General features: G+C 42.7%; 45 protein-coding genes, 2 rRNA genes and 3 pseudogenes (2 of these 50 running past the window's edge). 35 read left to right on the top strand and 15 right to left on the bottom strand.

Annotation, left to right across the window (positions count from 1 at the left end; genetic code table 11):
- Window positions 1-812, bottom strand: a pseudogene (locus KIT51_04780) (IS3 family transposase); it reaches 252 nt to the left of the window's first position.
- 25 nt (window positions 813-837) lie between these two features.
- Here KIT51_04780 and KIT51_04775 point away from each other — a divergent pair.
- The 26 genes and pseudogenes from KIT51_04775 (at window position 838) to KIT51_04650 (ending at window position 20,857) form a co-directional block, all read left to right on the top strand.
- Entirely contained in the window at window positions 838-1,584 is a 747-nt protein-coding gene (locus tag KIT51_04775; GenBank protein ID UYN87577.1) for a hypothetical protein, read from the top strand.
- 179 nt (window positions 1,585-1,763) lie between these two features.
- On the top strand, window positions 1,764-2,255 hold the full coding sequence (locus KIT51_04770) for a hypothetical protein (protein UYN87576.1): 492 nt from the start codon (window positions 1,764-1,766) through the stop codon (window positions 2,253-2,255).
- A 279-nt stretch (window positions 2,256-2,534) separates the two neighbouring features.
- The gene (locus KIT51_04765; protein ID UYN87575.1) at window positions 2,535-3,131 is read left to right on the top strand and encodes a hypothetical protein; all 597 of its coding nucleotides are present in this window, start codon (window positions 2,535-2,537) and stop codon (window positions 3,129-3,131) included.
- Window positions 3,132-3,383: 252 nt separating this feature from the next.
- Window positions 3,384-3,719 carry a nucleotidyltransferase domain-containing protein gene (locus KIT51_04760; protein ID UYN87574.1) on the top strand — a complete coding sequence of 112 codons (336 nt, stop codon included), beginning with the start codon at window positions 3,384-3,386 and terminating at the stop codon, window positions 3,717-3,719.
- A complete protein-coding gene (locus tag KIT51_04755; protein UYN87573.1) occupies window positions 3,688-4,020 on the top strand; it encodes a DUF86 domain-containing protein in 333 nt (110 codons plus the stop codon). The genes KIT51_04760 and KIT51_04755 overlap by 32 nt, the downstream gene beginning before the upstream one ends.
- 175 nt (window positions 4,021-4,195) lie before the next feature.
- Window positions 4,196-4,789 (top strand): hypothetical protein, encoded by a 594-nt coding sequence (locus KIT51_04750; GenBank protein ID UYN87572.1) that lies wholly within the window; start codon window positions 4,196-4,198, stop codon window positions 4,787-4,789.
- A gap of 157 nt (window positions 4,790-4,946) precedes the next feature.
- Window positions 4,947-5,348, top strand: coding sequence for a hypothetical protein (locus KIT51_04745; protein ID UYN87571.1), 402 nt, complete (start codon window positions 4,947-4,949; stop codon window positions 5,346-5,348).
- 174 nt (window positions 5,349-5,522) lie between these two features.
- The gene (locus KIT51_04740) at window positions 5,523-6,014 is read left to right on the top strand and encodes a hypothetical protein (protein ID UYN87570.1); all 492 of its coding nucleotides are present in this window, start codon (window positions 5,523-5,525) and stop codon (window positions 6,012-6,014) included.
- Between the two features lie 277 nt (window positions 6,015-6,291).
- On the top strand, window positions 6,292-7,053 hold the full coding sequence (locus KIT51_04735) for a hypothetical protein (protein UYN87569.1): 762 nt from the start codon (window positions 6,292-6,294) through the stop codon (window positions 7,051-7,053).
- A gap of 226 nt (window positions 7,054-7,279) precedes the next feature.
- Entirely contained in the window at window positions 7,280-7,876 is a 597-nt protein-coding gene (locus KIT51_04730; GenBank protein ID UYN87568.1) for a hypothetical protein, read from the top strand.
- A 224-nt stretch (window positions 7,877-8,100) separates the two neighbouring features.
- Window positions 8,101-8,661 (top strand): hypothetical protein, encoded by a 561-nt coding sequence (locus tag KIT51_04725; GenBank protein ID UYN87567.1) that lies wholly within the window; start codon window positions 8,101-8,103, stop codon window positions 8,659-8,661.
- A gap of 165 nt (window positions 8,662-8,826) precedes the next feature.
- Complete coding sequence (locus KIT51_04720; GenBank protein UYN87566.1) at window positions 8,827-9,345, top strand: hypothetical protein; 519 nt, start codon at window positions 8,827-8,829, stop codon at window positions 9,343-9,345.
- Window positions 9,346-9,588: 243 nt separating this feature from the next.
- Window positions 9,589-10,116, top strand: coding sequence for a hypothetical protein (locus tag KIT51_04715; GenBank protein UYN87565.1), 528 nt, complete (start codon window positions 9,589-9,591; stop codon window positions 10,114-10,116).
- A gap of 4 nt (window positions 10,117-10,120) precedes the next feature.
- Window positions 10,121-10,321 (top strand): hypothetical protein, encoded by a 201-nt coding sequence (locus KIT51_04710; protein UYN87564.1) that lies wholly within the window; start codon window positions 10,121-10,123, stop codon window positions 10,319-10,321.
- A 744-nt stretch (window positions 10,322-11,065) separates the two neighbouring features.
- Window positions 11,066-11,659, top strand: a complete 594-nt coding sequence (locus tag KIT51_04705; GenBank protein ID UYN87563.1) for a hypothetical protein — start codon at window positions 11,066-11,068, stop codon at window positions 11,657-11,659.
- Between the two features lie 687 nt (window positions 11,660-12,346).
- A complete protein-coding gene (locus KIT51_04700; GenBank protein UYN87562.1) occupies window positions 12,347-12,922 on the top strand; it encodes a hypothetical protein in 576 nt (191 codons plus the stop codon).
- 474 nt (window positions 12,923-13,396) lie between these two features.
- Window positions 13,397-13,948 (top strand): hypothetical protein, encoded by a 552-nt coding sequence (locus tag KIT51_04695; GenBank protein ID UYN87561.1) that lies wholly within the window; start codon window positions 13,397-13,399, stop codon window positions 13,946-13,948.
- The gene (locus KIT51_04690) at window positions 13,908-14,321 is read left to right on the top strand and encodes a hypothetical protein (protein ID UYN87560.1); all 414 of its coding nucleotides are present in this window, start codon (window positions 13,908-13,910) and stop codon (window positions 14,319-14,321) included. The genes KIT51_04695 and KIT51_04690 overlap by 41 nt, the downstream gene beginning before the upstream one ends.
- 236 nt (window positions 14,322-14,557) lie before the next feature.
- On the top strand, window positions 14,558-15,289 hold the full coding sequence (locus tag KIT51_04685; GenBank protein ID UYN87559.1) for a hypothetical protein: 732 nt from the start codon (window positions 14,558-14,560) through the stop codon (window positions 15,287-15,289).
- A 914-nt stretch (window positions 15,290-16,203) separates the two neighbouring features.
- Window positions 16,204-17,267, top strand: a pseudogene (locus KIT51_04680) (IS3 family transposase).
- Window positions 17,268-17,757: 490 nt separating this feature from the next.
- A pseudogene (locus KIT51_04675) lies at window positions 17,758-18,124 on the top strand (hypothetical protein).
- A complete protein-coding gene (locus KIT51_04670) occupies window positions 18,121-18,291 on the top strand; it encodes a hypothetical protein (GenBank protein UYN87558.1) in 171 nt (56 codons plus the stop codon). Before KIT51_04675 ends, KIT51_04670 begins: the two are co-directional and overlap by 4 nt.
- A gap of 790 nt (window positions 18,292-19,081) precedes the next feature.
- The gene (locus tag KIT51_04665) at window positions 19,082-19,312 is read left to right on the top strand and encodes a hypothetical protein (GenBank protein UYN87557.1); all 231 of its coding nucleotides are present in this window, start codon (window positions 19,082-19,084) and stop codon (window positions 19,310-19,312) included.
- Complete coding sequence (locus KIT51_04660) at window positions 19,312-19,596, top strand: type II toxin-antitoxin system RelE/ParE family toxin (GenBank protein ID UYN87556.1); 285 nt, start codon at window positions 19,312-19,314, stop codon at window positions 19,594-19,596. Before KIT51_04665 ends, KIT51_04660 begins: the two co-directional genes overlap by 1 nt.
- A 711-nt stretch (window positions 19,597-20,307) precedes the next feature.
- Complete coding sequence (locus KIT51_04655; GenBank protein UYN87555.1) at window positions 20,308-20,550, top strand: DUF433 domain-containing protein; 243 nt, start codon at window positions 20,308-20,310, stop codon at window positions 20,548-20,550.
- Window positions 20,534-20,857: a DUF5615 family PIN-like protein gene (locus KIT51_04650; protein ID UYN87554.1), complete on the top strand. Its 324-nt coding sequence runs from the start codon at window positions 20,534-20,536 to the stop codon at window positions 20,855-20,857. The genes KIT51_04655 and KIT51_04650 overlap by 17 nt, the downstream gene beginning before the upstream one ends.
- 330 nt (window positions 20,858-21,187) lie before the next feature.
- Here KIT51_04650 and paaN read toward each other — a convergent pair whose 3' ends face one another.
- From paaN to KIT51_04635, 3 genes are read right to left on the bottom strand one after another with little or no spacing between them, the layout of a single operon-like run.
- Window positions 21,188-22,858 carry a phenylacetic acid degradation protein PaaN gene (gene paaN / locus KIT51_04645; GenBank protein UYN87553.1) on the bottom strand — a complete coding sequence of 557 codons (1,671 nt, stop codon included), beginning with the start codon at window positions 22,856-22,858 and terminating at the stop codon, window positions 21,188-21,190.
- A 54-nt stretch (window positions 22,859-22,912) separates the two neighbouring features.
- Entirely contained in the window at window positions 22,913-23,629 is a 717-nt protein-coding gene (locus tag KIT51_04640; protein ID UYN87552.1) for a DUF4197 domain-containing protein, read from the bottom strand.
- 55 nt (window positions 23,630-23,684) lie between these two features.
- A complete protein-coding gene (locus KIT51_04635) occupies window positions 23,685-24,947 on the bottom strand; it encodes a lactate 2-monooxygenase (GenBank protein UYN87551.1) in 1,263 nt (420 codons plus the stop codon).
- A gap of 91 nt (window positions 24,948-25,038) precedes the next feature.
- Here KIT51_04635 and KIT51_04630 point away from each other — a divergent pair, with 91 nt between their 5' ends.
- The 5 genes from KIT51_04630 (at window position 25,039) to KIT51_04610 (ending at window position 31,359) form a co-directional block, all read left to right on the top strand.
- On the top strand, window positions 25,039-26,292 hold the full coding sequence (locus KIT51_04630) for a competence/damage-inducible protein A (GenBank protein UYN87550.1): 1,254 nt from the start codon (window positions 25,039-25,041) through the stop codon (window positions 26,290-26,292).
- Window positions 26,293-26,412: 120 nt separating this feature from the next.
- Complete coding sequence (locus tag KIT51_04625) at window positions 26,413-28,182, top strand: NAD(P)H-dependent oxidoreductase subunit E (GenBank protein UYN87549.1); 1,770 nt, start codon at window positions 26,413-26,415, stop codon at window positions 28,180-28,182.
- A gap of 4 nt (window positions 28,183-28,186) precedes the next feature.
- Window positions 28,187-29,455 carry a (2Fe-2S)-binding protein gene (locus tag KIT51_04620; GenBank protein UYN87548.1) on the top strand — a complete coding sequence of 423 codons (1,269 nt, stop codon included), beginning with the start codon at window positions 28,187-28,189 and terminating at the stop codon, window positions 29,453-29,455.
- A gap of 1 nt (window position 29,456) precedes the next feature.
- Complete coding sequence (locus KIT51_04615) at window positions 29,457-30,908, top strand: Ni/Fe hydrogenase subunit alpha (protein UYN87547.1); 1,452 nt, start codon at window positions 29,457-29,459, stop codon at window positions 30,906-30,908.
- Between the two features lie 10 nt (window positions 30,909-30,918).
- Entirely contained in the window at window positions 30,919-31,359 is a 441-nt protein-coding gene (locus KIT51_04610) for a hypothetical protein (protein ID UYN87546.1), read from the top strand.
- 77 nt (window positions 31,360-31,436) lie between these two features.
- Here the strand turns inward: KIT51_04610 and ppdK are convergent, their stop codons facing one another.
- Entirely contained in the window at window positions 31,437-34,274 is a 2,838-nt protein-coding gene (gene ppdK, locus KIT51_04605) for a pyruvate, phosphate dikinase (GenBank protein ID UYN87545.1), read from the bottom strand.
- 186 nt (window positions 34,275-34,460) lie between these two features.
- Here ppdK and KIT51_04600 point away from each other — a divergent pair, with 186 nt between their 5' ends.
- Window positions 34,461-35,765, top strand: a complete 1,305-nt coding sequence (locus KIT51_04600; protein ID UYN87544.1) for a 2-oxo acid dehydrogenase subunit E2 — start codon at window positions 34,461-34,463, stop codon at window positions 35,763-35,765.
- Here the strand turns inward: KIT51_04600 and KIT51_04595 are convergent.
- From KIT51_04595 to KIT51_04585, 3 genes are all read right to left on the bottom strand, one after another.
- Entirely contained in the window at window positions 35,762-36,916 is a 1,155-nt protein-coding gene (locus KIT51_04595) for a gliding motility-associated C-terminal domain-containing protein (GenBank protein ID UYN87543.1), read from the bottom strand. The genes KIT51_04600 and KIT51_04595 overlap by 4 nt on opposite strands.
- On the bottom strand, window positions 36,913-40,113 hold the full coding sequence (locus tag KIT51_04590; GenBank protein ID UYN87542.1) for a hypothetical protein: 3,201 nt from the start codon (window positions 40,111-40,113) through the stop codon (window positions 36,913-36,915). The genes KIT51_04595 and KIT51_04590 overlap by 4 nt, the downstream gene beginning before the upstream one ends.
- Before the next feature lie 143 nt (window positions 40,114-40,256).
- Entirely contained in the window at window positions 40,257-43,421 is a 3,165-nt protein-coding gene (locus KIT51_04585) for a tail fiber domain-containing protein (protein ID UYN87541.1), read from the bottom strand.
- A gap of 91 nt (window positions 43,422-43,512) precedes the next feature.
- Here KIT51_04585 and KIT51_04580 point away from each other — a divergent pair, with 91 nt between their 5' ends.
- Window positions 43,513-44,658, top strand: coding sequence for a PLP-dependent transferase (locus KIT51_04580; GenBank protein ID UYN87540.1), 1,146 nt, complete (start codon window positions 43,513-43,515; stop codon window positions 44,656-44,658).
- A gap of 18 nt (window positions 44,659-44,676) precedes the next feature.
- On the opposite strand, the gene KIT51_04575 is transcribed toward KIT51_04580, so the two are convergent.
- Complete coding sequence (locus tag KIT51_04575) at window positions 44,677-46,755, bottom strand: hypothetical protein (protein UYN87539.1); 2,079 nt, start codon at window positions 46,753-46,755, stop codon at window positions 44,677-44,679.
- 63 nt (window positions 46,756-46,818) lie between these two features.
- Window positions 46,819-48,042: an MFS transporter gene (locus KIT51_04570; protein ID UYN87538.1), complete on the bottom strand. Its 1,224-nt coding sequence runs from the start codon at window positions 48,040-48,042 to the stop codon at window positions 46,819-46,821.
- A gap of 137 nt (window positions 48,043-48,179) precedes the next feature.
- Between KIT51_04570 and KIT51_04565 the strand changes: the two genes are divergently transcribed.
- Window positions 48,180-51,320: a glycosyl hydrolase gene (locus tag KIT51_04565; protein UYN87537.1), complete on the top strand. Its 3,141-nt coding sequence runs from the start codon at window positions 48,180-48,182 to the stop codon at window positions 51,318-51,320.
- Window positions 51,321-51,406: 86 nt separating this feature from the next.
- Here the strand turns inward: KIT51_04565 and KIT51_04560 are convergent, their stop codons facing one another.
- Entirely contained in the window at window positions 51,407-51,583 is a 177-nt protein-coding gene (locus KIT51_04560) for a PLDc_N domain-containing protein (protein UYN87536.1), read from the bottom strand.
- Window positions 51,584-51,594: 11 nt separating this feature from the next.
- Entirely contained in the window at window positions 51,595-52,545 is a 951-nt protein-coding gene (locus KIT51_04555) for an OmpA family protein (GenBank protein ID UYN87535.1), read from the bottom strand.
- A gap of 123 nt (window positions 52,546-52,668) precedes the next feature.
- Here KIT51_04555 and KIT51_04550 point away from each other — a divergent pair, with 123 nt between their 5' ends.
- Window positions 52,669-53,529, top strand: coding sequence for an SDR family oxidoreductase (locus KIT51_04550; GenBank protein UYN87534.1), 861 nt, complete (start codon window positions 52,669-52,671; stop codon window positions 53,527-53,529).
- Between the two features lie 40 nt (window positions 53,530-53,569).
- Here KIT51_04550 and KIT51_04545 read toward each other — a convergent pair whose 3' ends face one another.
- The 3 genes from KIT51_04545 to KIT51_04535 all read right to left on the bottom strand — a co-directional run.
- Window positions 53,570-56,233, bottom strand: a complete 2,664-nt coding sequence (locus KIT51_04545; GenBank protein UYN87533.1) for a hypothetical protein — start codon at window positions 56,231-56,233, stop codon at window positions 53,570-53,572.
- A gap of 120 nt (window positions 56,234-56,353) precedes the next feature.
- Window positions 56,354-56,465: ribosomal RNA gene (rrf, locus tag KIT51_04540) — 5S ribosomal RNA — on the bottom strand.
- 170 nt (window positions 56,466-56,635) lie between these two features.
- A 23S ribosomal RNA gene (locus KIT51_04535) occupies window positions 56,636-57,671 on the bottom strand (it continues 1,871 nt past the right edge of the window).

Genomic DNA, 57,671 nt, shown 5'->3' with positions numbered 1-57,671 from the left:
GGGGCCATTATCAACCCTGATTCGCTGTGGTTTTCCTCTCCATTGAATGACTTGTTCAAGTACCCGTATCACTCGCTCAGCCCGTAGCGAAGTATCAACTTCAATAGCAAGGGCCTCACGGTTAAAGTCGTCCAGCAAGTTGAGTACTCTGAACTTGCGACCCGATAGAAGGGAATCACTCATAAAGTCCATCGACCAGCTTGCATTGATGTGGCTAACAGCCTCCAGGGGCTGAAGAACGCGTGCTGGTAATCTCCTTTTTCCTTTTCGTTTCATATTCAACTTCAATAATTTATACACCCGATGGATGCGTTTGTGGTTCCACAACAATCCTTCTTTCCTTATCCTGAAATACATTTTCCAAAATCCTTCGGTAGGCCGTTTCTCAGCTAAGTTCTGGAGTTTATCAATCACCGCATGATCGTCCGTCTTACTTCGATAGTAGTAAACCGAACGTGAGAGATCCATCACTTCACAGGCCCGACCGAGGCTGACTTGAAAAGTCGTTCTCAGATAATCTACACGGGTTCGCTTCTCAGCGGGCCTTAGAACTTTTTTCCCAAAACGTCTTTGAGCATCTTGTTGTCCAGCGCCAGGTCACCATACATCTGCTTGAGCTTCCGATTTTCTTCCTCAAGCTCCTTAACGCGCTTAAGTTCGTTCATCTCCATACCTCCGTACTTAGCCTTCCAATTATAAATAGTGGCTTTGGACACTCCGTGCGAACGGGCAATGTCCTGGATGTTTTTGCCAGCATCAAACTCCTTGAGAATAGTGAAAATCTGGGCTTCGGTAAATCGTGTTCTTTTCATTTTTAACAGTTTAAAGTTAGACCTTTTGTCTAATTCAAAACTGTCCTATTTTCGGGGGAGCTTACACCAAGACTTTAAGACAATTCAGTCTAAGGACATTTTAAATAGCCGCTCTCTAATAAAAAATAAGATTGTCATCATAGGCTACTTAGGGGCAGAGGATGAAAACTATTTCAAGACCCAACAGACAAAAAAGTCGTCTTCAAAGACCCATGGGACTGTAATTATAGCAAACGTAGTGCTCGACATCCTCAGTGACTTGGATAAAAAGATGAATACGAATGAACCTGTCAATAAGTACACTGAGTACATCATGAAGCATCAAAAAACGACAACTAAGACACCTCCTATAAATCTATTCAAAGGAGAGAGGGCTTATGTATCCAATGAAAAACCGTTAATTGTTAGGGGAGCAAACACAGGCGACACGGTTAACATCTACATGATGACATTGATATTCAAAAACAAAAACTACAACGCTTATTTAATTTCTGAGGACACATTCAACCCCGACCTTGTAACAACTGACCAAAACGGAACCCAAATTGACAAGCTTAGACTTGTAGGAGAATTGGGAGAATCAAAGGCAGACTATGAACCAATTGAAGAAGCTAAAATATTTAGTGAGTCTAAAATTATTCTAACTGACAGTATCTTCTCATGGACTTTAGACCAAACCAGACAAAGAATCAAGAATTCTGAGAAGGTTGAAATTAAGGTAAGTCAATACAAAATTGACGAGACAGGAAAAATTGTAAAAATAGAAGAGTGAGACGAGGCACTACCGCCAACAAAAAGTTTATGCCAGCTGCGGGTGACGTGTAGGTATAAAGTTTAGTTTTCTTAATTTCGTTCGGACACGTGGGACAAAGACGCGCTTCGCAAGCCGCAGCCGTCATAAACTCAAACGTTGGGCGCAAGCCGCGGACACCCAATAAACATGGGACTAAAATGAAGATTAAGGAATCGATATTGGCTCTAACGACTTTGCTCTTATTGAGTGGTTGTGGACCGACTCTTTATTCGAAAAAGGAATTGCGGACTCAGGCTATTCCGACCGAGTTACAGAATAAAACATGGACACTAAGGAAAATTTACAGTGAGAAAATTCTGGACTCGTCATACACGACTGAGTTCAACGGTTCCAACGGGACGGAGAATTGCTCATTCACCTTTCAGTTTGCTGACAGAGGAGAGTTAATAATGACATTCAAGGAGTACAAATTTAAAGGAGTTTACTTGGTCAACGGGGACAAATTCAAACTTGTTTACAGTGGTTTCAGAGAAAAAATCGTTTGGACAACAAATCCTGAATGCAAAATCACACCGACACAATTGGGTTATGTTTTTAACTGGAGAGAATTTGAATTCCAAATTCAGGGACAGGAACTGACTCTAAAAAATAAAACGGGCGACAGTTTGGTAATGACGACCAACATTTAAGCGCTGACCGCTCCGTCTGACCTTAAAGCACAACTGCGACAAAGTAACGTTTGACAAAGAAGATTTCACAACCGACAACGACTGACCAAATTAAAACGGTCGACAGAACGGCCAGCGCCCAACAAAATGCTTCTGCAATAGGGCAGTGACGTGTACGTTCAAAATGCTATCTTCGTTCCGCGTTTGGTGTCGTGGGACAGTTTAGCGTTTCAAAGCGCCCTACTGCAGAAGCACAAACGTTGGGCACAATGCCGTTGGACAGACACGACTACTTAATAAATGAAGACATTCATTACCGACATTATTCCAAAGATTCAAAGATTCAGTGATAAGCTGGACAATTTGACTCTATTGACAAATCAGCATTGGGTATTAATAGACAATCTTGAGACAGAGAAACAAGTATATCTTTTTAGACCTAATAACGAGCTTCTGATTTCAAAAAATGGAAAGGTTGAAAAGGGCAAGTGGGAGTATCTTGGAAATAAATCATTACTTATTGACCAGGGCGACCAAGCATTTTTATTTAAGCATGGCTTCTTTGATGAAAATCTATTAGCACTAAAAATTGACAGTAAAGATGAATATGCATTATTTGTCAATGAGAATAAATACAATGGAGACCTGAACTCATCAATTAAGGTAATTGAATTCCTTACCGACAATTATTTGTTTAAAGACAGTAGAAATCAAATTGAAAATCAGACTGGTATAAAAATTACGAAAACGGAGAGAGAACCCACTCCAGAAGAATTAAAAGAGATTGAACAAAGGAGAATAAAGCACGAGAGAGAAATGGGACTTTTTAAAATGTTCTTTTTTGGACTAATGATTCTGCTTGCAATCTTTCTGCTAATACTTTACGCTATGGATTGACAAAGAATAATAATTGGGATGACGGCACAGTGCCCAACACCGTGTTTATTTAATTGCGGGGTTCGGTATGTCAATTCAAATTCGTTTCTTAATTTAGTCCGCTGTAGGCGGACAGTTGCGGAGCAAGTCGGGCTTAACATTCCGCTACGCTCCATTTTTTAGCCCTCCTACTCCCGCAACTAAATAAACACAAAACGTTGTGGGCAAACCCGCCTCAAAAAATTTCGACCAAAAAATTAAGTATATTTGGACATGGATTTAATGACTTTAATAAAGGAGAGATACGGTGACTTTGTGGAACTTTGCCGTTCACATAGGGTGGACAAAATCTATGCTTTTGGGTCATCCATTACTGACCATTTTGACCCCAATAAAAGTGACATTGACTTAGTTGTTAAAGTTGACATTGACGACCCCGTTGACCGTGGAGAAGCCCTTCTTTCACTATGGGACAAACTTGAAGCTTTATTTAAACGAAAGGTTGATTTATTAACGGAGGACTCCATTAGAAATCCTTATTTAAAAGCTAATATTAATCGGACAAAAAAGTTAATCTATGACGGAGAAGGAGAAAAAGTTTTTGTCTGACATAATTAGCTCAATCGAGTTGATTGAGAACTTTACCAAAGATTTAAAATCATTTACTGAATACGAAAAGGATTTAAAGACCAAAGGAGCAGTAGAAAGACATTTGGGAATTATTGGAGAAGCTGTTAACAAGTTCTCGAAAGAATCAAAAGACAATGACTTAAAGAATGCCTCTCAAATAATAAGTTTAAGGAACAGATTAATTCACTCTTACGACAATGTTGACGACTCAATTATTTGGTCAATTGTTACACGACACATACGACCACTTAAAGATGAGGTTAAGAAAAAGATTGAGTAAAGGCGGGTCAGCCCACAACACCAGGTTTGTTTAATGGCGGGCGACACAGTCGCCCGTAGTGTCAACAAGTTTATTTATATTCGTGTAGGCGGACAAATCCGTTGGATTTATCCGCCACTAAACAAACCCAAAACGTTGGCAACAATGCGCAAAAAAATTCTCGACCTAAAATAGGATGAACAAACAATCTGTATTTATCCTTCTGACTTTATTGACCTGCTCCACTGTACTTGGACAAACAAGGGTTACAACGACTGACTCCCTTCGAATTAAAATTCGGTGCGAATCCTTTTTTGATTGGTATATCGACCTTATAAAAAAAAATGAAATAAAAGACTTTAATCCTCAATTTGTAAGGACAGCAGACGGCATGACGGACCTCGATTTTACAAATTATCGTAATGGACTTAAAGACAACTTCTTTACTGACGAATTAATAAACGACTTAGTTAAAAACTTTAAAGACTGTCAAGGTAATTTAAAAACTATTCCATACGAGAGATTTAAAGACTTTACCGACTTAGACCAATTTGAAAACATCAAGTGTGACTTCTGTAATCGCTATGAGTTTATTGGTGGAATGGAACCAATAGATGGAGCAAATGTGACTAAAATCAAAAAACTAAATCGAAAAATAGTTGAAGTTACAATGACACTTTTTTATCTGACTGACAATAAAAAGCAAGTACACGGACAGACAACAATGACTTTGCAACGACATAAAAAGAATATTTTTTGGAAAATAAATAATATACGGACTGGAGTGTAATAGCGCACAGTTGCCAACACCAGGTTTGTTTAATGGCGGGCGACACAGTCGCCCGTAGTGTCAGCAAGTTTATTTATATTCGTGTAGGCGGACAAATCCGTTGGATTTATCCGCCACTAAACAAACCCAAAACGTTAGCGGCAACTCGCTCAGGACAATGAAGACCTTGGAAAATAACTGGAGACAAAAATCAATTGAGAATTTAGAAAAGGACTTTTGGGGACAACCACCAAAGGACTCGACTCCATTGGTCGACAAGGTTCACCGACTGCGGACAATTCAAATTGAAAAACTAGAGCCAAAGGACATAAGATTATTAATTGGTCAAAACGTTGGACTTAAATTTTTAATACCCGTTGCGTTGGACATTTTGCAGCACAACCTATTTGTCGACACTGAATTGTTTGAGGGTGACCTATTAAAAAGTGTAATCACGGTTGACAATAACTTCTGGAACGACAACAAGGAATTAAAAGACCAATTGGACGGCTTACTCAAGTCATACAGTGACGAGGACAAGGAAAAATTTAGAAAGGGTAACTTTGACGAGTGGACTTGAGCGAGCAGCCGCTAACAGCAGCTATTTGCAATGGCTGGGTGACGTGTTGGTAAAAAGTTTTATCTTCGCTATTACGTTTGGTCACGGTGGACAATAACGTTTTCAAAAGCCAGCCACTGCAAATAGCCAAACGTTGGGCGCAAGCCGCGGACACCCAATAAACATGGGACTAAAATGAAGATTAAGGAATCGATATTGGCTCTAACGACTTTGCTCTTATTGAGTGGTTGTGGACCGACTCTTTATTCGAAAAAGGAATTGCGGACTCAGGCTATTCCGACCGAGTTACAGAATAAAACATGGACACTAAGGAAAATTTACAGTGAGAAAATTCTGGACTCGTCATACACGACTGAGTTCAACGGTTCCAACGGGACGGAGAATTGCTCATTCACCTTTCAGTTTGCTGACAGAGGAGAGTTAATAATGACATTCAAGGAGTACAAATTTAAAGGAGTTTACTTGGTCAACGGGGACAAATTCAAACTTGTTTACAGTGGTTTCAGAGAAAAAATCGTTTGGACAACAAATCCTGAATGCAAAATCACACCGACACAATTGGGTTATGTTTTTAACTGGAGAGAATTTGAATTCCAAATTCAGGGACAGGAACTGACTCTAAAAAATAAAACGGGCGACAGTTTGGTAATGACGACCAACATTTAAGCGCTGACCGCTCCGTCTGACCTTAAAGCACAACTGCGACAAAGTAACGTTTGACAAAGAAGATTTCACAACCGACAACGACTGACCAAATTAAAACGGTCGACAGAACGGCCAGCGCCCAACAAAATGCTTCTGCAATAGGGCAGTGACGTGTACGTTCAAAATGCTATCTTCGTTCCGCGTTTGGTGTCGTGGGACAGTTTAGCGTTTCAAAGCGCCCTACTGCAGAAGCACAAACGTTGCCGGCAATTTATCCTGGGACAAATTCGACTAACGAATGAAATTCAAAAAAATAAATGACACCACTGGGACAGGACACCACTCATTGGTTGAAATTGATGACTTTGAATTCGTTAGTCCGACAAAACAAATTTCAGAAATGCTTATACGGTCTCAAATGTTTTTTGAGCGTGACTTTCTCAGATTTGCTGGCTTCCCTATCGACAATCCAATTGGACAAAATATATTGCTCAAACGCGCACAAGAGGAGTGGAATAAGAAGTACGAAAAATTAAAGACGACTGAAATACCTGAATCATTTTTAAAGGTATTAACTACCGACTCAAAGAAAGACCAAATCAAATTGTTAAAAGGTGCATCACTGACAAGCGAGCAACTACTTGCATTCTTAATTAAAGCCGGAGAGGAACACGGTTACGTTTACAGTCAATATCGAGGAGAACATCTTCCAAAAGGATTTGAGACAAAAGACCTACCGACTTTAGCAGAAGTTACGGAAGATGGAGACGTTAAGATTATTGGAGAAACACCCATGACAAAGGGACAAGTAAAGCATAGCATCGAGAAAAGACATGTAGCCGTTTCAAAGTTTTTGGACAAAGATGAAAAATGGCATTGCCTATTCTTAACTTATAAGAGTTTAGGCGGAGAAGAAAATTACAAAGACGGACAACCGCATTTGCATTACATTTCAAATTCTTGGGGGTTGACAAGGGAGTATGTTGTGGGACAACTTAAAAGCAAGAACTATCAGCTACCAAGTTTACCGCACATCGACTTTGAAAGACCACCGAAATAAGAGTTGATATGGATAAACAGCCGGCAACAAAATGTTTATGCAATGTGGGGGTTTGGTGTTAAATTAAAGTTTATGTTTCAAAATGTAATGTGGTCACGGGGGTCAGTTCGGAGCAGGTCGGGCTTAACATTCCGCTGCGCTTCATTTTTAAGCCCTCCTATTCCCCACACTGCATAAACACAAACGTTGGGCACAATGCCGTTGGACAGACACGACTACTTAATAAATGAAGACATTCATTACCGACATTATTCCAAAGATTCAAAGATTCAGTGATAAGCTGGACAATTTGACTCTATTGACAAATCAGCATTGGGTATTAATAGACAATCTTGAGACAGAGAAACAAGTATATCTTTTTAGACCTAATAACGAGCTTCTGATTTCAAAAAATGGAAAGGTTGAAAAGGGCAAGTGGGAGTATCTTGGAAATAAATCATTACTTATTGACCAGGGCGACCAAGCATTTTTATTTAAGCATGGCTTCTTTGATGAAAATCTATTAGCACTAAAAATTGACAGTAAAGATGAATATGCATTATTTGTCAATGAGAATAAATACAATGGAGACCTGAACTCATCAATTAAGGTAATTGAATTCCTTACCGACAATTATTTGTTTAAAGACAGTAGAAATCAAATTGAAAATCAGACTGGTATAAAAATTACGAAAACGGAGAGAGAACCCACTCCAGAAGAATTAAAAGAGATTGAACAAAGGAGAATAAAGCACGAGAGAGAAATGGGACTTTTTAAAATGTTCTTTTTTGGACTAATGATTCTGCTTGCAATCTTTCTGCTAATACTTTACGCTATGGATTGACAAAGAATAATAATTGGGATGACGGCACAGTGCCCAACACCGTGTTTATTTAATTGCGGGGTTCGGTATGTCAATTCAAATTCGTTTCTTAATTTAGTCCGCTGTAGGCGGACAGTTGCGGAGCAAGTCGGGCTTAACATTCCGCTACGCTCCATTTTTTAGCCCTCCTACTCCCGCAACTAAATAAACACAAAACGTTAGCGGCAAGGCAAATATCGAGTGACATGACTTACGACTTTTATGCAGACAAAAGCGACAAAATAGAAATACTTAATTTCATTTTTCGCGAGACAGATTTACAAATATTTGACTGTGACTCCGCATTTGGACAAGAGATAAATGAATACAAAACGACTGACGACATAAATTTAAAATTCGATTTAGAAAGCGGTGGACAATTCGCCACTACATTTCAACTATGGACACCGAGATTTAAGGGGGACTTGAATTTTAGAAAAGTAGACTTAGACCCTAAACACTGTAATGGGCACACGTTTCGTTACTCGACTGACGGCTGGGGACTAATTCAGTTATACTTTGGCGGACTAAAGAATAATGAGTTAAATCGGTCACACATTGGACATCAAAGTGAAAAAAGAGCATTGACTTGGGAGACCAATAACAAAGAGATGGGACGAGTAAATAAGTGGGACTGGAAAGAAGTTGAACAAACTGGACGTAAGCTCAAATACCAAATCAATAAAATGGCAGTGAGAAAAATTAACACGTTTGGTGTTTTAATTGGAGCGGACAAATTGGAAGGACAAGGAATTAAGTTTAGGTGAATTTGCCCAGCCGCTAACAAAATGTTTCTGCAATGGTGCCGTGACGAGTTGGTATTAAGTTTTATCTTCGTTCAACGTTTGGTTTCGTGGGACAGGACGCGGCTTCGAAAAGGCACCACTGCAGAAACACAAACGTTGTAGGCAACCGCGCGGGACAATTTATCAATGGAGAAAATAATTAAACGACTGACATCTTACTTCAAAAAGGACTGGGACATTGACGACTATCCTATTGAAATATACCGTAACGAGAATGCTGGAGAAGACAAAGTAAAATTTGGAGCTAAAGTAATATACTGGGTTGCAATGGTTGGATATGGGGAGACGAAAGAGAAGGCTTTGGAAAATCTGAAAGAAAGCTTCAAATTATTTAAGGGCAATAATAAACTGCCGAGACCTGGGACAAGAGTTCCTTTGCAATTTGCATTAACTGAAGTCTTAGACAGCTACGAGGACATAGCAGTGGACTTTTTTGAAAAGGTAATTGGACTGAGTTACTATGACTGTTTTGTATCAGACCAAAGCAGTTTAACTGACTTTGAAACCATGAATGGGACAGACAACGTTGACAAATTCAAGCAGGACACAATTTCAAAGACTAAGGAATTCTTTGGAGTGGACATTTCTTACACGTACGACAAATATCTAGTTGACGTTTTTGAACAAATAAAAAATAAGGTGTAGGCGCGGTAGCCTACAACAGCAGCTATTTGCAATTGCGGGGTTTCATGTTAAATTAAAGTTTATGTTTCAAAATGTAGTTCGGTCACGGGGGACAATTTTACAGCAGGTCGGCTTTAACATTCCGCTGCGCTCCATTTTTAAAGCCTCCTATACCCGCAACTGCAAATAGCCAAACGTTGTGTGTAATGCCGCTGGACAGAAAATCCGTCCTAAAAAAGTGAGTGAAAATGATTAAATTGTGAGGTGAAAAAACGACAGAAAATACACTTAGATTTTGAGATTGACTCACTGACAAACTCCATTGTAAATACCTTTACAGGGGACAGTTTTGACACCGATATAACCCGATTGACAAAGGCCGACCTTAAGACGGTGACCAAGAAGAAAGGTTGGTCATTTAATTGGGCTCAGGAATTAAGGCAAAACGACCGAGAAGTTTATAAATTGACAATTGTAAATAATCCGACAGTAATTCAAGGACTAATAAGTTTTACAATTAGGACAGATAATGTATTCATGCACTTACTTGAAAGTGCCCCGTTCAACATTGGACAAAATAAGATTTACGAAGGAGTAGCAGGGAATTTAGTAGCATTTGCTTGTAAGACATCATTTAAGAATGGACTTCAAGGATTTGTTTCATTCTTTTCAAAAACCAAGCTTATTGACCATTACGAGAAATCTTTAGGAGCCTACCATTTCGGTGGACACCTAATGGTAATTTCGACTGACCCTGCACAAATTTTAGTTGACAAATATTTTAAAGAATAAAGCTATGGGACTAATTAAAGAACCAGAAGGAGTTGACTTTGTGATTAAGAGTAGACCCTTAACAAAAAAGGAAGAAGAACTATTGAGTAAATTTATTCGAGAGCATAAAGCTAAACGATTAAAGAAACTTAGTGCTAAAAAAACAGCGTCAAAAAGGACAACCTTAAAGACAAGAAAAAGAACGACTGCCAAAAGAGTGGGTTGATGCGGCACTACACACAACACCGTGTTTATTTAATTGCGGGGTATTGTGTCCTTATTCAAATAGGTTTCTTAATTTAGTCCGCTGTAGGCGGACAGTTGCGGAGCAAGTCGGGCTTAACATTCCGCTACGCTCCATTTTTAAGCCCTCCTACTCCCGCAACTAAATAAACACAAAACGTTGTGCACCATGCGAATTGCGAGCTTCGCAATGGGTGACAACGTAGAATTCATAAACCGTTTTTCAATCGTAGTTAACGGCAGACACGCAATCTACTTCGTTCATCTCCACTGCCACCGCGCGACAATCAAGTTTCAAAATTACGTTTGCTGACTGTGAGACAATGTCGGCTTCGGTAGACGGTTCCGCGACTGTATCAAAAGACAAATTGGGACACGTGTGCGCAGACAGTTTTCGGCTTGATAATCAAAATTATGGTCCGCAGATAGTTTAGGCTTTTGCCCGCGCGCACGTGTTGACACCGCACATCTGTCTACTTCGGGCGACAAGGACTTGGTTTCATGATAACATTTTATAACTGTAGACTTAGACTCGTTTCTTTATAACGTTCGACAGAATGCACGGTGCACAACACTGTGCATATTGCATGGCGGGGGACGCTTGGCTAATTCGCGCATCTCTCCTATCTTCGTCCTGCAACGGTGGACATTGCGCATTCCATAAACGCCACGCAATATGCACCCACGTTGGCAACAATGCGCAAAAAAATTCTCGACCTAAAATAGGATGAACAAACAATCTGTATTTATCCTTCTGACTTTATTGACCTGCTCCACTGTACTTGGACAAACAAGGGTTACAACGACTGACTCCCTTCGAATTAAAATTCGGTGCGAATCCTTTTTTGATTGGTATATCGACCTTATAAAAAAAAATGAAATAAAAGACTTTAATCCTCAATTTGTAAGGACAGCAGACGGCATGACGGACCTCGATTTTACAAATTATCGTAATGGACTTAAAGACAACTTCTTTACTGACGAATTAATAAACGACTTAGTTAAAAACTTTAAAGACTGTCAAGGTAATTTAAAAACTATTCCATACGAGAGATTTAAAGACTTTACCGACTTAGACCAATTTGAAAACATCAAGTGTGACTTCTGTAATCGCTATGAGTTTATTGGTGGAATGGAACCAATAGATGGAGCAAATGTGACTAAAATCAAAAAACTAAATCGAAAAATAGTTGAAGTTACAATGACACTTTTTTATCTGACTGACAATAAAAAGCAAGTACACGGACAGACAACAATGACTTTGCAACGACATAAAAAGAATATTTTTTGGAAAATAAATAATATACGGACTGGAGTGTAATAGCGCACAGTTGCCAACACCAGGTTTGTTTAATGGCGGGCGACACAGTCGCCCGTAGTGTCAGCAAGTTTATTTATATTCGTGTAGGCGGACAAATCCGTTGGATTTATCCGCCACTAAACAAACCCAAAACGTTGTGCACCATGCGAATTGCGGGCTTCGCAATGGGTGACAACATTGAATTCATAAACCGTTTTTCAATCGTAGTTTTCGGCAGACACGCTTTCTATTCCATTCATCTCCACTGCCATCGCGCGACAATAAAGTTTCAAAATTATGTTTGCTGACTGCGAGACAATGTCGGCTTCGGTAGACGGCTCCGCGACTGTATCAAAAGACAAATTAAGACACGTGTGCGCAGACGGTCTTCGGTTTGATAATCAAAATTATCGTCCGCAGATAGTTTAGGCTTTTGCCCGCGCGCACGTGTTGACACCGCACATCTGTCTACTTCGGGCGACAAGGACTTGGTTTCATGATAACGTTTGGTGACGGTAGACAAACCCGTTTCTTTATAACGTTCGACAGAATGCACGGTGCACAACACTGTGCATATTGCATGGCGGGGGACGCTTGGCTAATTCGCGCTTCTCTCCTATCTTCGTTCTGCAACGGTGGACATTGCGCATTTCATAAACGCCACGCAATATGCACCCACGTTGGCAGCAAGCCACTAAAAAATAAAAAATGGACCCTATACTGACATTACCGTTTTCAGAAAATATGGTTATAAATGAGTTGGAGAAAAAATTCAACAAGCGAGACGGTTATTCAATACTAATTCCTTCGACAAGACAACAAAAAGGGTTTGACTTGTTGATGTATAATAACAAGACAAAAAAATGCTTGACAATTCAAGTAAAGGGTTCACGGACTTACAACCCAAAACCACCCAAAAATGAGACAATTATCCGCTACAAAAATTACACATGGTTTAGCAAGTTTAAAATAGAAAAGGGACTTGCTGACTTTTATATACTCTTTGGACTCTTTATCACAAACCCGACAAGGAAAGAGAAATCAAGGAGTGTAAGAAAAAATGACTGGTATGACCATGTACTCATGATTTTTTCGGAAGACGAAATGATTAAATTCTTAAGTGGTTTAAGACTTAAAACAAGTGACAAAGCAGACAGTAAATTCTCATTTGGATTTAATGACAAGAAAAAAATAGTTCTAACTCGGGGGACTAAGGAACATGTCGACTATTCAGAAAAGTTATTTTCAAAGAGAATTATTGAACTTAAAAAGGGACTGGACTAAGTGGCCAGCTGCCAACACCGTGTTTGCTTAATGGCGGGCGACACAGTCGCCCATAGTTTTCGTTTTTTTACTACCTTCGGTGTAGGCGGACAAATCCGTTGGATTTATCCGCCACTAAGCAAACACTAAAACGTTGTGGGTCATGCCGCCAGGGACAGAGTGGCTCCATTCGCGCACAGGCACATTTGCTTGCCGCTCATCCCTCCCTGACACCAAAGCAAGCAAAAAGAGCCTGCTCTTGCTGCCGCACATCCCAGCCGGACGACTTAACCTCAGATTTAGTTTTAGAACCAAATTATATGAAATTTGCTTAAAAAAGGACATTTTCGGTTTTTTAGGCCAAATTTCGAGGCAAAAATGACGTGCAAATTTAAGTGTCACTTTTAGCCCCTAAAAAACACTTGAAATATTGACTCAAAAATTGCTACTTTTCGTTATACATTTGTGGTCCTTTTTAAAGCTTAGACTTTAACTATGAATAAAAGTAATGGAGAAATATTAGACTCCACTCCAACTGCCAAGGACTCTCAAGTTCAGCAGCTTAAAGCTATATTATACCTTCTTCAGGAGCATCTTGAAAGATTCAAGGAGGAGGTGGATAATAGCTATGAGCTATTCGACAAAATAGGTAAGAAGACAAAACTGGCTGAGCAGATTGAAGGGTTTATGAACAACCCTTTAGAGAGTGTCTTGCAAAGTTCAACAAACATTGACCAACAAGTGAAAGACTTGATTTCTAAAGTTGTACAAGGATTTTTTAAGAGCAAAACTGAATTGCTTTCATCTGTGCATTTGACAAAAAATGCAAACAATGCCTTGTACTATTCAATTGTTTTGAAGGAGGACAACATCAAAAACCGCACGTCTGTTTTTGAATTTTTTGAGTGGTATAACAAATTGGACATCAACACTCGTTATCCAATTTACTTTCAATTCGTCCCTGTTGAATTGATTGGGAAAGTAAATAAAATCTCTGAGCTTAATCTTGAAAGAATTGCAAAATCACATTCTTCAGGCAGAGCATAATGCTAAATTCCATGACTGTATCTGTGAGCAATTCCCTGACAGATTTTTTGACTGGAAAATAACCGTTCTATTTTATCAGGCAATTCATCTTCTCCAAGGTCTTGCAGACCAAAAAGGTATAAGTATCGGAGACACTCACTATGAAATTGAACGCAATATAAACCCAGACAGACCAAACCCATCGATGCCCATATCTAAGGGTGCATGGAGAGAATACAACTCACTCTATCAGTATTCTCAGACAGCCAGGTATGACGGCATAACAGACTTTGAAACTTTTGAAAGACTTAAACAGGTGGACTACGGATACTGTGTTAAAAATCTTGAGAATTTTAAAAAGTATCTACAATCAGTTGGACTAAAGACAAGCTGATTAATCGCACCAATGCAAAGGCCGCACATGCCGATGCATAAATCCTAAGCCTTTGCATCCGTGCTCAGATTCTCCAAGGGCGGCACGAACCCACAACAAAATGTTTGCGCAATGGTTGGGTTTGATGTAAGCTATAAGTTTTTATCTTCGTTCAACGTTTGGTCACGTGGGACAGTGAAGTGTTTCAAAGTCCCACCACTGCGCAAACACAAACGTTATGCACCATTTTTAAACGAATGACAGGACTACAAAAAATAATCGGACGAGTATTTCCACCTTACAAGTTTAAGGTTCAGAGACAAGAATGGACTACGTTAGTGACGAGTTTAACAAACAGTTTATCTGACGACTTTAATGAACTGAAAGAACAAAGAAGAAGGACCAACTTACTCAATATAAGTGACTGGGTTTTATTTCCAGGTTTCAAGTTCCTGACAGTTGGGTATCCTGGGACAACATTGAATGACTTTAAAAAACGAGGACAGAATTATAAAATTTCGGGACAGAGAATTTACTCCAAGAAACAGAACGACTATGTAAATGTTGAATTCTTGATTCATGACAACTACCTAGCTGGCCTAAGAATTGAGAATTCAAATTATGAGATTGAAGAGTTTGATTTAAGGAGAATTGAAAGCAAAAATCTTCAAAGGACACCAGTGAACTATCCACCTTCGGAGATAGACTTGTTTTACGAGCGACTTGGAGACAATTTAAAAAGTAGATTGAATCCTGACGACATATTCGACATTGATTTCGGCAACCGGACTTACTATGCATTCTACGACTTGGAAGACGGTAACTATTTAGCGACAGACAAAAAATTAAATGTTTACTCTTTAGTTCATGACGCCCAGCCAATGGCTAAGAAATTAGAATATTCATTGACGGACATATTAGTTGATATTGAGAAAAAGACGTTCGACAAGGACAAACATTTAGAGGAGAGGTATAAAAACGGTGCATAACAGCAGCTATTTGCAATGGCTGGGTGAAGTGTAAGTATTAAGTTTTATCTTCGCTACTACGTTTGGTCACGGTGGATAAATATGGTTTCAAAAGCCAGCCACTGCAAATAGCCAAACGTTAGCGCCAATACGCGGACAACAAAAAGTACAACCAAATAAGGACATAAAGTGTCTAACTAACATGAGACAAGTGAATAAATACCTATTCTTACACTTTGTGATAGTTATCTTTTCTTGTGAGCCAGTTAATTACGTGAACAAAATTGTTACTATTGACATCTACGAGTCATCAATTCCTCAAAATGGGACATTAAATCAGGACATTGAATTAGAGTTAAAAGCTCAAGCGACAAATGGCTGCCATAGTGATTTAAAAATCAAGTTAATAGAAACCAAAGACAGACATTATCTTCTAAAAGCCACCGCTAGATTCAAATCGCACGGTGACTGTCCGACTGTTATGGTCTACACGGATACCACGATAACTTTCAGACCAACCAAGACCGGAAAGCACTTTTTTCAAATTAATGAAACCCCTTTTGAAATCAGACGAGATACAATTGAAGTTAATTAACAAATTGCGCCAACACGACTTATGACTTTGACTTTTAATTAGTCCGTGTACGCGGACACGCGGGAAAGTTTCAGACTTTTAAGTAAAAAGTAAAGGGCTTTAATAAAATTCAGTGCCGCGTGCGACACACGCGAATTTTTTTCGGTTTGGTGAAGGAAAATTTGAAAAATCGACTCTAAAAAATTCTTTCGGACAATTAATCGACACAGACTGACCAAACCGACAACGTTTTGTATAAGTGGAGCCAGACGCGTCCTAAAATCATTAACGGTTGTGTAAGCTCCCCCGAAAATAGGACAGTTTTGAATTAGACAAAAGGTCTAACTTTAAACTGTTAAAAATGAAAAGAACACGATTTACCGAAGCCCAGATTTTCACTATTCTCAAGGAGTTTGATGCTGGCAAAAACATCCAGGACATTGCCCGTTCGCACGGAGTGTCCAAAGCCACTATTTATAATTGGAAGGCTAAGTACGGAGGTATGGAGATGAACGAACTTAAGCGCGTTAAGGAGCTTGAGGAAGAAAATCGGAAGCTCAAGCAGATGTATGGTGACCTGGCGCTGGACAACAAGATGCTCAAAGACGTTTTGGGAAAAAAGTTCTAAGGCCCGCTGAGAAGCGAACCCGTGTAGATTATCTGAGAACGACTTTTCAAGTCAGCCTCGGTCGGGCCTGTGAAGTGATGGATCTCTCACGTTCGGTTTACTACTATCGAAGTAAGACGGACGATCATGCGGTGATTGATAAACTCCAGAACTTAGCTGAGAAACGGCCTACCGAAGGATTTTGGAAAATGTATTTCAGGATAAGGAAAGAAGGATTGTTGTGGAACCACAAACGCATCCATCGGGTGTATAAATTATTGAAGTTGAATATGAAACGAAAAGGAAAAAGGAGATTACCAGCACGCGTTCTTCAGCCCCTGGAGGCTGTTAGCCACATCAATGCAAGCTGGTCGATGGACTTTATGAGTGATTCCCTTCTATCGGGTCGCAAGTTCAGAGTACTCAACTTGCTGGACGACTTTAACCGTGAGGCCCTTGCTATTGAAGTTGATACTTCGCTACGGGCTGAGCGAGTGATACGGGTACTTGAACAAGTCATTCAATGGAGAGGAAAACCACAGCGAATCAGGGTTGATAATGGCCCCGAATTCATCTCAAGCAAACTCGGCCTATGGTGCGAAGAACGCAACATCCAGCTTCAGTTTATTCAACCGGGCAAGCCTTCACAGAATGCATACATCGAGCGTTTCAATGGAAGCTTCCGAAGAGATGTTCTCGATGCGTACTTATTTGAATCCCTTATCCAGGTAAGAATCCTAGCTGATGAGTGGATGAATGATTACAACTATGACCGTCCACATGATGCGCTCGAAGGGCGCAGTCCTGCGGACATGCTGGCCGTGGATTTATGGGAAACTCGAAACGAGTTTCCCACAAACCCACAACCGGTTACAACAATAACAATGAATAAATTTCCTAATTTAGAGTTGTCCTAAAAATGGGGAGCTTACACAGACAAGTAAAAGAAATCTTTCTAACTGGAATTACTTTAAAAGATACACTATTCCATTGTACCATGTTGGCATCTTACCGACTTAAAAACTTTCCGGACAAGGTGATTTTTGACGACCCTAGTTGTATTATGACTGAAAAAATTGAGGCCTTACTAAAATAGTGTGGTTGACGTGCACAGCTGGCAACACCAGGTTTGTGCCAGCTGCTTTTTTGATGTTGGTATGAAGTTTAGTTTTCTTAAATTCGTTTCTGCAACGGGGACAAGAACGTGCTTCGAAAGCCGCAGCCGTCACAAACCCAAACCGTTGGCAGTAATGCCACTGGACAGAAAATCCCTCCGAAAAAAGTGAGTAAAAATAAGTAAATTGTGGAGTGAAAAAACGGACGACAAAGGGACTGAATTTCGTCATTGATAAGCTGACAAACTCCATTGAAAACAGGATTACGGGCGACAGCTTTACGACCAGTATTATCCACCTGACAAGGGAAGACTTAAAAACCATTACTAAGAAAAACGGATGGGTTTTTGACTGGAAATTTGAATTGAACCAACTTTGCATGTAGACTTTCATTTCAACGTGGGTTTGAAGGAAACATTTCATTCGTTTCAAAGACCCAATTAATCAATCACTACATTGACACACTAGGAGCCTTCCATGCAGGTGGACGATTAATGATTATAGAAACAAGAGCAGCTTTAAAGTTGCTGGACAAATATTTTAAAAACACGGAATTATGAGAACAAGAAAAAAAGAATTGGACGTGGACTTCATTGGTGGTGTTGGACCGTTGACAAAAGACGAAGAGAAAAGAATAAGCGAAGTAATTAAAATGCTGAAGGCCAAGAAAAGCGCAACACGCAAGCAGACAAGAAAGTTGACTACCAAGAAAAAAGTAACAGCATAGCGGCACTACTGCCAACAAAAAGTTTCTGCAATGTGGGGGTTCGGTGTGTGTATAAAAAGTAATTTCTTAATTTCGTTCAGTAACGATGGACAGTTTGGAGATGGTTGCGCTAAACATTCCGCTTCGCTTCATTTTTTAGCGCTCCTATTCCCCACACTGCAGAAACACAAACGTTGGGCGCAATGGCCACTCGACAACCAATTAGAAATTAATTGATGAAGACAATATTTTTTCTCATCACGGTGATTTTTTTGTTGACAATTAATGGGGAGCAACGAGGACATTAAAAAATGGATTAAAAAGAACTTTGACAACATATTTGTTAACGAACTTAACGACTGGTACACTGACGAGTCAGGTTGGCCGACAAACAGGACTTATAAAATGTTTACTGACTGGTTTGACATTGAAGTTCACTCAATGGTTCTTGACCTGGAAGAATTTCCGGTGACAAAGGACTAAAGAATTAATTTATGTTCGCTGACCGTTTCGTCTGACCTCAAAGTGAACGGTGGACTAAGTAACGTTGGACTAACAAGATTTGACGGCCGACAACGACTCGTAAAATTTAAACGGTCGACAAAACGGCCAGCGCCCAACAGCATATTTCTGCAATGGTGCCGTGACGAGTTGGTATAAAGTTTTATCTTCGTTCAACGTTTGGTTTCGTGGGACAGGACGCGGCTTCGGAAAGGCACCACTGCAGAAACACAGACGTTGTGGGGCATAGGTCGGTCGAGAAAAAATTGAGTAAAAAGACGTAAATTTGACTTACTAAAAAAAGAATGACATGGGGACAATTGAGCTGAAATCAGACCTACACAAAATCCTGGACAGAATCGAAAACGAGCAGTTGTTGCGGACAATTTATGACTTTCTAAAGCAAAGAGAAACCGCAAAAGAAGGACAGATATGGAAAACTCTGACCGAAGAACAAAAAAAGGAAGTTTATTTATCATATGAGGAGTCTCAAAACGACAAAAATTTAATCGACTGGGACACCCTTAAGAAGAAATATTAATGCAAGTTTTTGTTACCCCAAGAGCCGAGAGAAACTTCGACTCAATTGTAGATTATATAAAACAAAAATGGGGAGAAAGGACAGCTAAAGAGTTTGTTCAAAAAGTTGATGAAATTTTCAAACTTCTTAAAGATTACCCGTTAATGGGACAAATTGAAAACAACGACATTAGAGGTTTTCAATTATCACGCCAGACAAGGATACTCTATAGAATAAGAGATAACAAGATTATAATCCTTTCATTCTTTGACGTTAGACAAGACCCAAAGAAAAAACTAGGATAAGACCTACGCCCCACAACAGCGTGTTTGTGCTACTGGCGGTGGACGACCAATTATTTAATACATTTGCGTAACAACGTTTTCCCACGCGGATACTGGCGGCTTCGCAAACGCCAGCATAATAAACACAAACGTTGTGCACCATGCGAATTGCGGGCTTCGCAATGGGTGACAACATTAAATTCATAAACCGTTTTTCAACCGTAGTTTTCGGCAGACACGCTTTCTATTCCGTTCATCTCCACTGCCATCGCGCGACAATAAAGTTTCAAAATTACGTTCGCTGACTGCGAGACAATGTCGGCTTCGGTAGACGGTTCCGCGACTGTATCAAAAGACAAATTGGGACACGTGTGCGCGGACGGTTTTCGGCTTGATAATCAAAATTATCGTCCGCAGACGGTTTAGGTTTTTGCCCGCGCGCACGTGTTGACACCGTACATCTGTCTACTTCGGGCGACAAGGACTTGGTTTCATGATAACGCTTGGTGACGGTAGACAAACCCGTTTCTTTATAACGTTCGACAGAATGCACGGTGCACAACACTGTGCATATTGCATGGCGGGGGACGCTTGGCTAATTCGCGCTTCTCTCCTATCTTCGTTCTGCAACGGTGGACATTGCGCATTTCATAAACGCCACGCAATATGCACCCACGTTGCCAGCAAGCCCGCCACGACAAAAAAGTGACAAATAATTTGTAAATTTGGAATATGTATAAAGTAAAGGACTATATAAACATTGACAAGGAAATCCTTTCAGGAAACCCGGTTTTTAAAGGGACTAGAGTACCTATTCAGACATTGTTTGACCATTTGGAAAAAGGAATTTCGTTAGACGAATTTTTAAGTGATTTTCCTACTGTGACAAAGGAACAAGCTATAGCAGTAATCGAGATAGCAAGTAAAATTTTGACTTCTAAGAATATTGAACAGATTTATGAGACTGCTGCTTGACGAGAACTTACCTAAAAGACTGAAGAACGATTTAAATGAACACGAAATTTACACAGCAGCAGACAAGGGTTGGACTGGAATTACAAATGGAAAATTATTGGAGCTTTTAATTGAAAATAAGTTTGAAGCTCTATTGACGTTTGACAAGAATCTTCAATACCAACAGAATTTCAAAAAGTATACGATTGCGGTTATCGTTCTAAATGCCTCCGACAATAGTTATTTGACACTAAAGAATTTAGTTCCAAAGATTAAGGAGTTGTTGGAAAAGGAATTAAAATCAGGACCAACTGAAATAAAACAGTAGGCGGGCCAGCTGGCAACACCGTGTTTGTTTAATGGCGGGCGACACAGTCGCCCGTAGTGTCAGCAAGTTTATTTATATTCGTATAAGGCGGACAAATTCGTTGGATTTATCCGCCACTAAACAAACCCAAAACGTTGCCAGCCATTTTTCGGGACGACACAGAATGGACAATATTTACAAAACGAATGAATTTTCGGATAGATATGAACATTGATATGAATTATATACAACACAAGATAAGACAAAAGCCTTCGAATTATAATAATTACCCTCTCCAAGTTCCGCTACAGCCTGCGAATTCCTCGCACGGCATCTGAGGAGTCTGTCTTCTTAACCCGCATGTACTGGCTCTCTATGACCTACCCAGGTAAACCGCTTCACCACGTACTCAGGGTTTGTAAACGAAGCATTTCCGGATGGATTTCCTCCGGTAACATGGAAATCTGAAAAGCCTGCATTTTGGTTCATATAAATTCCACCCACCAGGTTAAACGATACCGGTGTGGCCACCAAGGCCATTTCATCTGCTATTCTCTCACGAACAGAAGCATCCGTAGTGTACGCACCACAGGATATTGCCCCATGATGCAAGGCCATTTCCTGTGCCAATTTAATTGACTGATCCGTGCTTTTGGTTTTAATCAATACTACAATCGGGCCAAATAATTCTTTACTGAATGCTTCTTTATTGGAGGCACTAACCTCAATGACTACTGGTGTATTTGTCCGTGCATTTTTAAACATTGGATTTTCAATGCTCCGTGACCTTAACCAAACTTTACCGGAAATTTTTTCAGCCTCTAAAACCCGCGCGCATGTATTTTTATTTTGAATAGCGCCCAACACAAAAGGGCCTGCCTTTGGGTTATCCGCGAGGCCATTGATATTATCAACAAGTTTTTGAGCAAATTCTTCAAAGCTTACATGTCCATTGGGTGTTTTAATGCCGCTTTCAGGTATGTAAAAATTCTGTGGAGCAGTGCACATTTGGCCAGAATATAGCGATACAGAGAATGCCAGATTACCAGCTACTTTATCTGCATCGGCCACAGAATCAAGAATAACAGAATTCACACCTGTCTTTTCGGTAAATACCATTTTGCCGGGCAAAGCTTCGAGGTAACTTCCAAACAGTGAGTTACCCGTAAAGTCGATCAACTTTACGTCAGGATGCTCGGCCAATGGTTTTGTTATCGTATTGTCGAATGTATCAACCGCAAGTTGACAAATATTGGCATCCAGATTATTCTCTGCTAACACGTTTTGAATTTCTGCCACAACAATAGCAATAGGCAATACTGCACCCGGATGTGGCTTAACAATCACCGGATTACCGGTTACCAAACTTGCATAAAGTCCCGGAACGGTGTTCCACGTAGGGAAGGTTGAGCACCCAATGACCAGGGAAACACCCTTTGGTACAGCGCGCCATTCTTTATTCAATTGAATGTTGAATTTTCCCATGGGTTTATCCCACAAGGTTGATGCAGGAAAACGTTGTAGCTCTTCGTAACCTGAGGCAATGGCCTCCAGCGCGCGATCAGCTGCATGTGGGCCGGATGCCTGGAAAGCCATCATATACCCCTGCCCTGTAGTGTGCATGGTGGCATAGGCGATTTCAAAAAATCGTGATTTTACACGCTCTAGGGATTCAATTAAAATTCCGGCACGATCCTGGGCGCTCACTTTGCGCCAACTATGGTAAGCATTTTTAGCACGGCTAACCAAGGTATCTATTGGAAAGGCAGGATACTTTATGCCTAACGGTTCCTGTGTGTAAGGCGACTCCTCAACACCTATCCAGTTTGTTGCACCTTCTTGTTTCAATTCTTCGAACTTCGTGTTCAACCGAGCTTTAAATTTCCCCTGTCCGTCAGCATCAGCTGTTTCCCCATAAATGGCAGGTGCCGGATGCTCCGGATAAGCGGCAAAGAATGTACGCTTATGAAGTGCTTCAATTCCATTGTTCAATAATACTCTATGCTTTTCAAATAATGTCATAATTGAATTTGTTAATCAAGAATTAAATTGATCGAAAATAATAATTGAGATAATCTATTTATGTGAACCAAAAACTCTCTTTAGTAAATCTGTGGTACGGGCCAATGGATCTTCCCGGATCTTTTTCTCCTCACCGGCAATCAATAAGAACAATCCATCCATGGCCTTATTGGTAGCATAGTCATTCAAATCAGGGTTAACTTTTTCCACCATCGGTATCTTATTGTAGGTTCCTACAAGATCACCATAGTATTTAGTAGCATTTACCTTATTTAACGAATTGGCTATTACAGGCTGGAACTTTTCATAGAGTTGGGCAGAGGTAGTGCGTTTCAGGTATTCGGTAGCTGCATTTTCTTCACCTTTTAAAATACTCCAGGCATCCTGAATGGTCATCTGCCGGATGGCACTGATAAAAATAGGCTTTGCCTCTTTGGCGGCATCTTCTGCTCCACGGTTTAGGGTCATTACAAATTTATCCACTTCACCACCTAAACCCATTTGGCGGAGCCTGTCCTCAACACGTTTTACATCGGGCGGAAAGGGGATTTTTATTTGTGGGTTTTTAAAAAAACCATCCAACTGTGAAGCCTGATCCGACCCTGTAGATATACCTTTAATAAGTGCCTCTTTCAATCCCTCGGCAACTTCTGCAGTAGTTAAGGGTTGGCTGCCTCCTACCGATTTGTTTAAATCTCCCAACGCCTGGTTAATCTGTGTGGTTGTACACGCAGTTAAAACAATAACCATAAACCATCCCAGTTGCTTCATAATTTTGTTATTTAAGGCGCCTAAATTACCGAACAAATCCCAAAATACTACAGCACTATAGTAGGGTTTCGCGGGTTATTTCAGCAACGTTCTTGCAACCTGTAAGTCCCATGGTAAGTTCAAAATCAGCCATAAAATTGCGCAACACTTCGTACACGCCCGCTTCCCCGGCAAGCGTTAATCCATAAACATAGGGTCGGCCTATACAAACAGCTTTTGCGCCCAAGGCGAGCGCTTTAAATACATCAGCCCCACCACGAACTCCACTATCCAGCAAAACCGGTATTCGTCCGTTTACTGTTTCTACAATCGAGGGAAGTGCTTCCAGCGTTGAGATGGAACCATCTACCTGTCGCCCGCCATGGTTTGAAACCAGAATTCCGTCAACACCAAAATCTACTGCCTTGCGGGCGTCATCACTATGTAGTATCCCTTTCAATATAATGGGCAGTTTGGTTTGTTCACGAAGAAAGTGAAGGTCATCCCATGTGGTGCATGGATTCGAGTAAGTGCTGATAAATTTTTGAACTGCACGCATGGGGTTTCCTGACCGGAGCTTTTGAAAAAATCCTGAACCTGGATAATTGTTCACCATGCTTATCAATCCTCGTAAGGTTTGCCAGGTGATGGTGCGTTTTGGCCGATCGCCTGATGCTGGCTCATCCATTAACTTCTGAAAAACAGGATCGGAAGTATATTGAGCAATTCCTTTACCTTCAAGAAAAGGCAGGTATGCCATTTCAAGGTCGCGGGTACGCCAACCCAGCATGGTTGTGTCCAGTGTAACCACAATGGCCGAACAACTACAACGCTCCGCCCGTTTTACAAAACTTGCAACCAAATCATTCGACTTACTCCAATACAATTGGAACCAACGAGGGGCATTGCCCATGACTGCTGCTACTTCCTCCATAGGCCGGGAGGCCTGGTTTGAAAAAATATAGGGTACACCTAATGTTGCCGCAGCACGGCCAACGGCAACATCGGCTTCTTTATGCACCATTTCCAATACACCAATTGGCGATAACAAAAATGGAGAGGCCAGGGTATGGCCAAATAACTCTATTCGCGTGTCACGTTCACCCACATTCCTGAGCATGCGCGGCACGATTTTGTATTTTTCAAAAGCTTCACGATTAGCCCGCATGGTACTTTCATTCCCGGCACCCCCGGCTATATAGGCAAAAGCCTCGGGTGACATGCGCAGCCGTGCAGACTCTTCCAAATGCTGAATGTTAATTTTAAGAGCAGCCTTCTTTCCAGCAAATCCGCCCAGGTATATCTGCTTTTGCCAATCCAATGCCGAAAATTTATCCATGTGTGGAGAATTAGTAGGAAAATATACAGAATCGAGGCAACAAAATATTCAATATTTGATTTTTGTCTCATCTTTGGGTTTTACAGCTTCTATGAAAAAAATCTTTGCCGAAATACTCGCCATAGGCGATGAACTTTTGTACGGCCAAACCCTCGATACCAACTCACACTGGATAAGCGGAGAACTCGATAAAGTCGGTATAAAAGTTATCCGCAGAACAACGGTTGGTGACATTGAACAGGAGATACTCACAGCCTTTGCTGAAGCTGAAAACCGCGCAGATATTATTTTAATTACCGGTGGCCTGGGCCCGACAAGCGATGACCTGACGAAACCTTGTTTATGCAAGTACTTTAAGTGCGGGTTGGAAATCAATCAGGAAGCTTTGGCTGAGATAACCGAATTGTTTAAAAGCCGCGGGCGGGAGCTCACCGAGCTAAACAGACAGCAAGCTGCATTGCCTACAGCTTGTACAAAAATAACCAATACCCTTGGCACCGCACCGGGTATGTGGTTCAATAAGGGCGACAAAGTTTTAATGTCGATGCCCGGTGTGCCACATGAAATGAAAAAGATGATGACGGATTCCGTGATCCCTATGTTGTTAAAAAAATACAAGACACCTGTTATCCATCATCAGATAATCAAAACAATCGGCATAGGGGAATCATTTCTTGCGGATAAAATTTCACCATGGGAAAAATCATTACCGGGGCACATAAAGTTGGCTTACTTACCAAGCCTCGGTGAAGTAAAACTGAGGCTAACCGGAATTGGCGATTCAGTAGAAGAATTAAAACTGGAAATTGCTGAATGGGTGGATAAGCTTAAACCGTATACCGATAATTACATTTATGGTTATGGCGAAGAGCCTTTAGAAAGTGTAATTGGAAACTTACTCCGCGAACGCCAACTAACCATAGCCATTGCAGAAAGTTGTACGGGCGGTTACCTCTCACACCTCATAACCTCTGTTCCGGGAAGTTCAGATTATTTTCTAGGCAGTATGATTCCGTACGCCTACGAAATAAAAATGAGGCAACTGGGTGTTAAGCCCGAAACCTTGGAAAAATACGGAGCCGTAAGTGAGCCCACCATCATTGAAATGGCCAATATTGTTCGTGCAAAATTCAATACCAACATAGGGGTTGCCACCAGTGGCATTGCAGGCCCCGGTGGTGCAACACCCGAAAAACCGGTTGGCACCGTGTGGATTGCCTATTCCGACAAACACCAAACGGTTACCCGAAAGCTTCAGCTTTCCAAAGACCGGATGATTAACATTCGCATGGCCTCTGTAGCTGTCCTTAACCTGATCAGGTTGAGTTTGCCACCGAAATCATAGAATGATTTTTCCACTTATCCCTGCGATAAAAATTAGTTTTTGGAAATCGTTTGCATGACTTTTATCATTCATTATTAACCCCGGATTGCTCAATTTAAACAGTCTGCTAACGGACTGTTTATGAGCACTGCCCTACATCAAAAATTATTCGCGGTTGAACCAGAACGTTCAAAACTCCTATCGGAATTATGGCAATACCAACTTCGCGATAGATACATCACAAAGGAGTCAATTAAAGCACTGGCCGATCAGCACAAGTTATCAGCCATTGAAATAGAGGGTGTCGTCTCGTTTTATCACTTCTTCCATCTGAAACCCGCAGGTAAACACACTATATACCTGAACAACAGCGTTATTGCCGAGCTAAAAGGATACCAACGCATACGCGAAACGTTCGAACGTGAAACAGGAGCACGCTTAGGGTTTACAGATCCCAGCGGAACGTTTGGCTTATTTGCTACACCTTGCATCGGATTGAGTGATCATGAACCTGCCGCACTTATTGACTTTTATCCCTTCACCAACCTCAATGCGCTCAAGGTGAAAGCAATTATCAATCAGCTAAAGGAAGGAAAGACAGCGGCAGAGATTTATGATGTTCCACAAAACAATATCCGGTATACACCTGCTAATAATCGAACGATATTTTTTGCACCCTATACACGAGGTGAAGCCGTTGCAAAATTGGCAACATTGAAACAAGATGGAGTATTGGAGCAGTTAAAACGTTCAGAACTTTCCGGTAGGGGTGGTGCCTTTTTTCCCACCTGGAAAAAGTGGGATACCTGCCGAAACTACGCGGCCACTCCCAAGTTTATTATCTGCAATGGCGATGAAGGCGAACCCGGAACATTCAAAGACAGGGTATTATTAAGCAATCAACCTGGCTCAGTAATAGAAGGAATGATCGTGGCCGCTTACACAGTTGGTGCATCATACGGTATGATTTACCTGCGCGGGGAATATCGCTGGCTGGCGAAAAAGCTGGAAGGGGAAATTGAAGCATTTCATGCGCAGGGCTTACTAGGGAAATCCATTGCCGGCATTGAAGGTTTTGATTTTGATATCCGCGTGGAGTTGGGTGCTGGCGCCTACGTTTGTGGAGAGGAAACCGCCCTGCTGGAATCCATGGAGGGAAAACGGGGTGAACCCCGAACAAAATGGTTTTATCCCGTAGAAAAAGGCTACCTGCAATTACCAACCGTTGTCAATAACGTTGAAACATTTGCAGCGGTGTCACGCATTCTTCAGCTTGGCGCTGATGAATACCTGAAACGCGGCATCCCAGGCTCGCCCGGTACGAAACTCATTAGCATTTCTGGCGATTGTGAACGCCCTGGCATTTATGAAATTGAATGGGGCCTTACCATAGCCGAGTTACTGGAATTATGTGGCGCTAAAGATCCGTACTTCATACAGGTAAGCGGCCCTTCCGGTGAGCCCATTTCCATCAAAGAAAAATTCAGACGTATCTCTATGCTTGACCTGAAGGATCAAAAAGATATACGATGCGGAGGATCCTTTATGATTTTCAACAGCGAACGAGATATCGTGCACATCCTCATGAATTTCTCCGAATTCTTTAAGCATGAATCGTGTGGTGTGTGCACGCCTTGCCGGGCCGGGAATTTTATCATCCAGCGAAAGCTGGAACGTCTGCAAAATGGATTGGCCGACATGAATGACCTGAAAGAATTAAAAAGTTGGGGAACCCTGATGAAAACCACCAGTCGTTGTGGCTTAGGTAAGACAGCCACCAATTCAATTATCCAATCATTGGAGAAATTTGATGATTACTTCACCGGACGCTTTGCAAAAACGGATAACAGCATTATCAGAAAATTTAATCACCAGTTGGCCGTGGCCGACTACGAACGCTATAAACCCTGATCCCATGGCAACTTGTTCATTTTGGATTGACGGAAAAAAATATGAAGCTGAAGAAGGTACTAACCTGATTGACGCAGCGAAAGAAAACGGTGTGTTTATTCCATCACTCTGTTACTTCCAGCACATTGACCCTCCACTGGGTACCTGTCGCACGTGTACATGTAAAATTAACGGACGGAATGACCCGGCTTGTACTGCCTACATACATGAAGGGTTGCAGGTGGAAGTAAATACTCCAGAATTGGTAGACATGCGAAAAGCATTGGTTGAAATGATGTTTTCGGAAGGCAATCACTTTTGCCCCGCTTGCGAAAAAAGTGGTAACTGCAATTTGCAACACATGGGGTATGAACTGGGTATTTCCGTAACGCGCTTCCCGCACCTGTTTAAAGATCATTTGATTGATTACCAACCCAAGCGCATGATCATGGAACACAACCGGTGCATTAAATGCAAGCGCTGTATTGAAGAGGTACTAACTAAAGATGAAAAGCGGGTATTTATGTCGCTTAACAGAGGTAATGAAACCATGATAGGCATTGACTACGAACAGGAAGCCAGGCTTACCGATGAGCAAGCCATTAATGCCATGAACATCTGCCCTACCGGAGCTATAATCGTTCGCGGTAAAAGCATGGCTAAACCTTTTGGCGAGCGGGCATTCGACATGGTGTCAGCACAAAAGCAATTCAAGCACAACATTCTGGAAAAACCAAACAAAGGAAACTTCGAAAAGAAAACCATTGCCACCGTTTCGCTGGCCGGTTGCTTTGGCTGCCATATGTCTATGCTGGATATTGACGAAGAAATCATGGATATCGCAGAGCTGGTTTCGTTTAATAAATCACCGCTAACCGACATTAAAAATTTTACACAGCGTTGTCACCTGGGAATAGTAGAAGGCGGTTGTTGCAACACCGAGAATATTGAAACACTAAAAAAATTCAGGGAGATGTGCGATATACTTGTGGTGATGGGTGAGTGTGCCGTGTGGGGCGGATTACCTGCCATGAGAAATACCATTCCATTGGGTGAATGCCTGGAAGAAGCCTATCTGAATTGTGTTACCAGCGAACAAGGCGAGAATACGGTTCCCTATCACGAAGACCTTCCTAAAATTCTGGATCGCATTTATTCCTGCAACGAAATTGTAAAAGTAGATTATATGATACCGGGATGCCCACCAACGGCTACACACATCTGGAAAGTAGTGAAGAGTTTGTTGTGGGGTGAGGATTATTCCCTGCTGTATTCTGAATTTAAGTACGACTAACATGAAGAAAAAAGTAATTATAGATCCGGTTACGCGTGTGGAAGGCCACGGCCGCGTAACCATACACCTGGATGAGTACGGAAAAGTAGAGGATTCATTCTTTCACATCGTTGAGTTCAGGGGGTTTGAACGCTTCATCCAGGGCCGGCCGTATTGGGAAGCACCCGTATTGGTTCAACGCTTGTGTGGTATTTGCCCGGTAAGCCACCACCTGGCAGCGGCAAAAGCCATCGATCAGCTGGTTGGTGTTGAGCCTGAATATCTTAGTCCTGCAGCCTATAAACTAAGAAAGCTTTTGCATTACGGACAAATATTCCAATCACACGCGCTGCACTTTTTCTATCTCGCATCTCCTGATCTTTTGTTTGGCACTGATGCCCCGGTAGAAAAACGAAATGTATTTGCCGTAGCAATAGAGAACAAAGAACTGGCTCGCAAGGGTATACTCATGCGAAAATTTGGTCAGGAGATTATCCGGGCAATTGCCGGCAAAAAAATACACGGGGTGGCTGCCGTTCCCGGGGGCATGTATAAAGTTTTTGATCCTGAGGAACGTGATTATTTCCTGAACGGAAAAGATATTCCTAATATCAAAACGATGCTGGAATGGTCACTTGAAACGATTCAATTCATCAAGGCTTACTTCGAAAAAAACAGATCCATGCTCGACACATTTGCCACTTTTCCTTCCGGACACATGGGCATGGTGGATGAGTTGGGAAACATGGAGCTCTACCACGGTAAGTTAAGAGCCATTGACAGTATGGGTAATATTACGTTGCCCGATGTTTCTACCAATGACTACCAAAAATATTTTCTGGAAGGTGTGGAACGCTGGTCGTACATGAAATTTCCTTATCTGAAAGAAATTGGTCGGGAAAAAGGCTGGAACAGAGTTGGGCCGCTGGCGCGAATAAATATATGCAATGCTATTCCTACACCATTGGCCGAAAAAGAGCGGCAGGCTTTTGTTGCCTTTACAGGAAACAAAGTAAACAACAGCACGCTGTACTCACACTGGGCAAGGTTAATTGAACTTTTACACTGTGCTGAGATAATGGATGAACTGCTCCATGATGATGAAATACTAAGTGATGACCTGGTGCGTGAAGGCACCAAACGAATGGAGGGCATTGGCATTATTGAAGCACCCCGTGGCACACTTACCCACCACTACCAGGTAGATGATAAAGGCATGATTACCCGGTGTAACCTAATTGTATCAACCACCCATAACAACGAAGCCATGAACAAAGCTGTTCGCTGGGTGGCCAACAATGTAATCAGTCAGAAAGGAACTATTACGGATAGCATGCTTAACCAGGTTGAAGTAGCCATACGTGCTTACGACCCTTGCCTGAGTTGTGCCACACAGGCACTTGGACAAATGTCATTACAAGTACAAGTGTATAATAAGAAAGGAGAACTGATCAATGAACACATTAAAAACTAACAAGACGCTAATGATCGGCATAGGAAATTATGGCCGTTCCGATGATGCACTCGGGTGGAAATTCATTGACACTTTTGTATCACACGATGATTTATTTGATTTCGAATATCGTTACCAGCTCCAAATTGAAGATGCTGATCTGATAAGCCAATATGATCATGTAATTTTCGTAGACGCTTCGCGTGAACAATATCGCAATGGATTTTCTTTTCATGTTTGTGAGCCGTCTCCCTCCTCCTCCTTCACCACCCATGAACTGAAACCAGAAATGGTGTTGTGGCTAACCTGGGACTTGTTTGGAAAAAAACCGAAAGCACACACCATGGCCATTAGCGGAAAGCAGTGGAAGTTACAGCATGGCTTAAGCAGAAAAGCACAGGAAAATTTCAATAAGGCAGTAACCTATTTTATTGCATATATCAATAAACTTGAGCACGTGCCCGTTTCATAAATTCTTTGGCAATTCTTCTTCCTTAAAAGGAAAAGCCGGGCATTGCCCGGCTTTTCTTACTCTTACGTTAACTTCTTTTAATTATTTGAATACCTGGATTCACCCAGCTTCGCATGCGCTACCGCCATTCGTGCTACAGGCACGCGTGGACCGGAGCAGGAAACATAATTCAGTCCGATTTCGTGACAGAACTGAATGGACTCAGGATGGCCGCCATGTTCTCCACAAATACCGACTTTCAAAGAAGGATTTGCAGCACGACCATTTTCAACCGCCATCTTCATCAATTTACCCATGCCCTTTTTGTCTAACACTTCAAACGGATTGTCCTTTAATATCCGGTTGGTAATGTAGAAAGGCAGGAATTTGTTTTCAGCATCCTCGCGTGAGAAGGAGAATGTAGCCTGGGTTAAGTCATTCGTTCCAAAGGAGAAAAACTCAGCTACAGTAGCCAGCTCTTCAGCTTGAAGACATGCACGAACTGCCTCCACCATAGTACCGTACTTAACATTCAGTTTAATCTTCCGCTCGGCTTCCAGTTTTGCCTTAAGCTCATCTACAAATACTTTCACCTGAATAAGTTCTTCAGCAGCAATAACCTGTGGCACCATAATTTCGGAATGAACATCCGTGCCGGCCACCTGGCAATCTGCCGTGGCCTCCAATATGGCCTGAATCTGCATGCGATAAATTTCAGGGAAGGTGATGCCCAGGCGCACACCACGGTGGCCGAGCATAGGATTTACTTCATGTAATTCCTTCACTTTCTTCAGCATTTGTTCTTTCTTCAAAATGGCTGACTCAACCAACTCAGCTCCGCTTAAGGTAAATGGAGCCGGTGATTTTTCAGGAATGTTCAGATCGGCATTTAACAACCGTAAACTGCTGAACAGATTGGTAACGCCACTTACGGTTTCTTTTAAATGGCGAAGGTTAGTCAGTTCATCACGCAATACATCTTCTGTTGGCAGAAACTCATGGATAGGAGGATCAAGCAACCGAACCGTTACCGGGCGTGGGGCCATCACGGTAAAGATTTCTTTAAAGTCGGCACGCTGCATGTCTTTGAGACGGTTTAATGCGGCTTCACGTTCTTTTGGTGTAGTCGCCAGAATCATTTCAACCACAATCGGCAGCCTGTCAACATCGTTAAACATGCGCTCGGTGCGGCAAAGTCCAATACCCATGGCGCCAAATTCAACCGCTTTCTTTGCAGTAGCTGGGGTATCTGCATTGGCAAATACTTTCAGTTGAGCTACTTCATCGGCCCAACCTAGTAACATTTTCAATTCATTAGAGAACACTGGATCAACCGTTGGGATAACACCCTGGTAAACATGTCCTGTACCACCATCAATGGTAATGTAATCACCTTCATGCAAAATCTTTTCACCTATAATTGCCTGACGAAGTTTTACATCTACTTTAATACCTTCCGCACCGGCAACACAGGGTTTGCCCATACCACGGGCAACCACAGCGGCATGCGAAGTTTTACCGCCACGGCTGGTCAGGATTCCCTGTGAAGCAAAGAAGCCATGTATATCTTCGGGTTTGGTTTCTTCCCGAACAAGAATAACTTTTTCACCAGAACGACCCAGTAATTCAGCACGATCGGCATCAAACACAACATGACCGGAAGCAGCACCCGGTGATGCTGGTAAACCAATGGCCAGTGGTTCAACTTTATAGGTAGCATCCAGCCTTGGATGGAGAAGTTGCTCCAGCATATCAGGTTTAATTCTGAGCAGGGCTTGTTCTTTTGAAATCAATCCTTCCTCTTCCATTTCTACAGAGGTACGCACCAGGGCAACAGTATTCATTTTACCGTTGCGGGTTTGCAGGCAGTATAAAATTCCCTTTTCAATAGTGTACTCAAAATCCTGAACTTCTCTGTAATGTGATTCCAGCTTTCTGCGCAATTCCTCCAACTGACGATACAGTTCAGGCATTTCAGTAGCCAGCTGTACAACAGGTTTGGGCGTGCGTATACCCGCCACTACATCTTCGCCTTGCGCATTGGTCAGGTATTCACCATACATAATATTTTCACCTGTGCCAGGGTCGCGGGTAAAGCCAACACCGGTGGCACAGTCGTTACCCATATTGCCGAACACCATAGTTACCACATTTACCGCAGTGCCATTAGCCATCTCAGGGGTAATCTTAAATTCTCTTCTGTAATCGATGGCACGCTTACCCATCCAGGAATTGAATACCGCCTTCACAGCAATTTCCAATTGTTCATATACATCTTCCGGGAATGGTTTACCTGTAAATTCTTTTACCACAGCCAGGAATCGTGCAGAAATTTCTTTCAGGTCTTCCGTGCTCAATCCTACATCAACCTTCACCCCCGCGCGTTTCTTTATTTCTTCAAAATGATGATCAAATTTTTCGTCAGGAACTCCGAGGGCTACTTTTCCAAAGAGTTGAATAAACCTGCGGTAAGCATCATATCCGAACCGTTCATTTCCGGTTTGAAGAATCAAGCCTTTCAGGGTTTCAGAATTTAATCCCAGGTTAAGAATGGTATCCATCATTCCCGGCATCGACATGGCCGATCCGGAGCGAACAGAAACCAGCAGCGGATTTTTTCCGTCACCGAATTTTTTGCCGGTTGCCTTTTCCAGTTCATTCATATTCTCCCGAACCTGGTTCATCAGGCCTTCCGGTAATTTTTTATCCGAAGTTTCCAGGTAGGTAAGGCAAGCTTCAGTTGTAACAACAAACCCGGGAGGAACATTGAGCCCGATCTGGGTCATTTCACAAAGGTTGGCTCCTTTGCCACCTAATAGCTTCTTGTTTTTCCCATCACCTTCGTGAAAGGAATAAACGTATTTAGTATGCTTTTTCGATTCTTTGTTGACTTTCATAGTAGTGGCCTTTGGCATTTCTAGATCTATGGTGTTCATAATTTCATGTGTTTAAGGGAGCTTGAATGTAGCCCGCTTAACCCCTTAATTAGAATGATATAAGTCATTCGGTTACGCGATAGAAATCATGCTTAAAAAATGATAAGTGAACAGATTTCAGGGGCTTTTTGTCCTGTTCAATAACACATCAAAAATGCTAACTTTGCCCCCGTAAACGTTTGAATTATGGCGCTAGTTGAGCTGATAATGCCCAAAATGGGTGAAAGTATAATGGAAGCCACCATTTTAACCTGGTTAAAAAAACCGGGCGATAAAATTGAGCAAGATGAGTCGGTATTGGAAGTGGCCACCGATAAGGTTGATACCGAAGTTCCCTCCACCCATGCCGGTGTATTAAAAGAAATACTGGCTAAAGAAGGCGAGGTGGTTAAGGTTGGAAAACCCATTGCTATTATCACAACTGATGTCGAAGCAGGCGTTACTGCTGAGCCCAAATCGGATGAACCCAAACAAGTAGCAGCACCTGTTTCAGGTTCTAAGAAAGAAACAATTGCCGCGACATCAACCAATGGCAACGGTGCCTCGCATCATATTGCTGATTACAAATCCGCTTCGCGATTTTATTCTCCTCTTGTTAAAAACATCGCCAAAGAAGAAAATATTGCGATTGCGGAATTAGAAACTATTCCCGGTACCGGGTTGGAAGGCCGTGTAACCAAAAAAGATATTCTAACCTACGTTCAGCACCGCAAATTAGGGCAAACCATCCAGGCCACACAGCAGTTTAAAGCCCCGCAAGGTGTGCCGGTATCAGTTAGCGCGGGCGATGAAATCATCCAGATGGACCGCATGCGCAAAATGATTGCCGAGCGCATGGTGGATTCAAAACGGATTTCTCCTCACGTAACTTCCTTTGTAGAAGCTGATGTTACCAACATTGTATACTGGCGAAATAGTGTGAAGAATGAATTTCAAAAGCGGTATGGGGAATCCATAACCTTCACACCAATTTTTGTAGAGGCCCTTGTGCAGGCGATCAAAGATTTCCCGATGATCAACATACAAGTTGATGGTGATCGTATAATACGAAAGAAAGAGATCAATATTGGAATGGCGGTAGCCCTTCCTTCGGGTAACCTGATTGTTCCGGTTATCAAAAATGCCGATCAATACAACATTAGTGGCTTAGCTAAACTGGTAAACGATCTTGCCGTTCGTGCCCGTGAAAACAAACTTAAACCCGATGAATTAACCGGAGGTACCTATACTTTAACCAACGTTGGCTCCTTTGGAAATGTGATGGGCACACCCATTATTGTTCAGCCACAAGTTGGTATAATGGCTACCGGGGCCATTCTTAAAAAACCAGCGGTGGTGGAAACACCGTATGGTGATGCGATAGTGGTTCGCCATAAAATGTTTTTATCACACTCGTATGACCACCGTGTAGTGGATGGATCACTGGGTGGAAGTTTTGTTAGACGTGTTGCCGATTACCTGGAGAAGTTTGATCCCAGCAGACCCTTTTAACGCTTAAGGGAAAGATAGCCGGTTTTCACTTCTTTTTGATCCACTTCTATTTTGTAGAAATAGTTACCGGAAGGCAACTCATTGCCTTTTGTATCTAATCCGGCAAAACGTTTACCGGGTACGGTATCATCATAATTCTCCACTTCGTATACCTTATCACCCCAACGATTAAAAATCAGCACCTTATTCGGGAATGGTAAATTAGCAATGCGCATATATTGGTTAAGCTCAAAACCATTTGGGGCAATAGCGTTGAACACTTCAATACCTGAATTATCTGCACTGGCTACGGCAAGCAATGTTTCCGTTGGTGCTTGAGCAGAGGTTACTGTACCGGTGGACAACGATCCTGTGGAATTAGACTGACCCAAGCTCGTAAACGGATCATTAAGTGCTGAGGCTTGCGCGACAACCAATGATTGAAGTCCACCGCTCAGGCTATTCTCATTTCGAACCGGCAATGTAACTGTGGCATTTTGGAGTGAGCCAGTCACTACATCAACCGTAAAATAGCGTTGATCAGAAATGCTTTTTAATGAACTTGATTTCGGAAGAACTGATCCGCCAAGTTCAGTGCTTGAAACCCTTACCTGAGTAGCCGCTGATGTTATTCCAGTTATTTGTACAGGTAAATACGTGGTTCCATTCCCGATCGGGAATAATTTATTACCTGAACCGGAATGTTGGACCGCACCCTGAACGTGCGACTGATCCGAGCCACCGGTAATTACCACAGATTCATCAAAAATAATTTTCGAGTTATTCTCGGCCACCATAATACCGTTGGTAAGGATAAGCTCACGCTCCACAACAATATCGGCCAGAAATTTCTTTATGCCGCTACCATCAATCGTTAGCCAACTAAAAGCCTGTGCATTATGGTTTATGATTTGCTCACCGGAAGTACTGTTGAAGGTTATACGCCCTTCACCGGGAACATACGTACCATTGTTAAGCCATACACCGCCCATAACAAGGGAGCCGTTGTTTGTTAACGTACCGTTGTTGACCAAACTATCTCTAACCGAAAGCGCAGAGCCTGATTGCACAAATACTGTTGTACCCGGATTTATATAAAAACTTTGACCTAGTGCAAATAAAGGAGCTATAAAAAAAATCAATGTGTAAAAACAGGGTTTGGGATTTCTCATTGCTTCTTAAGTTTAGGCATTTCAATTTGACCAGCATTATTTTTCCTTCCAGGATTTGGATCCTTACTTAACCTTTCTTGCTCTGCTTTCAAATCTTCACTGCTTCGCCTGGAAGGATTAATCTGTTGTGGATCGGTACTACTTATCGGTTGGGTTTGATAACCAATTCCCATGGAAACAGGCAGGTTATATGCTTCAGGGTATAGATATTTTCCACGTTCATGATCAGGTTTGTTCTCTTCCACTTTTACACGGTTTTTCTCAGCATATGGATCTTTACGAATACCCGTTACCTGCCATGATACTTTCATTCCCGGGGTTCCTCCTGCGATACTGAAACGATTACCTGAAATTTCACGCTCTACAAAAACCGGGGCATGGCCTCCCATACAAGTAAGTTGATAACGGAAGTCCTTGTTCAGGGCCTCAAACCATTCCGGAAGAATAACCTCTGCCCTGCCTGACGCATCCAACGAAACAACACCATCATAAATGTTCTTCATATCTGGGGACTCCACAAACGAGTGATACAGGTATTTGTTAGCAGGGTCGAGAGGGTGATCTATTTTAAATGTTCCGCTACCCTTGCTTAAGGCGCCCGTAACATTTACTCTTCCGGAAAAATAACCTGCATATCCCGTTGCACTTCCATTAATCCCCCAAACTGCATATCCGGTTCCACTTGATGAGGCTACTACACCATATCCATTGGTTCCGGCTGTTCCGTATAAACCATAACCGCCTGCGGCATGACTTCCCCAAACACCAATCCCTGATGCAGCATTGCCATTATTTATACCACGCAAGCCAGCAGAGGAGGCTCCTGCTGCTGTAGGATTTACAACCCCAGTGATAGCCGCTGCGTTAGCCACCGTGGCATTCGTTTCCCCTCTTATGGCTGGTGCTGTGCCAGAGGCTGAAGTATGAATGGCATACAAACCATAGCCTGTAGCCCCTGTACTTGATGAAGATGTCTCAATTCCGTTACCTGTGCTTAGGGTACTATAAGCATAAACACCAGCCGTTGTTCCTCCTGCATACACACCATATGAATTGGCACCAAATCCAAAAGCAGATACTCCATTGGTAAAACTATCATCGCTTCTGGCCCACACACCTGCCCCGTTACCCGCAATAATTGCTTGGGAGGTGTTATTGTAATTAAATATACTTGCACCATAGGTGGCTCCACTGGCTTGAATCCCATAGTGTTTTCCGCGTCCATACAACCCGACACCGAACGTTACTCCATCATTTTGGAACGTATAACCCAGTGCACCTTGTGTGGAGGTAGTGGTTGTTTGAACTGCTGCGAGTACCCCATAACCCCGATCACCTGTATTGCTGAATAAACCTGCTACACCACCAGGAAGCGAGTTAGTTGCAGCCATTCCATATAGCACGCCAGAGCTAAGAATTGGTGCGCCATTTCCTGTTGTGGTAACCTGTAATCCAGCACTTGAGTTGGCAGCGTTTGATATATTAAATTCTGCCACCCGACCGTCAAGTCCAGTATTGTTAATTTGAAACTGTGTAGTCTTATCATTGTTCTCAACCGATTCAAAGAAGGGCAATGTAAGTCCACCGGCATTATCCGCAGCAGGCGCCCACTGGGTACCGTTCCACTTTAACACCTGATTAAGCGCTGGTGCAGTATTGGCAACCGGTCTGCTTTGTATTTGTACAACCGTTGGATTTGGATAGGTGCCGCCAAGATTCCCTCCCGCAGTTCCACCGGGTGCTACTCCGGCAATGGTAGTATTGCCAGCTGCCGTCAATCGTCCCTGGGCATCTACCGTAAAATTAGGAACCTGCGTAGCTGATCCATAAGGACCCGGTGTTACCGATGTATTCGCCAGGCTAACGGTTCCTGTTGTTGTAATCGGCCCACCAGTCAGCCCTGTACCCGTTGCAATGTTTGTAACTGTACCCGAGGAAGCTGCCGACCAGGTTGGCACACCGGCTGTTGTAGTTAGCACCTGGCCGTTGGTACCTGCAGCTAACTTGGTTACTGCTATGGCCGCAGTATTGCTAACATCAGCGTTTGTAATTGTGCCATCAGCTATTTTGGCGGAGTTAATGGCGTTATTAGAAATAGTCAGGGCTCCTGACGAAGCAAATGTTGCATCCCCTCCCATGGTCACAGCAATATTTGAAGCCCCATTGTTGGTTAAAAGCTGGCCTGAAGCGAGTGCCGGTAATGAGCCTGTTCCAGTATCATCGGCCTGCGGTACCCAGGCAGTACCATTCCATTTTAAAACCTGCCCAACGGTAGCCCCCGACTGAGTGAGTTTTCCAGGCGCTACGTTGGCGATTTTAACATCAGTTATTGAATTGTTTGCCAGATCTGCTGTGGCAATAGTTCCATCTAAAATTTTGGCCGTTGTAATGGCATTATCCCGGATATGGTTAGTGGTTACCGCGCGGTTGGCATCGGTAGTGGCATCGCTTCTTAATTCAGTAGCGGTAACACCATTTGAAGCGATGGCAATTGTTCCAGTTGTCGTTATTGGGCCTCCGGTAAGTCCGGTTCCTGTTGCAATATTAGTAACTGTTCCGGTTCCGCCAGTAGTTTCATTTTGAGGAGCCCATGTAGTACCATTCCATTTTAATACCTGGCCTGTAGTGGCTCCCGACTGTGTTAATTTTCCAGGTGCTACGTTGGCAATTTTTGCATCGGTAATAGCATTGTTAGCGATATCTGCATTGGCAATGGTGCCATCCAATATTTTTGCAGAAGTAATGGCATTATTGGCTACGATGGGATTTGGATAAGTTCCGGTAAGGTCGCCACCGGCATTACCGCCCGGAGCCGTACCGGTTAGGTTTACATTGTTCCCACCGGATATGGTAAGCACTCCTGTAGATGGGATGTACGTAAGTGTTTGATTATCCGTACCGGTGCTGTCTTCAATAACAATCCACGTTGTACCACCCCAGTAGTAGAATTTGTTAGTGTCCGTATCGAATACCAATAGCCCTTTTTCAGAGGTACCTAAAGTACTGATGAAGGCAGCTGCCGTTCGCTGCGCGGTAGTGAACCTTGGAACCAAAAAACCCTGGTTATTGCCCGGTGAGCGCAAATCCAATACAGAACGTGGATTGGGGTTTTCTGTGCCTATACCCACCTGTGCATTTGACTTTTGGCCTGCCACTAGCAGGAAAAGCAGAATGATTGATAAAGCCTTGATTTTCATAAACTGTATTTCTTAAAAAGATGAAGATACTCAATTGTCAGAATTCATGGGTTGTAAAATATCGAACAAACAGTTACACCCTACGCATGGAAATCAATCCATTTTACCCCGGATTGGTAACTGAGCCCCTAAAAAACAGTATCCTATTCTGACCCCATTAATCCCTTTTCCGGAGTATTCATTAGCTGTTTAAGCTTATCCAATTCAGCCCTGAACTGATTGATACGATTGTTTTGCTCGTTCAGTAACCTCAGCTGATCTTTAAGCAGTTTTATTTCCGATTCCAGATTCGAGATCTCTTCTTGTTGTTCCTGCACGGCTTTTACCAGGGGGGCAATAAAATCGGTATACCGAAGACCGAGTGTTCGATCATTGTCTCCACCCACGGTCAGAATAGCATTTCTATCGTCCACTAATTGCTCAATATCCTGGGCAATAAAACCCCAGTTGGTGCGCTTATCGCTTAAGTCTTTCATCTGATAACTAACAGGCCTGAGTTTTAATATAAAATCAAGACCGCTATCAATGTCACGGATATTTGTTTTCAATCTCCTATCGGACGAGGCCGTGAAGGCAACCTGACCTTCAATAACTGTAACCGTGGTATTGCCAATGCGAACTTTATTGCTGGCATTCACGATAGTACCTTCACCAATGGCCGTAGCATTATTTAAATTATTAACGCTAACATCTGCCCCATTTCCTATTAAGGTAAGCCGAGCTCCTATTGTATTTGTAGAGGCAGCTGTTGTACCTATAAAGGTATTAAAGAAACCAGTGGTAGTATTTTGGCCGGCCCGTTCACCCAGCATTGTATTACCCACTCCTGTAGTTACATTCCAGCCGGCCTTCTCGCCAATAAATGTGCTTACATTTGCCGCGGTTACAAATTCGCCTGCTTGTGCACCCACAAAAGTATTTCCCTGGTGATTACCGGCATTACCTGCACGCCATCCGATTATGGTACTTAAACCCAAGTTAGTGTGGTTCTCTGCGGCCTGAGTGCCTATAAAGACATTATAGTTTCCAGTATTATTGGCTCCTGCCCTCCAACCAAAAAATCCATTGTCGGTTCCGGCTGTTGCAACTTGATCACCGGCAAATAAATTTCGTATTCCAATATTATTGATCAACGCGTTAGGACCAACATTTGCCCACACGGCAACACCACCACCTGAAGTTGTCAATACTTGTCCTGAAGTACCAACTGAAAACTTTGAAACGTCAATGGCTGCACTACCACTGATGTCGGCATTGACAATTGTACCATCCACAATTTTGGCTGAAGTAATAACATTGTTTGCAATGTTGGGATTAGGGTAGGTGCCAGTAAGTTCTCCACCAGCCGCTCCGCCCGGTGCAACACCAGCAATGGTTGTATTACCTGCAGCCGTTAGCCTGCCTTGCGCATCTACAGTAAAGTTAGGAACCTGTGTTGCTGACCCATAGGCCCCGGCAACAACTGTAGTATTTGCAAGATTTAATCCGCCACCAAACGTGCCTGTGACCTGCCCTGCAGCAGGAGATTCTGTATCCAATACTACCGCAGCATTTAACCGATTCGTATTAATTGTGCCTGTGGTAGAAGCATCATTAACAGCCGTAACAATATTAGTTCCAGCCGTTGCAGCTATTGTTGGGTTAGGATAAGATCCTGCTAAATTGCCTCCAGCCGTTCCGCCCGGTGCAACACCGGCAATGGTGGTATTACCTGCAGCCGTTAGCCTGCCTTGCGCGTCTACAGTAAAATTAGGAACCTGTGTTGCCGATCCGTAGGGCCCGGCAACAACTGTGGTATTCGTGAGATTTAATCCGCCACCAAATGTACCTGTAACATGACCTGCTGCAGGAGATTCTGTATCCAATACTACGGACGCATTTAACCGATTTGTATTAATCGTGCCTGTTGTGGCCGCGTTATTCACTGCACTGACAACATTGTTACCTGCACCCGCTGCAATAAGCGGTGCCGGATAGGTGCCTGACAAATCACCTGAAGCTGCACCCCCCGGGGCTACACCAGCAATGGCAATACCTGAGGCTGCTGTAATACGTCCCTGAGCATCCACCGTAATTTGCGGAACGGTGGTAGCATTACCATAGGATGCCGCTGTGACCCCAGTGTTTGTTAAGCTTATTGTACCTGTAGTGGTGATTGGGCCACCTGTTAATCCTGTGCCAGTGGCAACACTAGTGACGGTTCCTGTTCCAACATTGTCAGCCTGAGGCACCCAGCCAGTTCCATTCCATTTTAATACCTGGCCTACTGTAGCTCCCGATGGTGTTATTTTGCCTGGCGCAACGGCTGATATTTTTGCATCACTTACTGAACCATCAGCCAAATCAGCAGTAGCAATAGTTCCGTCTGCAATCTTTGCAGATGTAATGGCATTGTTGGAAATAGTAAGAGCACCCGTTGAGGCAAAGGTTGCGTCTCCGCTCATGGTCGCTGCAATATTTGTAACTCCATTGTTTGTGATCAACTGGGCGTTGGCCAGCGATGGCAAAGTACCTACACCTGTTTCATCGTCCTGAGGTACCCACGCTGTTCCATTCCATTTCAATACCTGACCAACCGTAGCACCTGCCTGGGTTATTTTACCGGGCGCAACATTGGCAATTTTAACATCTGTTACTGCACTGTTGGCAATGGATGGATTTGGGTAAGCCCCTGTTAACTCACCTCCTGCTGGTCCGCTCGGTGGCGGTATATTTGACCACGTGGGTGTAGTTCCTGAGGTCAATAATACCTGACCGTTAGTTCCGCCCGCCAATTTTGAAATGGCAATAGCTGCTGAATTACTGATGTCCGCATTCACGATTGTCCCATCTACAATTTTGGCTGAAGTAATAGCGTTATTGGCCAGTGTAGGATTTGGATAGGTGCCACTTAAATCACCACCGGCCGTTCCTCCAGGTGCAATACCTGAAATACCAACGGTATTCCCCCCGGTAATGGTTAACTCGCCTGTGGTTGGATTAAAAGTAAGTGTCTGGCTGTCTGTTCCTGTACTGTCTTCTATTACGGTCCACGCTGTACCGCTCCAGTAATAAAATTTATCGGTATCGGTATCAAAGACCAACAAGCCTTTTTCAGTTATTGCTAACGTTGATACAAATGAAGCAGCCGTTCGCTGGGCTGTTGTTAATCGGGGCACCAACAAGCCTTGGTTATTTCCCGGAGACCGAAGGTCAAGCACCGATCGGGGGTTGGGGTTTTCTGTGCCAATACCAACCTGGGCAAAAGCAGAAACGGCAAAGCAATAAGCAATACAGCATAAAAGAAGCTGAAAGATGGTCTTTTTCATAAGGGTTTAGGGGTAATAATTTAGGAATGTACAAAATCGGATCGTAAACAATTATTCTATTTTTGCATCCTATTTAAAACCTCAAAATCCAATGAAATTCGGTACAAAAGCGGTACATGCGGGTGTTGAACCCGATCCTTCAACAGGGGCGATCATGACACCCATTTTCCAAACATCCACGTATGTTCAGGAAGAGCCCGCCAAACATAAGGGATACGCTTATGCGAGGGGGGCAAACCCCACCCGAAACGCCCTTCAAAAAAGTATTGCTGCCCTTGAAAACGCCCGATACACCCTCTGCTTTTCATCCGGTATGGGGGCAACGGATACCGTTATCAAACTGTTGAACCAGGGCGATGAGGTTATCACCAGTAACGATTTATATGGCGGTTCATACCGGATGTTCAAGCGGGTGTATGAGCGGCTGGGCATCAAGTTTCATTTTATCGATCTGACCAGTGCCTCTAACATCAACGCTTTCATTAATGAAAAAACAAAATTGATATGGTTGGAAACACCAAGCAACCCATTGATGAACGTTATTGACATAATAGCCTGTGTAGACATCGCAAAAAAAAATAACCTTTTGGTTGCCGTTGATAATACATTCGCTTCACCCTATTTACAAAACCCACTTGATTTAGGTGCTGATATTGTAATGCATTCAGTTACAAAATACTTAAGTGGCCACTCGGATGTTATCATGGGTGCCCTGGCAACCAATAGTGAAAAACTTCAGCAAGAACTTGCCTTTATTCAAAATTCATGCGGAGCTGTTCCAGGACCTCAAGATTCGTTTTTGGTATTGCGCGGAATAAAGACATTGCACCTGCGTATGGAACGCCATTGTTTAAACGGACGAAAGATCGCTGAGTACTTAAAGAATCATCCAAAAGTTGGCAAAGTTTATTGGCCCGGTTTTGTTGATCACCCAAACCATGAAATAGCAAAAAGGCAGATGCGCGACTTTGGTGGAATGCTTTCGTTCACGCTGAAAGATGACAGTCTGGAAAAGGCCTTTACCCTAATGAAAAGTGTAGAACTTTTTTCACTGGCCGAATCATTGGGCGGGGTAGAATCGCTGATCAATCACCCGGCATCTATGACGCATGCCAGTATTCCCAAAGAAGAGCGTATTAAAAACGGATTGATTGATTCTTTAATCCGCCTGAGCATTGGTATTGAAGATGCAGAAGACCTTATAGCGGATTTAGAACAGGCATTAGGGAAAGTTTAGGGATTTAAACCTTCAGGCTTACACAAGAACGTTACTCTTCAGCGGGAACAGGATTTCAAAAGTACTGCCTTTACCCGGTGTGGTTTGAAGTTCAATTTTTCCGCCTAACCTGTCGACCAGGATTTTAACGATGGCCAGGCCAAGACCGTTTGAGCTTTCACCTCCTGTAGGTCGTGCACTTAATTTCTTGAACTTCTGATACAGAAATTTCAAATCATCTGATAGAAAGCCGGGGCCATCGTCCTGCACGCTAATGACACAATTCCCTTCGCGTATTCCGGTGCTGATCCTAACCGTTGAATTACTACGCGAAAACTTTATGGCATTTGAAATCAGGTTATCCATTATCCTGGCCAGGTATTCCTGATCCAGATAAACCGGATCATTAAAATCCTGGGTTAACTTAATATCAATATTCTTCGATGCTGCATAGTGACGAAAAACATTAGCCCGTTCATTCAGAAATGAATTCAGGTTAAAAACGGAAAATTCAGGCTCACGATTCACCTCCAGTGCATTCACGTCCAGCAAGTCCGTAATCAAATCCAAACCGGAGCGCGTGGAGTCCTTAATCAAACTCAAATACTTCTTTTGGTTTACATTTAATTCGCCTTCCATTTCCAATAGATCAGCGAGGCCTTTAATACGGTTTAACGGTGATTTTAAATCATGGGCCACAATATTCATAAGAGTATCCTGCTCGTGATTTAACTCTGAAAGCTCCAGGTTCCTTTTCTCCAGTTTTTCATTTTGCTCTATGATCTCCTTACGCTGCTTTTCGATTTTCTGATTTTGTGTTTCCAGTCTAACATTGGCATCCTTTCGTTTCCTGCTGTTGCGCCATTGCAGTAAAAAAAGCAAACTCACAAAAGCAATAATCACAATAAGAATAATATTTTCAAGTTGCTTTTGCCTGATGATAGCACTGTTCCGCGATTCATTTGTTTTCAATAATTCATTTTCTCGTTCTTTCTTTTCAATCTCCAATTGAAATTGAAGTTTCTCTATTTGTCGTGCCAGTTCAACGCTTTGCAGCGATTCTTTCAGGATAAGGTATTTATTTGACAATAAGGTAGCCTCAGCTTGCTTTCCTTCTTTTTCGTGGATTTTACTTAAGTAAAACAGGGCATCGCGTTGCAATTCCAGGTGCGATTGCTCTGTTATTCTTATAACGCTTTCAAAATACTTTTTTGCATCACTTAATTTTTCTAAATGATAATGTACTACACCCATTAACAAAGTTGCCCGTGGCAATAAACGGATATTGCGCGTACGGTTTACCATAGCGTAAGCCTGGCGGGCTAACGTATCGGCTTTATTTACTTCACCGTTGCTCACTAAAAACTCAGCCCACCCAATCCGTATTTCGGCAAGGCTTATATCATCACCAATTTTTACAGCAATCGAATCGGCCTGCCTGAAGCAGCGGTTGGCATCTAACGAACTCTTCATCTCACTGTAAACAGAACCTAGTTCAATTAGGGCAGAAAGTAAGCCTCGAGGATCACCTATTTGCTTTCTCAACCGGTAGGCCTTTTGCGCCATTTCCAACGCTTTCGCATAATCCTGCTGTGATTTATGGATGTTAGTTAATGAACGGTACACATAAGCCAACCCCACGGGGTCATCTAACTTTTCAAAAATCACCATGCTTTTAATCAGGTTGTCATAGGCACGGGTTAAATCGCCCTGATCAAAAAACAAACGACCAAAATTATTGTAACAATAGGCTAACTGGGTGGAATCTTTTTGTGCCAGCGCCACATCAACCGATTTCAAGTGATAATCGAAAGATGCTTTATAATCACCTTTATAAGCATTGGCCAGTCCAATAAAGCTTAAAGGTTTTGATAAATCTTTGGGTAGGTTGAGCTGTTGACCGAGGGTATAGGCTTGCAAACAGTAATAAATGGTGCTATCGGGATTGGAGAGGCGAAACTCAAAACCCAGGTCATTCAATAAATTAAATTTTTCAACGCCTGTTACACGGTTTAATTTTTTTCGAAGGGTATCAATACGGTTAATATTTTGAGCACTTGCCTGCGTAAGGCAAGTCCACAATGAAAAAAGAAAGAAAAATACTGAGGCCCCTCTCATTGAAACAGCAAATTAAAAAAACAATGCCTAAGCTGCGAATCTTTGCGAAAATAATCGTTCAACCTATTCCTCAACAAAATCCAACTCCCTGCCAAACGTTTCGCTGAGCGATCGTAACGAGAGCAGAGAAATAATAATAGTGGTAACGCCTACAATAAGTGCCCCCACAATTATTCCGGTATCCTCGCGTAATAATTTAAAAGCAAATGTTAAAGGCACCACCGTTCCGCGTATAAAATTAGGAACTGTGGTGGCTACCGTTGATCGCAGGTTTGTACCAAACTGTTCAGCTGCTATCGTAACAAACAAGGCCCAATACCCAACCCCAAACCCCAGGCAAAAACAGGTGAAGTAAAAAAAGAATTTTGTGGTTACAGGCGGGTACAGGTAAAGCAAAACAAAGCCCAGGGTGATGATGATGAAAACAAATACAATTTTTTTTCTCGACCGAAACCACTGGCTCAGTAATCCGCTGCTCATATCGCCTGCTGCCAGGCCCAAATAACTGAACATAACCGCATCGCCCGCTATAATGGGCTCAAGCACACCAATTTCAACCGAAAACTCGGGAGAAAAAGTGATGAGTATACCAATGGTAAACCATATCGGCAGCCCGATCAATATGCAGTTTATAAAACGCTTAAAGCGGCCAAAGTCGGTGAACAGTGATATGAAATTTCCGCGGTCAATCGATTGTTCCTTTACTGTTAAAAACATTCCGGATTCAAAAACACTTACCCGTGCAATTAACAACATCAGCCCTAAACCACCTCCGATAAAATAGGCAACCTGCCAATCAAAATGCTTGGCAATAACATTGGCCAGTACTGCACCCAATAAACCCACCGTTGCTACCAGGGTGGTGCCGTATCCGCGTAAGCGTGTTGGCAAAACTTCTGCCACCAATGTTATACCCGCTCCAAGCTCACCGGCCAGGCCAATGCCGGCAATAAACCGAAATATTGCGTACTGATCTACCGTGGTTACAAAGCCATTGGCAATATTGGCCAACGAATACAACAATATAGAACCAAACAGCACAGAAAGCCTGCCGCGTTTGTCGCCCATTATGCCCCAAATAATCCCGCCTACCAATAGCCCGCCCATCTGCACCCGCAGCAAAAACTCCCCCTGGTCAAAAAGTTGGGCATCTGGCACGCCTAATCCCCTCAGGCTGGGGATGCGGACGATACTGAACAAAAGCAAATCGTAGATGTCGACAAAATAACCCAGTGCCGCCACGACAACGGGTATGCTGAACAGTTTTTTCCAATCACCTTTTCGCATAGTGGCCTGTTGTTAGCCAGGCATTTTGGCAAAGTCAAAAAATAGTTCGGGAAGTGCAAAACCTTTAATAACCATTAATAAAAAAGTAAGCAGCGATTTGGTAAATTCAGCCTAACATGATCACAAATTCTAAACTTATGAAGCAAATCTACTTTCTAATTCTTGGCTTTGTTTTGGCACTTGCCCCTGCATTTGCCCAAAAGAAAAGCCCGGCTGCTACCACTAAGGCAACCGTTTCGTACGATGAAAAACTGTACAATGCCATGGAGTGGCGAAGCATTGGCCCCTTCAGGGGTGGCCGTTCTGCAGCGGTTGCAGGCGTGCCCGGCAAACCCAACTTGTACTACTTCGGGGCTACCGGTGGTGGCGTTTGGCGCACTACCGATGCCGGCAACAGTTGGGAAAATATTTCTGACGGGTTTTTTGGTGGTTCAATAGGCGCTGTGGCGGTTAGCGAGTGGGACAACAATGTAATTTATGTTGGTGGCGGGGAGAAAACCGTTCGCGGAAATGTCTCTTACGGCTACGGCATGTACAAGTCGGTAGATGCCGGTAAAACATGGTCGCATATTGGCCTGAAGGATTCACGTCATATTTCACGGGTTCGTATCCATCCCAAAAATCCCGACATTGTATATGCTGCCGTAATGGGCGACTTATTTAAATCGTCCGATGAACGTGGGGTTTATAAATCGGTTGATGGCGGCAAAACCTGGAAGCGTACACTGTTTGCTAATGCAGATGCAGGTGCCGTTGATCTTTGCTTCGATCCAAACAATGCACGGATCATGTATGCAACCACCTGGCGCATCCGCAGAACACCGTATAGTTTGGAGAGTGGTGGCGAAGGATCGGCCATGTGGAAAAGTACAGATGCAGGAGAAACCTGGACCAATATTTCAACGAACACCGGTTTGCCGAAAGGTATTTGGGGTATAGCGGGTATTGCCGTATCACCGGTAAATTCGGATAAAGTATATGCCATTATCGAAAATGAAAACGGTGGCGTTTACCGTTCGGATGATGCCGGAAAAACCTGGCGCAAAATGAATGACGACCGCAACCTGCGCCAACGGGCATGGTACTATACACGCATTTATGCCGACACAAACGATGAAGACATGGTATACGTTGTTAACGTGTCCTATCACCGCTCAAAAGACGGTGGGCGCACGTTCCAATCGTTCAATGCCCCGCATGGCGACCATCACGATTTGTGGATTGCCCCTGAAGATAACCAACGCATGATCATTGCAGACGATGGTGGCGCCCAGGTATCTTTTGATGGAGGCGAAAACTGGAGTACCTACCATAACCAACCAACTGCACAGTTCTATCGGGTTACTACCGATAACGCTTTTCCGTACAGGATTTACGGTGCCCAGCAAGACAATACCACCGTTCGCATTTACCACCGCACCGATGGGTTGGCTATCACCGAAAGCGATTGGGAAGTAACAGCCGGTAGTGAAAGCGGCCACCTCGCACCCGACCCTACCGACCTGGATGTAGTGTATGGTGGAAACTATGGCGGGCTACTGCAAATGCAAAACCACAGAACCGGAGAAGAAAGGAATGTAAATGTATGGCCCAATAATCCGATGGGCCATGGTGCAGAAGATATGAAGTACCGCTTTCAGTGGAATTTTCCGATTTTCTTCTCCCCCTATAATCCTAAAAAACTTTACACCACATCAAATCACGTTCACGTTTCTTACAACGGTGGCCAGTCATGGGAAACCATAAGCCCGGATTTAACACGAAACGATAAAACAAAACTGGGCCCATCGGGTGGCCCCATCACCAAAGACAACACCAGTGTTGAATACTACTGTACCATTTTTGCTGCGGGTGAATCCCCTTATGAAAAAGATTTCATAGTGACCGGATCGGATGACGGACTATTGTACGTGACTACGGATGGAGGAAAAGAATGGAAAAACGTTACACCAAAAGACCTACCCGAATGGATGATGTTCAACAGCGTTGAATTTGATCCTCACACAAAAGGCGGAATTTATGTTGCCGGCACACGCTATAAACTTGGCGACTATCGTCCTTACTTATATAAATCAAAGGACTACGGTAAAACCTGGGCCAAAATTACCGATGGTATTGATGCAGGGCATTTTACACGGGTGCTTCGTGCCGACCCAAAACGTAAAGGGCTGCTCTATGCCGGAACCGAAACAGGCATGTACATTTCGTTCGATGATGGCACAAGCTGGAAACCCTTTCAACTCAACTTACCGATCGTTCCTATTACCGACCTAACCATCAAGAATGACAACCTGATAGCCGCTACACAAGGCAGGAGTTTCTGGTTGATCGATGACCTGACCCCGCTACACCAATTAAGCGATCAGGTTAGCACAGCCGATTCATATTTGTTTAAACCCATGCCATCATACAGGATGGGGCCAGCCTTTAGTTGGGGCAGGGTGCCCAAAACAGCCGGGCAAAACCATCCAGGTGGAGTGATGGTGCACTACTATCTTAAGGATACAGCCAAAGCACAGGTTAGCCTTGAATTTCTTCAACCGGATGGAACATTGATCAAGAAATTCTCCACCAAACCCGACCTGAAGGCTAAAGAAGAAAAACTAACGCTAAAGCAACCGGGAATGAATAAATTTAACTGGAACATGCGTTACCCTGATGCTGACCGGTTTGACGGAATGATTCTATGGGCAGCCTCCATGAATGGCCCCCGTGCACTGCCCGGAAATTATAAAGTGCGGTTGACTGTAAATGGAAAATCATCCGAGGCAGAATTTGAAATACTTAAAGACCCGCGTTCAGACGCTACAGCTACAGACATGAAAGCACAGTTTGATTTTGTTCAGGAAGTAATTGCTAAAGTCAGCGAAACCCATAATGCTATCAAAAAAATCCGTACAGCCCGTGAACAAATCAATCGCGCCATCGACCCGATAAAAGATCAGAAGGAAACCATGAAGGAAGTGCTGGATAAATCCAAAGCCATTTTGGATAATATGAAAACTATAGAAGAAGCATTATACCAAACCAAGAACAGAAGTGGGCAGGATCCTCTAAACTTCCCTATTCGCTTGAACAATAAATTGGCTCACTTGAACTCACTGGCAAGTGCAGGCAATTTCCCGCCAACTCAGCAAATGGTAGAATTCAAAAATGAGATAACAGCAGAAATTAATAAGCACCTGGGAGCGGTTGACAAAATCTTTAAAGAAGAAATTCCAGCCTTTAATGCATTGGTTAAGCAAAAGAATATTGATGCTGTGGTTTTAAAAGACTAAACAATAACAAGCTAAGCTCGCTAAAGATTTACATCATCTGCTTAATTAATCTAAAAGGCCCGGTACTTATCCCGGGCCTTTTAGATTTAAAGATTAATGATTCTTCGGCTAACTATGTACCAGGCTATAGGTCCGATAAGCGGAAGCAAAATTATCACAACAGTCCACAGTAATCTTTTTTCCATTGAATATTCACGCTTCCATACATCCAGTATGGCGAGTACATCAATTACAAAAATTAAAAGAACCCAAATACGTCCCATAGCGGTTATGATTAGTTTGATTCGAGAATCTTAAATAACTCATCAAGGTTTGGAGTAATGATTATTTCGGTGCGCCTGTTCTTTTGCTTATTCTGTGGCGTATCATTGACTGCTAACGGAACAAACTCTCCCCTGCCGGAAGCTGTAATTTGCTTGGGTGACACCCCAGCCTTGGTTAAAATTTTTGTTATTGAGGTGGCCCGCATTACACTTAAATCCCAATTGTCCTGCATGTATTGCGATTTTCTGGAAATCGGAACATTGTCAGTGTGGCCTTCAACCATAATGTTAATATCGCGCTGGTCCTTAACAGCCTTGGCCAATTGCTGCAAAGCTGTAACACCTTTGGCATCAACCTCGGTACTTCCTGAAGCAAAGAGAAGTTGTTCGGCAAGTGATACATAAACCTTGCCGTTTTTAACATTAACGGTTAAATCATTCTCCTTGAAGTTCAACAAAGCGTTTGTGATTTTATTTTTCAGATCATTCACGGCTTTATCCTTAGCCGCCAAAACATTTTCCAATTCCTTCACCTTCCTTTCACGTTCAGTAAGGCTAACGCTCAATGAATCATTCATTCTTTTGGTACGGTCAAGATTGGCCTGTATGGCCAGCAATTGTTCCTGCTGTTGGGCCATGTCGCGGTTAAGCTTGCCACTACTGGTTAACAGATTTTTATAATACGCATTAAGCTGATTGTATTCCTTATCCAACTCTGCCAAACGTGCAGCCTTCGTTCGCACATCGTCACCCAGGCTTGAAGTGTCCGAGGCAAGCTTTTTAACCTGCCCATCAAGCTTTTCCAGGTCAGCATTGGCCTTTTCAAGTTGCGATGTCTTATCCGCAAGGTCAGCCTCTAACCTTACCTTTTGGGCTAGTATGTCGTCATATTTTTTCTTGGTAACCACACACGACTGCATAACTAAAATTGTAAAAGCAAAAATATAAAGGGTTGTTTTCATCGTTTAAAAAATTATGCAGCAAATATCAAAAGAATACCACCATTAAAAAAAGTATTGCCAATCCATATCTTTTAAATTAACTACTCTATTTTAGGATAAAATAAACTTTAATCTGAATACCGTATGGAAGGCATGCTAAAACCCGGATCATTTAAAGGCAAAACCATTATTATAACCGGAGGCGGAACAGGCTTGGGCAGGAGCATGGGCAAATACATGCTTGAACTTGGTGCAAACCTGGTGATTACCAGCCGGAAAAAAGATGTACTGGAAAAAGCAGCAAATGAACTGATGCAGCAAACCGGTGGTAACGTTTTGGCTGTGCCTTGCGATGTGCGCAAGTATGAAGAAATTGAAAACGTAGTTAGTCAGGCAGAAGCAACATTCGGTCAAATCCATGGCGTGCTGAATAACGCAGCAGGTAATTTTATTAGTCCAACGGAGCGGCTTTCGCATCGCGCTTTCGATATCGTAGTCGATATTGTTCTGAAAGGAACCTACTACACAACCCTGGCAGCAGGCAAGAACTGGATCGCCAAAAAGCAACCTGGTGTATTTTTGAATATCGTAACCACATATGCATGGACAGGTTCAGGGTATGTAGTGCCTTCAGCTTGTGGCAAAGCTGGTGTTTTGGCATTAACCCGATCGCTGGCCGTTGAATGGGCCAGGTATAACATACGAAGTAATGCCATTGCACCGGGGCCATTTCCAACGGAAGGCGCCTGGAGCCGGCTCTTACCTGGCGAATTAGTTAAAAAGTTCGACCCCGCATCACGCATACCTTTAAAGCGTGTGGGTGAACATCAGGAACTGGCCAACTTGGCGGCTTATTTAATGTCCGATTATTCAGCCTATGTAAATGGAGAAGTTATAACTATTGATGGCGGTGAGTGGCTGCGCAACGGAGGTGAATTCAGCCATTTGGAAATGATACCAGGCGATATGTGGGATCAACTGGAGAAGATGAGGGGAAAAGGCTAAGCTAAAAAAATTTTGTACCCGATGAGCAAGCAGCCGAATCTCACAAAGGAAGTATCGTCAGCGTTTTATCATTAACATAAATGGCGGAAACCTTTTGATTCTCTTGCTTCAAAGTAATTCCTGTCGATTCTAATGGAATTGGGGTTAGCAACCGTCCTGTTCCATCGTACACATAACTCAGATCCTGAATTTTATCAGAGACAACGATATAGTCGTTTCCAGAACCAAAAGAATAGTATTGGATATCAACCTGATTCTTACCTACAAATTCGTTAACGAGTATAGCCTTTCCGTTTTCATTCAATAGTGTCAATTCCTTGGCGTTCTGTCGTGCAATCACATAAAACCGATTATTATTCTCGGCTATTAAAGAAAACTGGTCATCAACTGAGGTTCGGATTAAAGGTTCGCGGCTTGAAATAGTGCCTTCAACATTAAACTTCACTTTAACACCATCTTTTGAAACGATGACAAAATTCGAAGCAGCCAATGTATTACCTTGCTCAAGAAAATAAGTTCCACCGGGGCGCATGTCCAGGTTAAGCGGAAAGCCCTTTATATTTTCGCCTCTTCGGTTCATCAGGTATGCCCATCCATCCTGACGAACAGCCAAAATAAAATCCTTACCCCGTATGCGATGATGACTCGGGGCTGTTACCAACGGACCTTCCACATTTCTTGGCTTCCAACCCTCTAAATTCCGGCCTTCCTGATCGTACATCCACAGCTTTCCGGTTTTCTCTGAAATCAAAAATCTGTATTTCTTACTATTATCATAGTCAATCACACTTACAAACTCAATATTCTGCTGTGGGACGGAAACCGGGAATGGGTTAACATAATTACCAAGTCGGTCAATTACATGAATCTTACCGGCTGTTACCAGGAACAGTTGAAGCTTATTATTATTCAGGTAATCAATCTGTACAACAGTCCCAACTAACTTGCTTTGAATCTCTTTCTTCCATTGGCGCTTACCGTCTGTTGAAAAATAATGAAGTACAAAAAGAGAATCCTGCAAAACATACTCATCGCGCTTTGAAGCATGGTTTCGAACAACAAAGGGTTTAGAAGCAATGGCATAATCCAGATTCACCTGTAAGCGATCGCGAATCTCTTGAGGCTCGTTTCTACCAACATCACTTTGCGGATTAAACGACCATGCAATATTAGTGTAAAAGTTCTCATTCAAATGGCTAAACTGTATAGCACCCAAACCAATGGCATTAAAATAACTTCGGTTTGTAGAAGAATAAACTTTATTCCATTTGGTGTTTAGGCTGTTTGAAACAGCAGCCAGCGCCCGGGGTGTATTTATATAAATACTGTAATTTGATTCAAGCAATGTTGATTCAAGGAATTGGTTATAGTAAACTGATTTTCCCCAAACTTCTTCTTTGTCAATGTCATCTAAAAACTTTCGCAATTCATCAACACGATCAGAAAAAAGTATTGTGTTATCAATATTGGTGTAATAAATCTGCCTGAATCCATTAACCAATGGCTTAAAAAGCTTTTCTGGTAAATTGTTTATTTCAATTTGTCGTATTTCATATGAAGAAAAACGTTCAATATAAAGTGAATCTCCCTTTTCAGATGCTTTTGAAAGTAAATCAAAAGACTTCAACCATTCCTTTGAATTGGATGAACTGAATAAAACAACACGTGCCATGGACTGACCGCCAGACTCCAAATAACAGGTTACAATCTCTTTTCCCAACCCTGAGAAGATAGACTCAAGATCAACATTAGAAAATGATTGGATAGAATCCTGAATATCTTTTCGCCTGGATAATTCAATGTTCTTAAAAAGCTCAGAACCATCACTTATACCGAAGCTGGTTACAAGTACCGATCGGTTGGAAATTAAACTCTTTAACATAAATGGCACAGGAGTTTGTTGTTTCAAGCTTGACAACAACATATTTTGATCCTCATTGTTGGCAATCGAAAATCCATTTAAAGTTAAGTTTCCTTGACGCTGTTTAATATCCAGAACAGCTCCTTGCCCCACCGTAGTCAGTGTAGACTGGTTGTCAGAAAAAACCGTCAACCAATTACTAAACTCTTTCAAATTGATATAAATATTCCCTGCATCATTTTTTACAGTTGGCAAGAGCGCGACCTCACGAATATCATTTTTAAAGATTAAACTTCTATCAGATTTATAAGTTCGGATTACATCTTCAACCAGAAATGGTGTAAAACTGCCAACCCATATGCCATCAATAGCAACCCAGGAAAAAAGCTTATCGTCAATAGGAAGTTCCTTTATTTGAACACCATTAAATTCTCGTTGTGAAAATTTTTTGGCTTCCCCCTCTAATTCCTTCAATTGCAACTCTATCTGATTCGATTTGCTCAATGGGGCATAAAAAATAAAATCAAAATCATCTTTCTTAACTACATGTAAAGAAATAACTGGGCTATTCTTAGGCTCTAAGAAATTAGAAATAAGCTTAGTTAATTGAGCTTTCCTGTAACCCTGAAAAATACTTTCCGTAAGCGCTGTTAGCAAAGCTGTGCCTCTTATTGATTGCAAACATTCTTCACATTCACCAACCTCAAAAACAAGTACTGTCTGAGAGGGCATAACATCCCAAACAGTTAAATCCTTCTTTTGATAGAGCTTAAGATAAAAAGTAGTGCCTAGTCCAATAGCAAGAATCAGGAGTACCGTTAAAAAAATTGGAGTTTTCTTCACTACAGTTGCAAATCAGTTTAGCAGAAGCTAAAGTTAATCAACGTAACCCATCTATTCGCAAAAGTTGTTGATGGTTAAAAATAAAAAAGCCCCGTAGGGTTACGGGGCTTAGGGATAAAAAATAGGCAACGACTTACTCTCCCGGGTTTTACCCCAGTACCATCAGCGCATGTGGGCTTAACTGCTCTGTTCGGAATGGGAAGAGGTGATCCCCACCGCTATAGTCACCTTAAGATCTTTGGTGATTGAGCTATTTTACTTAGCTCGTCCTGACAGCCAACGGCTCGTCAGGATCACCAAGATTAGTGAGCCCTTCCGGCTCAATATCAGTTGGCACACTGGTAAGACAAGTAGACAGATTGTTTTGTCGTTGTAAAGGTTTCGGGCACATAGGGGCGTGCCGAAAAGAAGTTATCGGGTTATTAGTACTGCTCAGCTTTGACATTCCTGCCTGTACACCTGCAGCCTATCAACGTCATCATCTCTGACGTCCCTTAATGGAAGTCTCATCTCGAGGTGGGTTTCGCGCTTAGATGCTTTCAGCGCTTATCCCGTCCCAACATAGCTACCCAGCGGTGCAGCTGACGCCACAACTGGTACACCAGCGGTTAGTCCAACCCGGTCCTCTCGTACTAAGGTCAGATCCTCTCAAACTTCCTACGCCCATCACAGATAGGGACCGAACTGTCTCACGACGTTCTGAACCCAGCTCGCGTGCCACTTTAATAGGCGAACAGCCTAACCCTTGGGACCTTCTCCAGCCCCAGGATGTGACGAGCCGACATCGAGGTGCCAAACCTCCCCGTCGATATGAGCTCTTGGGGGAGATCAGCCTGTTATCCCCAGAGTACCTTTTATCCTTTGAGCGATGGCCCTTCCATACAGAACCACCGGATCACTATATCCATGTTTCCATCCAGCTCGACCCGTCGGTCTCACTGTCAAGCATGCTTATGCTATTGCACTCCACGTACGGTTACCAAGCGTACTGAGCATACCTTTGAAAGCCTCCGATACACTTTCGGAGGCGACCACCCCAGTCAAACTACCCACCACACACTGTCTCCTGCTTTAAGCGGGATTAGACATCAAGAAAACGAAGGGCGGTATTTCACCGTTGGCTCCCCCGAACCTAGCGGCCCGGGATCAATGCCTCCCGCCTATCCTACACATCATTTACACAATGTCAATGTGAAGCTATAGTAAAGGTTCATGGGGTCTTTCCGTCCCGTGACGGGTACACGGCATCTTCACCGTGACTACAATTTCACCGAGCTCATGGCTGAGACAGTGCCCAGATCGTTACACCATTCGTGCAGGTCGGAACTTACCCGACAAGGAATTTCGCTACCTTAGGACCGTTATAGTTACGGCCGCCGTTTACTGGGGCTTCAGTTCAACGCTTCGCAGTTACCCACTAACGTCCCCCCTTAACCTT

The sequence above is a fragment of the Cyclobacteriaceae bacterium genome (genome assembly GCA_025808415.1).
GTDB lineage: Bacteria > Bacteroidota > Bacteroidia > Cytophagales > Cyclobacteriaceae > UBA2336.
Note: the sequence above shows the minus strand (reverse complement) of the source record. Positions and strands in the feature narration are given on the sequence as shown.

What these genes read in the sequence shown, in the direction of transcription:
- KIT51_04640 (UYN87552.1), bottom strand. Translation starts at nt 23,629, where the DNA reads ATGAAGCAACTGGGATGGTTTATGGTTATTGTTTTAACTGCGTGTACA.
- paaN (UYN87553.1), bottom strand. Translation starts at nt 22,858, where the DNA reads ATGACATTATTTGAAAAGCATAGAGTATTATTGAACAATGGAATTGAA.
- KIT51_04740 (UYN87570.1), top strand. Translation starts at nt 5,523, where the DNA reads ATGAAGATTAAGGAATCGATATTGGCTCTAACGACTTTGCTCTTATTG.
- KIT51_04585 (UYN87541.1), bottom strand. Translation starts at nt 43,421, where the DNA reads ATGAAAAAGACCATCTTTCAGCTTCTTTTATGCTGTATTGCTTATTGC.
- KIT51_04590 (UYN87542.1), bottom strand. Translation starts at nt 40,113, where the DNA reads ATGAAAATCAAGGCTTTATCAATCATTCTGCTTTTCCTGCTAGTGGCA.
- KIT51_04745 (UYN87571.1), top strand. Translation starts at nt 4,947, where the DNA reads ATGAAGACCTTGGAAAATAACTGGAGACAAAAATCAATTGAGAATTTA.
- KIT51_04610 (UYN87546.1), top strand. Translation starts at nt 30,919, where the DNA reads ATGATCGGCATAGGAAATTATGGCCGTTCCGATGATGCACTCGGGTGG.
- KIT51_04700 (UYN87562.1), top strand. Translation starts at nt 12,347, where the DNA reads ATGGACCCTATACTGACATTACCGTTTTCAGAAAATATGGTTATAAAT.
- KIT51_04575 (UYN87539.1), bottom strand. Translation starts at nt 46,755, where the DNA reads ATGAGAGGGGCCTCAGTATTTTTCTTTCTTTTTTCATTGTGGACTTGC.
- KIT51_04620 (UYN87548.1), top strand. Translation starts at nt 28,187, where the DNA reads ATGGCAACTTGTTCATTTTGGATTGACGGAAAAAAATATGAAGCTGAA.
- KIT51_04580 (UYN87540.1), top strand. Translation starts at nt 43,513, where the DNA reads ATGAAATTCGGTACAAAAGCGGTACATGCGGGTGTTGAACCCGATCCT.
- ppdK (UYN87545.1), bottom strand. Translation starts at nt 34,274, where the DNA reads ATGAACACCATAGATCTAGAAATGCCAAAGGCCACTACTATGAAAGTC.
- KIT51_04650 (UYN87554.1), top strand. Translation starts at nt 20,534, where the DNA reads ATGAGACTGCTGCTTGACGAGAACTTACCTAAAAGACTGAAGAACGAT.
- KIT51_04770 (UYN87576.1), top strand. Translation starts at nt 1,764, where the DNA reads ATGAAGATTAAGGAATCGATATTGGCTCTAACGACTTTGCTCTTATTG.
- KIT51_04625 (UYN87549.1), top strand. Translation starts at nt 26,413, where the DNA reads ATGAGCACTGCCCTACATCAAAAATTATTCGCGGTTGAACCAGAACGT.
- KIT51_04730 (UYN87568.1), top strand. Translation starts at nt 7,280, where the DNA reads ATGAAGACATTCATTACCGACATTATTCCAAAGATTCAAAGATTCAGT.
- KIT51_04630 (UYN87550.1), top strand. Translation starts at nt 25,039, where the DNA reads ATGAAAAAAATCTTTGCCGAAATACTCGCCATAGGCGATGAACTTTTG.
- KIT51_04765 (UYN87575.1), top strand. Translation starts at nt 2,535, where the DNA reads ATGAAGACATTCATTACCGACATTATTCCAAAGATTCAAAGATTCAGT.
- KIT51_04660 (UYN87556.1), top strand. Translation starts at nt 19,312, where the DNA reads ATGCAAGTTTTTGTTACCCCAAGAGCCGAGAGAAACTTCGACTCAATT.
- KIT51_04595 (UYN87543.1), bottom strand. Translation starts at nt 36,916, where the DNA reads ATGAGAAATCCCAAACCCTGTTTTTACACATTGATTTTTTTTATAGCT.
- KIT51_04615 (UYN87547.1), top strand. Translation starts at nt 29,457, where the DNA reads ATGAAGAAAAAAGTAATTATAGATCCGGTTACGCGTGTGGAAGGCCAC.
- KIT51_04665 (UYN87557.1), top strand. Translation starts at nt 19,082, where the DNA reads ATGGGGACAATTGAGCTGAAATCAGACCTACACAAAATCCTGGACAGA.
- KIT51_04755 (UYN87573.1), top strand. Translation starts at nt 3,688, where the DNA reads ATGACGGAGAAGGAGAAAAAGTTTTTGTCTGACATAATTAGCTCAATC.
- KIT51_04705 (UYN87563.1), top strand. Translation starts at nt 11,066, where the DNA reads ATGAACAAACAATCTGTATTTATCCTTCTGACTTTATTGACCTGCTCC.
- KIT51_04695 (UYN87561.1), top strand. Translation starts at nt 13,397, where the DNA reads ATGAATAAAAGTAATGGAGAAATATTAGACTCCACTCCAACTGCCAAG.
- KIT51_04750 (UYN87572.1), top strand. Translation starts at nt 4,196, where the DNA reads ATGAACAAACAATCTGTATTTATCCTTCTGACTTTATTGACCTGCTCC.
- KIT51_04735 (UYN87569.1), top strand. Translation starts at nt 6,292, where the DNA reads ATGAAATTCAAAAAAATAAATGACACCACTGGGACAGGACACCACTCA.
- KIT51_04725 (UYN87567.1), top strand. Translation starts at nt 8,101, where the DNA reads ATGACTTACGACTTTTATGCAGACAAAAGCGACAAAATAGAAATACTT.
- KIT51_04550 (UYN87534.1), top strand. Translation starts at nt 52,669, where the DNA reads ATGGAAGGCATGCTAAAACCCGGATCATTTAAAGGCAAAACCATTATT.
- KIT51_04655 (UYN87555.1), top strand. Translation starts at nt 20,308, where the DNA reads ATGTATAAAGTAAAGGACTATATAAACATTGACAAGGAAATCCTTTCA.
- KIT51_04565 (UYN87537.1), top strand. Translation starts at nt 48,180, where the DNA reads ATGAAGCAAATCTACTTTCTAATTCTTGGCTTTGTTTTGGCACTTGCC.
- KIT51_04670 (UYN87558.1), top strand. Translation starts at nt 18,121, where the DNA reads ATGAGAACAAGAAAAAAAGAATTGGACGTGGACTTCATTGGTGGTGTT.
- KIT51_04560 (UYN87536.1), bottom strand. Translation starts at nt 51,583, where the DNA reads ATGGGACGTATTTGGGTTCTTTTAATTTTTGTAATTGATGTACTCGCC.
- KIT51_04685 (UYN87559.1), top strand. Translation starts at nt 14,558, where the DNA reads ATGACAGGACTACAAAAAATAATCGGACGAGTATTTCCACCTTACAAG.
- KIT51_04720 (UYN87566.1), top strand. Translation starts at nt 8,827, where the DNA reads ATGGAGAAAATAATTAAACGACTGACATCTTACTTCAAAAAGGACTGG.
- KIT51_04555 (UYN87535.1), bottom strand. Translation starts at nt 52,545, where the DNA reads ATGAAAACAACCCTTTATATTTTTGCTTTTACAATTTTAGTTATGCAG.
- KIT51_04710 (UYN87564.1), top strand. Translation starts at nt 10,121, where the DNA reads ATGGGACTAATTAAAGAACCAGAAGGAGTTGACTTTGTGATTAAGAGT.
- KIT51_04570 (UYN87538.1), bottom strand. Translation starts at nt 48,042, where the DNA reads ATGCGAAAAGGTGATTGGAAAAAACTGTTCAGCATACCCGTTGTCGTG.
- KIT51_04600 (UYN87544.1), top strand. Translation starts at nt 34,461, where the DNA reads ATGGCGCTAGTTGAGCTGATAATGCCCAAAATGGGTGAAAGTATAATG.
- KIT51_04635 (UYN87551.1), bottom strand. Translation starts at nt 24,947, where the DNA reads ATGGATAAATTTTCGGCATTGGATTGGCAAAAGCAGATATACCTGGGC.
- KIT51_04760 (UYN87574.1), top strand. Translation starts at nt 3,384, where the DNA reads ATGGATTTAATGACTTTAATAAAGGAGAGATACGGTGACTTTGTGGAA.